The following is a 57,376-nucleotide window of genomic DNA, read 5'->3' as shown; positions in this document are numbered from 1 at the left end:
GCCGCGCCGCGCGGTAGACCGTGAACGGCACGAACACCGAGCGGCCCGCGGGCCCGTCGGCGCGCGCGAGGGCCGTGACGGGTCTGAGCAGGCTGCGGCGGCGCCGGTCCAGCAGCAGATCGGCCAGGCGCGCAGGGTGTGCGTCGAGCACCTGGCGGGCGCCGTGCCCGACGAGGTGGTCGGCGCCGCCCGCCGCGAGGCGCATCCGGTGGCGTCCGGCGGCCACCAGGGAGGGTCCGGGCTCGTCGGTGAGGGGGACGGCGTCGAGGTCGGCGTAGGGCAGCGCCCGCGCGCCGCCGGGCACGACCACATGGTGCAGGCGCGGGTCGGCGGCCATGGCGCGGGCCCGCTCGAGTTCCGCCTCGCGGGCCGGACCGCCGCCCGCGGTCAGGTCGTTGAAGGTCACCGCGAGCAGCCGCTGGCCGGCTGCCGCGCCGTGCCCGAGCGGGGTGCCGGGCATGCCGGGCAGTCCCGCCGCCAGCAGGGCGAGCGTGGAGGAGGCGCTGCCGCCGGACAGGTCGGCGCCCACGCCGGGCGCGGGTTCCTCCCCGGGCTCCGGTACGAAGCGGGGCTGCGTCAGCCGGGCGCGCACCGCGTCCACCAGGGCGTCCCGTACGCCGGCGATCGCGCGCTCGTTCGGCACGTGGGCGGCGGGGGTGCCGGCCACCGCCAGCGAGGCGGTCGGCTCGTAACCGCTCACCTCGGGCACCGCCTCCCGCAGGATCAGGGCGTGCCCCGGCGGCACCCGGCGCACGCCCGCGTACGGCGTGCCGTCGCCCAGCGCCTCGGGGGAGTCCGGGCAGGTCAGCAGCGCCGCCAGGTACGTGACGTCGAGCGCGGCCTCGGTCAGGTCGGCCAGTGGCAGCGCCGCGGTCGCGTACGCGGTGCCGCGCGCCCACCGGGTGTGGAACACCGGCCGGGCACCGGCGAGATCACCGAGCACGGTGATGCGGCGCCCTATCTGGAGGACGCAGGTGTAGCTGCCGGCCCAAGTGGTCAGATGGCGCAGCGCCCCGCCGCGCGCCGCGAACAGCCCGACCCGCAGGTCGGCGTCGGAGGCGGCGCAGCGGCCCAGCACGGCCAGCCGGGCGACGGAGCCGTTCTCGGCGTGCACCAGGCGCACTTCGTCGGGGCGCCAGTCACCCACGGCCCACAGCGGATCGGGGTCGCTCCACAGGAGCTGGGCGCCCACCGGCAGCAGGGTGCGGGCGTGCGCCCCGGGGACCGGTCCCACCGCGGCGTTGCTCCAGCCCACCAGCCACCGCATCGCCCGCCTCCACAGGTTGTGGACCAGGGGGGCCTCTTCGTGGACAACTGGCCCCCGCGGCAGGCCGAACTGCCGCTCCGTCCGGGGAACATGCTGCCACGGAGGAGCGCGAAAGGAGGCGCATGAGGGCATGGTCGAGCACCGGGCCGCCTGCTGCGCGCGGTCCGGCGCGGGGCCATTTCGGCCCAACTCCCCGCCGGTCAGAGGCACTTAACGTACGTCGACGGAGTTGAAACGTCGTTTTCAGGCCAATGTCCCACCGGCCCGCATTCGTCCGTTGTGCGCCGTGCGGGCGGCGCGGTCCGGGGGGCGTGGCACGCCTCCCGGACCGGTCCGCCACCCGCGGGGATTGTGGTGGCGGAGCCCCCTGGCCCGCTGCTACCCCCCATAGCCGCAAATGAGAGCCGCGGGCCGACCCACGGCACCATGGAACCGCCACCGCACGAATCGGCACAGAGCGCGCGGATGGGCGCACGGCCGCATACGCCGGTAGCACGCGCCACCAGCAGGAGTCGCGAGGCCGCATTCAGGGCAGGAATCTCGCCATCCGGGACAACAGCTCTTAACGGTCGGGATGCGGAGAACTACCCTGGGTTCACCCGAGAAGCGAAGGTCCCGGCGGCTCGGGGTCCGGCGCATGCCCTCGGGCGGCGGTGGTCCCCGCTCGTCTCCACAAGAGGCGCCGGGGCAGCCGTTGTGGTGCGTCGAGAGGGTGTGACAGGCGTGGCAGGCGTACACGGCCCTCGCGCTTACGGCGAGAGGTGGTAATGGTCGTGACCAAAGAACCCCGAGGGCCCAACGAGAAACTCGGCACCCTTCTCGCCCTGGCCGGCATCAGCAACGCGGGACTGGCCCGCCGGGTCAACGACCTGGGCGCCCAGCGCGGTCTGACCCTGCGGTACGACAAGACCTCGGTGGCCCGGTGGGTGACCAAGGGCATGGTGCCGCAGGGCGCCGCGCCCCATCTCATCGCGGCAGCCATCGGCAGCAAGCTCGGCCGTCCCGTGCCGCTGCACGAGATCGGCCTGGCCGACGCCGACCCCGCGCCCGAGGTGGGCCTCGCCTTCCACCGCGACATCGGGGAGGCGGTGAAGTCCGCGACCGACCTGTGGAAGCTCGATCCGGGCCGGCGCGGCCCGGGCGGCGGCGGCATCTGGCAGAGCCTGGCGGGGTCGTTCGCGGTCAGCGCGTACGTCACGCCCGCCTCGCGCTGGCTGATAACCCCGGCCGACGCCCGCGTCGCCCGCGAGGACCCCGCCCCCGGCATGCACCACGTCGGCCACTCCGACGTCGGCAAGCTCCGCGAGGCCGCGGAGGACGCACGCCGCTGGGACTCCAAGTACGGCGGCGGCGACTGGCGTTCGGGCATGGTCTCGGAGTGCCTGCGGGTCGAGGCGGCGCCGCTGCTGCTCGGCTCGTACTCCGACGACGTCGGCCGGTCGCTGTTCGGCGCGACCGCCGAACTCACCCGGCTGGCCGGGTGGATGGCCTTCGACACCGGGCAGCAGGAGGCCGCCCAGCGCTACTACATCCAGGCGCTGCGGCTCGCCCGTGCCGCCGCCGACGTCCCCCTCGGGGGCTACGTGCTGGCGTCGATGTCGCTCCAGGCGACCTACCGCGGCTTCGCCGACGAGGGCGTCGACCTCGCGCAGGCGGCCCTGGAGCGCAACCGCGGGCTGGCCACGGCGCGCACGATGTCGTTCTTCCACCTCGTCGAGGCCCGCGCCCACGCCAAGGCCGGGGAGAGCCACGCCTGCGAGGCCGCGCTGGCCGCCGCCGAATCCTGGCTCGACCGCGCCCGCGACGGCGACGCGGACCCGGCCTGGCTCGGCTTCTACTCCTACGACCGGCTCGCCGCGGACGCCGCCGAGTGCTACCGCGACCTCAAGGTGCCCGGCCAGGTGCGGCGGTTCACGGAGACGGCGCTCGCCCGGCCCACGGAGGAGTTCGTGCGCTCGCACGGGCTGCGACTGGTGGTCTCGGCCGTCGCGGAACTGGAGTCCGGCAACCTGGACGCGGCCTGCGCGGCGGGTGTGAAGGCCGTCGAGGTCGCCGGGCGCATCTCCTCGGCCCGCACCACCGAGTACGTGCGGGACCTGCTGCACCGGCTGGAGCCGTACGGGAACGAGCCGCGGGTGGCGGAATTGCGGGAGCGGGCGCGGCCGTTGCTGGCGGCGCCGGCGTAGGCGGGTCGCCGCGCCCCGGGCGACGCGCGGGCCGATCGGCGACGGGAGGGCTCCACTTGTGTGGGGCCCTTCCGCCTTGCCCTGCTCGGGTGTCGGGTTCCGGTCCCGGGTCCCGGGCCCCAAGTCCTCCGGACCCAACCTGTGATGGATCTGTGACGTGCCCATGTGCAACGAAGCCGGCGTCCCGCGGGTCTGATGTTCGTGTGCCGAGGGCGGCGCACCCGACCGTCACACGATCCGACAAGGAAACGTTGATGAGACGTCCCGTCCGCAGTTCCGTCTCCCGGGCAGCGCGCGCGCTCGCGGCGGTCGCCGTCCTGGCCGCCGGGTTCGGAGCCGCCGCACCCGCCGTGGCCGCCGACGGCGCCCCGCTCCCGGTCGGCATCACCGGCGAGAGCCGCGTGGACCTCTCCCTCCAGGGCGACAACGGCGACGTCGGCGAACCGCAGGTCACCCTGCGGCTCTCGGCGCCCGGCGACGACGAGCCGGGGGACGACGGGGTGATCCCCGTCGCCCACGAGGGCGAGTACAAGATCACGATCGACGCCACGGGCCTCAACGGCGTCGCCGCCGTCAAGCTGCCCTGCACAGCGACCGGCATGACCGCCGTCTGCGAAGGCAACGAGATCAACGCCGGGGAGCAGTACAACCGGCTCGGCGGCATCCGCATGGACCTCAACGGGCAGAGCGAGGCGGGCGACTTCGGCACCATCAAGGTCACCGGCGAGGGCGAGGGCGTCGCCTTCGCGCCGCTCACCATCGACGTCCTCGTCGGCGGTCCCGAACTCCTCGGCCGCAACCTGAGCGAGCCCAAGGGCTTCGCCGCCGGCGACACCTACAACGCCCCGGTCGGGTTCCGCAACGCCGGCGGCATGGCCGCCGACGGCACCGTGCTGCACTTCCACGGCTCGCGCGGACTGGGCTTCCCCGACAACTACGGCAACTGCGCCTACAAGCAGACCACCGACGGGTCGCTGCTGCACCAGGGCACCGACGCGATGTGCACCTTCGACGGCACCTACAAGCCCGGCACGGCCTACGCCCTGGCCGAGCCGCTGAAGGTGAAGACGGCCGACTTCGCGCTCAACGACGTCCTCAGCTACGGCTTCTCCGCGGTCAGCGCCCAGCAGGCCAAGACCCTGCTGACGACGGGCGGCTACACGCCCGGCACCGGCGCGCCGCTGGCCCTCAAGGAGGTCCCGGGCGCCTCGGCCGACGACTACTCGCGCTACACCGAGCTGGACCTGCCCAGCCACAACATCTACGACCTCGTGCTGACCGGCGTCACCGCGCGGGGCGTGGCGGGCGACACGGTGAAGGCGGACATCGGCTTCCGCAACGACGGCCCCGCCTGGCTCAGCGCGCTGCGCTCCGGCGGTGAGCCGATCGGCTTCACGGTCCAGGTGCCCACGGGCGCCACGGTGACCAAGAGCCCCAGCGGCTGCCGGGCCACCACCATCGCCCAGGGAGTCAAGGGCTACTTGTGCTGGGTGGACACCCCGCTCCTGGAGAACACCAAGCTCACCTTCCCGTTCGAGCTGCGCATCAACACGCTCGTGGAGAACGCCAAGGCCAGGATCGCGCTCCAGGCCTGGAACAACCCGTCCGAGCCCAACCAGTCCAACAACGCCGCGTGGATCGTGCTGAACCCGGGCGACGAGGACACGTCGACGGGCGGCTCGCCCTCCGCCGGCACGTCGGCCACCCCGAGCCCGAGCCCGTCCTCCTCCGACGACGACGCGTCCGCCTCGGGCGGCACGTCCGGCACCGGCGGTTCGACGTCCTCCGGGGGCGGCTCCGGCGGCCTGGCGTTCACCGGCGCCGCCGGCGTGCTGACCATCGGCGGCGGCGCGCTGCTCGTGCTCGGCGTGGGCACCGCGGTCGTCGTCCTCGTCCGCCGCAAGTCGGCCGCCTGACGCCCGCAGCGCACCTCGCGAGGCCGCCGCACCCGCCCGGGTGCGGCGGCCTTCGCCGTTACGGGAGGTGTCCGCGAGGCAAGCGCGAGACGACCACGACACACCGGGCCCCTCACAGGTTTGGCGGGGGCGCGGGCGGGCCAAGCCTCAAGCGGGAGGTGACCGCGCGCATGGACACCGCGGACGTCGTCGTGATCGGCGCCGGCATCGTCGGCCTGGCCACCGCGTACGCGATCACCCGCGCGTCGCCCCGTACGTCCGTGGTCGTCATGGACAAGGAACCGGGCCCGGCGCGCCACCAGACCGGCCACAACAGCGGCGTGATCCACAGCGGCATCTACTACCGCCCCGGCTCGCTCAAGGCCCGCTACGCGACGCAGGGCGCCGCCGAGATGGTGAAGTTCTCCGCCCGGTACGACATCCCGCACGAGGTCACCGGCAAGCTGATCGTCGCCACCGCACGCGAGGAGCTGCCCCGGCTGCACGCCCTGGTGCAGCGCGGCCGCACCAACGACATCCCCGTGCGCGAACTGGGCCCCGCCCAGATCGCCGAGCGCGAGCCGCACGTCGCGGGCCTGGCCGCGATCCACGTCGGCACCACAGGGGTGTGCGACTTCACCGCGGTCGCACGGACGATGGCCCGCCTGGCCGCGGAGTCCGGCGCGGCGCGCACGGCGTACGGCAGCGAGGTGCGCGCGGTCCACCGCGACGGCGGCGGCGTGGTCGTCGAACCCGGCACCGGGCCCCCGGTCCGCGCGAAGGTGCTGGTCAACTGCGCGGGCCTGCACTCCGACCGGATCGCGCGGATGGCCGGGGACGACACCACCGGGGTGCGGATCGTGCCGTTCCGCGGCGAGTACTACGAGCTGGCCCCGGCCCGCAGCGGGCTCGTGCGCGGCCTGGTCTACCCGGTGCCCGACCCCGCCTTCCCCTTCCTCGGCGTCCATCTGACCCGCGGCATCGACGGCACCGTGCACATCGGCCCCAACGCCGTCCCCGCCCCGGCCCGCGAGGGCTACCGGCGGCGCACCGTCAGCGCGCGCGACCTGCTGGAGACGGCGCTCTTCCCCGGCACCTGGCGGATCGCCCGCCGGCACTGGCGGTACGAGGCGGGCGAGCTGCGCCGGTCGCTGTCGAAGCGGGCCTTCACCGACGAGGTGCGCCGGCTGCTGCCCGAGGTGACCGCCGCCGACCTCGTGCCGTCCGCCGCGGGCGTACGGGCCCAGGCGGTGCTGCGCGACGGGGAGCTCGTGGACGACTTCCTCTTCGCCGGCAGCGGCCCCTTCGTGCACGTGCTCAACGCCCCGTCGCCCGCCGCGACCGCCTCCCTGCCGATCGGACGGGAGATCGCCCGGCGGGCACTTGAAGCCGCGGGGCATACGTAAAATCGACGCATCATGTCGAAGCCCCACACCCCCCACTTCCCCGGCGGCCCCGCCTCCCACCCGCATCCGGACGCGCACACCGAGCAGCGCATCCGCACCTTCCACCCCCGTCGCGGCCGGGTCACCCACGGGCAGCAGACGGCGCTGGAACGGCACTGGACCAACTGGGGCGTCGACATCGACGGCAGCCCGCTCGACCTCGGCGCGCTCTTCGCCGACGCCGACCTCGCCGCGGACCGCCCGGTGGTCCTGGAGATCGGCTTCGGCATGGGCGACGCCACCGCCGCCATGGCCGCCGCCGACCCCGGCACCGGCATCCTCGCGGCCGACGTGCACACCCCCGGGCAGGGCAACCTCATCCGCCTCGCCGAGCGCAACGGCCTGACCAACGTCCGGGTCGCCAACGGCGACGCCGTCATCCTGCTCCGCGACATGCTCGCCCCCGGCTCCCTGGCCGGACTTCGCGTCTTCTTCCCCGACCCCTGGCCCAAGGCACGGCACCACAAGCGCCGCATGATCCAGCCCGAGTTCGTGGCCCTGGCCGTCTCGCGGCTGCGGTCCGGCGCGACCGTGCACTGCGCGACCGACTGGGAGCCGTACGCCGAGCAGATGCTGGAAGTGCTGACCGCCGACCCCCACCTGGTGAACGCCCACGGGGAGGGCTACGCGCGGCCGCGCCCGGACTTCCGGCCGATGACCAAGTTCGAACGGCAGGGCATCGCCAAGGGCCACGTCGTCAACGACCTCGTCTTCACCCGCCGGTAGCCCCTGTTGACGTGCGGCGGGGACGGGGCGATCGTTGTGGCCCACCAGTGACGTCGTGCGTAACACCGTCGCGCGCCGCAGCCACTCCCCCGTAAGGTCAATGGGTGTCCTCGTACTCGCACACGCCCGACCCGCCCCTGCCGGGCCCGGCGGCCCACCCGGACGTCCCCGAGTACCCGGAACGCCGGCAAGAACCGGGTTTCGCGCTCCCCGAACCCGGCCAGTGGCACTACAAGCCGCGCCGCCACTTCTGGGAGAACCGGACGCTGCGCCTGGTGGCGCTCTTCTCGGTGCTCGCCCTGTGCGGAGTGATCATCCTCGCCCTTGTGCGGCGGCAGACCGGCACCGAGGGCTTCCTCGTCGGCCTCATCCTCGCGATCCTGCCCGTGCCGCTGCTCGGCGGCGCCTTCCTGTGGCTGGACCGGGTCGAGCCCACCCCCCTGCGGAACGCCGTCTTCGCCTTCGCCTGGGGCGCGTGCGCCGCCACCCTCGTCGCCATCCTCGCCAACGAGTACGCGACCGAACTGCTGGCCTCGACCTTCACCGCCAGCCCCGCCCAGAGCGACAGCTGGGGCGCCACCTTTGTCGCGCCCTTCGTGGAGGAGAGCGCCAAGGGCACCGCGATCCTGCTGCTCTTCCTCTTCCGCCGCCGTGACTTCACCGGCCTCGTCGACGGCGTCGTCATAGCCGGGCTCACCGCCACCGGCTTCGCCTTCACCGAGAACATCCTCTACCTCGGCTCGGGCTTCGCCGAGGACCAGGCGCTCGGCGGCGGGGGCGTCGGCACCACCGCCGCCATGTTCGTGGTCCGGATCGTGATGACCCCGTTCGCCCACCCGCTCTTCACCTCGCTGACCGGCATAGGCTTCGGCATCGCCGCGAGCTCCCGCCCCGGCCGGGCCCGCCGCTGGCTCGCCCCCATCGGCGGCTGGCTGCTCGCGATGACCCTGCACGGCACCTGGAACGGCTCCGCCTCGTTCGGCCCGCTGGGCTTCCTCGCCGTGTACGCGACGCTGATGATCCCGCTGTTCGGCCTGCTGATCTGGCTCGCGATCTGGTCCCGTTCCAACGAGCTCAAGACCATCCGCACCCAGCTCCCGCTGTACGCCATGGCCGGCTGGCTGACGCTGCCCGAACCGCTCGCCATCGGCTCCATGCGGGGCCGCTCGGTGGCCCGCTCCGCCGCCCATCGCGCACAAGGTGCGGCCGCCGCCCGTACCGTGCGCGAATACGTGTCCTTCGCCACCTCACTGGCCTTCCTGCGGGCCCGCGCCAACCGCGGCGCCGCCGGTCCCGACTTCCACGCGCGGGAGCAGGAACTGCTGCACCACCTGTGGGAGCGCAAGGCCGTCGCCCAGCCGGCACTCACCCATGCGGCCCACACCATCCGCCCCCCGTTCCCGACCGTGTACGCCTGGAGGCAGCGTCCTCCGGCCGGCTACGGAGCAGCGCCGTACGGGGCTCCGCAGTGGGGAGCCCCGCAGTGGGGGGCGCAGCAGCAGTGGGGCGCGCCGCAGTGGGGGGCGTCGGCCTATGGCGCGACGGGGGGCTGGGGGCAGCCCGCGACGCCGGAGGCCCAGGCTCAGGCGCAGACCCCTGCACCGGTCCAGGCCCCGGCCGCGTACTGGCAGCAGCCGCGCCCCTACCCGTACTCGCAGGGCGGCCGCCACCGCTGATCCACGGCGGGCGGCCGCGGTTGCCGGGCCCACCGGCCGGGGTTGCAATGGCGATGTGAGCCACCACGAGAGCAGCTCGCCCAGCCCGCGCCACCGCCCTTCCGGCCGGACCAGCTGGAAACGGATGGCCATCGCCCTCGTCCCGACCCTGGCCGTGTCGGCCGTGCTCGCCGCAGGGATAGGCGCCGGAGCGGTGCCGGTCTCGCTCGCGACAGCGCCGACGACCGCCACGCTGTCCGGGCGGAGCTTCCAGGTGGCCGCGGACTCCCTGGAAGGCACGGGATTCACCCAGTACCTCGCCGCCGACTCCTCCGCCGGCGGCGACCTCCCCGAGGCCGTCTCCGCGATCGGCTCCGCCGACCTGCACAACCTGTGCCAGTCGGTGGTCAGCTCCCTCCCCGGGCTCGGCAAGGTCACCATGCTGATCAAGGCGGGCGGCGGCAGCAAGCCCGTCCACGCCGACCATCTGATCGTCGACACGGACGACCTCGCCGGCGACGCGACGTTCCACAACATCCGGATCGGCACGGACGCCGCGCAGCTGCCCGGTGACGGCCGCGCCAAGGGCCCGTCCGGCGCGTTCGGCCAGCAGGCCGACAGTGTCCGTATCGACCACCTGCGGCAGACCACCCACTCGATCAGCGCCGCCACCTTCCAGCTCACCAACCTGCACCTGACCGTGAAGAAGGGCGCGCAGCCCTGCTTCTGAGGGTGCGCCGCCCGCTTTCGCGGCAGGCCCTGACCCGAATGGGCGAGCGCGTACCGCCGTCGGGGTGATTGCCCCCGCGCACCGAGCCACCGATCAGACTGTCCGACGGTTGACCAGGCGTGCAGACCTCTGACGCCCGCCCCTCCGGCCGCACCAGCTGGAAGCGGCTCGCCCTTGTCATGGTGCCGACACTCGCCACCGCGGGCGCTCTCGTCGCGACGATGGCCACCGGCGCGCTGGCCACGTCCTTCGGGGTCTCCGCCACCTCCTTCCCGGTGGCCGGCGAGAGCTTCCAGATCCGCTCGTCACGCCTCGTCGGGGACGGCTTCGTGCAGTTCGGCGTCGTCCAGCGAGGCCGAGACGGGCTCTACCCCGAAGCGCTGACCGGCATCCGTTCGGCCACCCTCCACCACCTGTGCCAGTCCATCGTGCAGAACGTCCCGCTGCTCGGCCCGGTCACCCTGCGCTTCACCTCGACGCCCGCGCACGCCGACCGCCTCATCGCCAACGCCCACGACCTGCGGGGCGACGCCGTCTTCCGCAACATCAACATCGGCCAGGACGCCGGCACCGTCCAAGGCGTCCCCGGCGTGCAGGGCACGCCCGGCACCTTCGCCGAGCAGGCGTCGTCGGTCACCGTCGACGACCTCCGCCAGACCACGCGCTCCATCAGCGCGGCCACGTTCAGACTGCCGGACCTGCACCTCACCGTGCGGCGCGGCGACCAGTCCTGCTTCTGAGGGGGCCGCCACCTTGATCCCACCGAGGAAGATCCGGTCCCGCTTCCGCTTCTGGCGCCGTTCCCGGCCCTTCTGGGCAGGCTTCTGGACCCTGCTCGCGGGCCTGGAGATCCTCTCCATCCCGCTCGCGCCGCTGTCCCTCATGATCCACGAGGGCATCGCGGGCGTCTCCGGCCTGCTCATGGGCGTCTTCCTGATCGTCCTGGGCCTGACGATGTGGTTCGCCCCGCACTACCGGACGTTCGCGGGCATCGCCACCCTGATCTTCTCCGTCGCCTCCCTGGTGCTGTCGAACTTCGGCGGCTTCCTCATCGGCTTCCTGCTCGGGGTGACGGGCGGCGCGATGGCCGTCAGCTGGGTGCCGTACGGCGACGGCAACGGCCGCTGGGGACGGGGACGGCCGGTACCGGACTGGGGCGGCGGGGGCGGTACGGACCCGGCGCACGACCCGGAGACCCCGGGCCCGGGCGGCGGACCGGGGGAGCCTGAAGCCCCGGAGGGACCGGAGCCGCCGGCCGCCCCTCCCGTCGTACCTCCCGCCGCGCCCCCCGCCGAACCGCAGCCGGGAACGAGCGGCAGCCTGCGGACGGGCGCCGCTGCCGCCGCCCCGCGGCCGCGCACCGTCGCGAAGCTGCGCGCCCTGGGCGTCATCCCGGTGGGCGGAGCACTGCTCGCCGGGGGGCTTCAGCCGATGGCGCCGCCCCTGCCGCACGCCCGGCACAGCGCCGACGGACCGCCGTCCGGCGCGGAGGCGGCCCGGCGCGCGCGCGAGGCGATCTGCGGTGTCATGGACGGGCTCTACCACGCACGCCACCCCACGGTGCACGGCACGGGCACGGCCAAGGAGGTCCGGGCGGGGCTGCACCTGGGCGTCGACCTGGAAGCGCCGGTGCCGGTGCGCGGGAAGCTGGACGTCGGGCCGGTGCCGAGGGCCGTGCCGCCGGTGCCGTCCCAGCGCCGTGCGGCCCCCGTCCCTTCCTCGCCTTCCCCGTCTTCTCCGCCGGCGGGCGGCGGAGGGTTGCTCGGCGCGGTGTCGGACCTGCTCGGGCTGCGCGGGACTCCCCCCGCCTCCTCCGCGCCGCCGGCGCCGCGCACGGAGGAGGCCCCCCGGCGCGCGGCGCCGCAGCGCGGACGGGAGGCCCACGGCAACAACCCGGGGAAGAGGAGGCCGCAGCCGCCGCACGTCCCGACCGGCATCCTGTCCGGCAACACCATCACCCCGGACAGCCTGCTGGACCTGATCGTGCCCCGGCTGCCCGCGGACCGCGGCATGGACGCGCCGTTGTCGCTGCTCCCCCCACGCATCCGCATCGGCGGCAGCACACCGGACTCCCCCTGGTGCCTCCCGCAGGTCTCGCTGGAACTGTCCATCGGCGCCGGGCGCTACCGCGGGACGGGCCTCGCCGCCGAGCAGCCGTTCCGGGTCCTGACACCGCTGCTGGTGCTGACCGGGCTGACGTACCGCGGCATCACGCTCGTCCCCACCCGGCACGGCCCCGAACGCGTCCTGGTCTTCACCGCCTGGCGCGTCGACATCGCGAACCTGCGCCAGACCGCGGGGCTGCTCTCACCGGCCTGCGCCCGCGGCCGCGCCGAACACTGGACGCCGCCCTTCCACGGGCTGCCCGGCCTCGCGCTGCCGCTACTCGACCTCGGGCTGCCCGGCATCGGCCATGTCTCACCCGTGCCCACGCCGTGGGCGCCCTGCCAGGGCGAGCTGGAGACCGACGGCCGCCCCTGGAGCACGTCGACGGCCACCGGCCGCCCGGTCGTCCTGCTGACCCGGGTGCTGAGCGGCAACCTCCTCGGGCTGCTGCCTGTCACCTTCACCCCGGACATGCCGCCCCCGCTGCCGCCCGGCCTGACGATCCCGATCCCGCTGTTCTTCACACAGGTCGTGACCTACAACCAGCTCCTGCGGGCCAACCGGCTCACCATCCCGGGGCTGCACCAGTACGTGTCACTCCCCGGCCGCTGACTGGCAGACGACCGCACTGGCCAGCAGGACGGCGGTGAGCGCGGTGACAACGAGGGCCTTGCGGACAACGGACATGGCGTACCTCAGCGGAGCGGTGGACGGACAGACGGATGCAAGCAGGCGACAACCTACCGAAATCGCCCCCAGGCCCCGAAAGACACGCCCTCACCCCGCGCACCGGCCGCTAGGCCGAGGCCTGCTGCCCCCGTACCTCGATCCCGGCCAGCAACTCCCGCGTGGCAGCGGTCACCGCTTCCACGGCCTCCTCGAAGACCTCCCGGTTGTGCGCCGCCGGCGCCCGGAACCCAGAGATCTTCCGCACGTACTGCAGGGCAGCGGCCCTCATGTCCTCTTCACTGACGTCGGTCGTCATCGGCGGACGCAGCGTCTTGATGCTTCGGCACATACGACCAGTGTGCCCGGGCCCACTGTCACGCCCACCCCGCCCGCGGCCGCCGGCCCCACCACCAGCCGCCCGCACCGCCGGGCGCGTCGTCGTCCTCCACGGTCAACTCCATGTACCGGCCGTCGACCTCCCCCAGCGCCTCCCCGTACACCTCCGCCACGGGCCCGGGCAGCTTCCGCACCAGCCCGGCCACCCCGTCCCGGCACTCCAGCTCCCCCCGCTCCGTCACCCGCCCCACCTCAAGCCCCCGCACCACCCGCTCCCACGCCTCCAAATGCACGCGCGCCTCCCTCAGCGCACTCCCCTCCACCTCCCACAGCGCCGCGTCCCCCACCCCGTACGGCGCCCGCCGCAACGCGTCCAGCGCCTTCTCGAACCCATCGGTGACCGGGGTCTCGCTCGCACTCATGGGGCCATGCTGCGCCCGCGTGGCGCGACGCGCCTGCTGCGGGCGGAGGGTTCGCCCTGTCGCGCCGCGGCCCGACACGTCGCGTCAGGACGACGCGCCTCGGGCCGCCCGCCGTGCCGCCACCGTGTCCGCTACTCGATGTGCGACCTCTTCCGGCGGTTCGTGCTCCCAGAACCTCAGGACCGTCCACCCCGCCGTACCCAGGTGGGCCGTGGTCTCCACGTCGCGTGCCATGTTCCTGTCGAGCTTCGCGCGCCACCATTCGGCATTCGAGCGTGGACTCGTTGCGTGCTGCGGACAGCCGTGCCAGAAGCACCCGTCGAGGAACACCGCGATCTTCAGCTTGCCGAAGACGATGTCCACGGTCCTGCGCGGCATGCCCGGAACGGGCACGTGCACCCGGTAGCGCAACCCGCTGCCGTGCAGTATCCGGCGAACGGCCAGTTCCTGTGCCGTGTCGCGGGAGGTCTGCCGGCTCATGCGTGCCGCGACGGCCGGTGACGATGCTGTCGGGGGCATGGCACCAGTATGGCCGCGCCGCCGAACCCCGGGGCGGGTGCCCGGCCACGACGTACCGTGCCGGTCATCCCGCCTGAATCCTGTTGCAGAACTGCCGCTTGAAGGTTCCTGCACCACTCCTCGGGGCGACCTTGTGTCACCGCCGTGCAACACCGCGTACCCCGTGATCCACTCCTCCCGTTTCCGGTGCGTCCGCAGTTCAAGAGCATCGGAGGAGTCCCCATGGAGCGAGCGAACGTCGTTGCGCGGCACGTCGCGCTGACCATCACGAGCGCGGCCACCCTGTTCGTGGCGTCGGCGTCACCCGCGTCGGCCTCGGCCATCGGCTACGGGAAGGTCGCGGGCTACTGCTTCGACATGAGGGGGACCCAGATCTGCGTCCCAGCCACGACCATCGGGCACTTCATCCAAGGTTCGGGCCGCACCATCACACGTCAGGAGGCGTCCATTCAGGACACTCTCGGCGGAGACACGGCGGGCGGCCGGTGGTGCAACTGGCGGATCGACTGGCGCTACTCCGACACGGATGGCCGCACTTATCTCACAAGTCGGGGCCCTGAGCACCCCAAGTGCGCGTATGTGAGCTCGCTAGGCCGCATCGACACGACGCGACGGGCGTTGAAGCACTACGGAAAGGCCTGTGCCGACTTCGTCGCGGGAGGGATCAGGCGCGGGACGCAGTGCCACAACATCATCGACTAGCAGGCCAGGAGCACGACAATGAGCAACGGATTTCAGGGCGCACTACGCAGCAGGCTGGTGCGCTGGTTCCTGGCTGTGATCCTGAGTTTCGTCGTAGCCGCGATCTTCGTACCGCTGTGCTTGGCATTGCTTCCAGGCAGTCTGGAGGACTCGCTGTCCGACGCCGCCGTCGGATGGATCGTCCTTATCGCAGGAGTGGCGCTCAGCGCTGTCGTGCTGTGGTGGACCTCGTCCCGCAACGACGCTCAGGGGCGCAACTAAGCCTGCGGATACCGCATTCGCTCCCGCCCCACAAGCAACACCCGTGAATTGAAGCCGCCATGAGCCCGTGTCGGGGAGTGTGGGCGGGCGTTGAAGCACTGACGGGAAAGTCCCGGTGCCTGGCAAGGTCACGGAGCAAGGCGGAATCCCCATGAGCGACAAGTCGTCGAACACGCGGCAGGGACGGTTGGTGCGGTGGGTGCTGGCGGCGGGGGGCAGCTACCTGTGCGCGATGTTCGTCGTGCTGGGCGGGCTGTCGCTGCTGCCGAAGCACACGCAGACGTCCCTGTCGGAGACCGCCGTGGGGTGGGCCGTCCTGGGTGTGGCGGCGGCGATCTTCGTGGGGTTCGCGGGGCGGCGCAGCGGCAGGTCGTAAGCCCCGGATTCTGATGCCGCCCCGGCGGCCTCACGTCCGCATCCACGCCCGCGTGCCGAAGGAGGCGCAGGAGCGGGAGGCGGTTTCGGCCGCGGAGCGGAGGATCATCGTGAGGAGGGTGGGGGTGAGGCGGGTGCGGACGTGGGTGAGGAGGGCGTGCGCGAGGGCGCCGTGGAAGATGTCGCCGGCGCCGAGGGTGTCGGCGACGGTGGTGGGGGCGGGGACGGGGACTTCGCCGCCGGCCCACAGGACGGGGAGGGGGCCGCGGGTGATGACCGGCCAGCGGACGCCGGCGCCGCGGAGGAAGGCGAGGACGTCGGAGGAGGTCGCCGTGCCGGGGGGCCGGAAGTCGGCGGAGCAGACGGCGAGGTCGGTGTAGGGGAGCAGCGGGGCGGTGCCGGGGCGCCAGCTGCCGGCGTCGAGCAGGGTGGGGATGCCCTCGGCGCGGGCGTGGCGGGCCGCCGGGAGGGCCAGCGTCGGATGGTGGGCGTCGACCAGGACGAGGTCGGCCGAGGCGACGAGCGCCTGCAGATCGCCCGGGGGTGAGGGCGGGACGGTTCCGGGGGCGGTGCCGTTCATGGAGGCGACGGCCCGGTCGCCGGTGGACTCGGTGACCAGGATCGTGGAGACGGCCGGCGGCTGCGGGGAGTCCGCGGTGAGGTTGAGGACGGCGACGCCGAGCGCCGCCAGGTCCTCGTCGATCGCCGCGGCCAGCGAGTGGCCGCCGAAGGCGGTGAGCAGGACGGCCTCGCCCCCGAGGTGCGCGAAGGTCGCCGCGGCGTTGGCGGCGGGCCCGCCGGCCGCGATGAGCTGGGCGGAGGCGGTCAGCTTCTCGTTGGGGGCGGGGACGTGGCCGACCCGTGTGATGACGTCAAGTGTGCAGAGGCCTACGAAGAGCGCGCGCATGGGCGCATAGTGGCATCGGGCGGTACGGGAGGGGGGTCATCCCGTTTACGCGCCTCCTACGGGTGGGCGTGCACCATTTTTCCCGTACCCCCGACGCGGAGTGCTCACGGGCCACTACGCTGTGTGCTCAGCAATGGTGCGCGGGGAATGCCGTAAGCAGGAGGACCGCATGGGGAACGCGCGACCAGGTGGGGCAGGTCCGGCGGACGTCGAGGTGGTGCTGACGCGGGCGCAGAACGCGTTCGAGATCGACGACGTCGTGCTGGGGCGGCTGGCGACCGCGCTGATGGGCTGCACGGAGCTGGCGTCCTTCCGCCAGCGCAAAGGGCCGCCGCGGCGGCTGAGCCGGCGCACGCTGCGCCACACGTTCCTGCTCGCCGACGGCGGCACCCAGGTGCTGTGGGAGATCGAGCACAACACCGGGCCGGGCGAGGACCCGCTGTACGAGGTGTACGCCGACCCCGAGGTGCTGCTCGCCGCGCAGCACGTGATCGACCTGCGCTTCGGCGAGCCCGCGCCGCAGGAGCTGGAGGCGGAGGCCGCGGAGTGGCTGGCCCGGCTGCCGCGGTTCGGCCCGGAGGCGGTGCCCTGCCCTCGGCAGTACGAGCGGGAGTACTCCGCCGAGCACGCCTGGCGGTTGCTGCGCCGTGCTGAGAACGGAGACGCACCGGGCGACGACCTGCGGGCCCGGCTCGGTTCCGCGGTGGGCCACGACATCGCGTACGTCACCGGCCGGCACACGCGGATCGGGACCGGCCGCGTGGTGGGCTGGACGCTGTACGAGCACGCGTTCCTGCTCGCGAGCGGCGAGGAGCTCAGCCTGTGGGAGGTCGAGCACACCATGACGCCTGACGGGCGGCCGGTGTGCGAGGTCTACGTGGACGAGACGGTGGCCTGCGATGCGGCGGACGTGAGGATGGAGGCGCTGTAGCGCCCCTCCCGGCCCTCGCGGTGTGGCCGTGCGCCCCTGGGGCGTGCGGCCATCTCCCGTTGCGGGCGCTCCGCCGCCGGGGGAAATTGGGCGTAGAGGGAAACGGGAGGTTCCCATGACGGTCCTGGCGGAGGTCGAGTTCCCGGGCGTGACGGCCCTGCAGTACGAGGAGGCCAATCACCGCGCCGGATTCGGCCCCGACCATCCGCCCGCCGGGTTGCTGGCCCACGCCGCAGTGATCACCAACGACGGTCTGCGGATCGTGAACGTGTGGAATTCGGCCGAGGCGCTGGAGGCCTACCTGGTGATCATGATGCCGGCGGCCAAGGAGTCCGGATTCCCGGAGCCGAGCGGGCCGCCGCGGGTCTCGGAGCTCTACAACTTCCTCGTGCCGTAGTGCGTCCGCCGGACAACGGACCGGCGGCCTGGTGTCGGGGGTGTCACCAGGCCGCCGGGGTCCGTGCGTACGACGCTCTCAGCTCATCGGGTCAGGGCTTCATGCCCATGCTGCGCAGCCACGGCATCGGGTCGATCGGGTCGCCGCCGCCGGGGCGGACCTCGATGTGCAGGTGCGGGCCGGTGACGTTGCCGGTCGCGCCGACGCGGCCGATGGTGTCGCCGGTGGAGACCTTGCCCGAGGTGACCAGCATCGAGGAGAGGTGGCAGTACCAGAGCTCGGTGCCGTCGTCGAGGGTCAGGATGATGCGGTAGCCGTACGAACCCGCCCAGCCGGCCTCGGTGATGGTGCCGCTGTGGATGGCCTTGGCGGGGGTGCCGGTGGGGGCGGCGAAGTCCTGGCCGGTGTGGGTGTTGGCCCACAGGGAGCTGGACTGCCCGAAGCTCGCGGTGAGCGTGTACGAGGTCAGCGGCAGGGTGTAGCTCTTGGCGAGTTCGGCCAGGCGCGCGGCCTCGGCCTTCTTCGCGGCTTCCTCGGCGGCCTTCTTCTTGGCCGCGGCCTCCACGCGCACCTGCTGTGCGGCGGCGGCCTTGGCCGCCTTGGCGGCGGCCTCCTGCTGCGCGGCGGTGCGCGCGGCGTGGTCGGCGGCGTTCCGCTGCTGCTGGGCCTGGTCGAGGATGCGGGCGCGCAGCGCCTCGCCGGCGCCGGGGGTCAGGGCCTGGGCCACCGGCTTGGCCGTGGGCTCGCTCTCGAGCAGGCCGCCGATCCCGGGCACCTTGGAGACCTCGGGCAGCTTGGGGAGGGAGACGGGGAGCGGGTTCTTGCCCTCGGCGGTCGCGACACCGCCGACGCCGAGCACGGCCACGGCCGCGACACCGAAGACCGCCGAACCGCGGCCCAGGGTGCGCTGCTTGGCCACGCGGTGCCGGCCGCGCACAGGGGCGGTCGACTCCTCGGTGGGGTTCCACGGCTCGGTGGCCGGCTCCGGCTCGCCGTACGGGGGCAGCGGCTGCGCGGTGTTCGTGTCCCGGGTGTCCGCCTCGTGGGCGGGGGCCGCCTCGCGGACGCCGTACGCCTCGTCGAGGAAGGCTGCGGCCTCGACCGCGCTGCGCGGCTCGGGCACGGGGGCGACCGGCGTGAAGGGGGCGACCGGCTCGACGGGTTCGGCAGCGGGCTCAGGGGCGGCGGCGAGTGCTTCCTCGACCCAGCCGGCGGCGAAGTTCCACTCCGCGGTGTCCCAGCCGTCGATCGCGTTCTTCGTCGGCGGAGTCTGCTCGGTGGCCGGGGGGTTCCAGCCGGCGGCCATGTTCCACTCGGCGGTGTCCCACTCGGGGTTGGCGTACCCGGTCGTTTGTTGCTGTTGTCCGGGTATCAGGGCAGGCTCGTTCGACGCCACGCGGGCGCACTCCTTTCCTTCCTTCTCGCCTACCGGGTTAGCTGACGGGTTCGGAGCAGGAAGGTCTCCTACGAGGACTGTGCAAGCCCCCCGATTCACCCCAGGAAGTGGTTCCCCGGTTCCCGCGGACGGGATTCGGCAAGCGCACGGCGCCGCCCTGGCGGGCGACGGGTGACCGCGCTGCGTTATCGAACGTTAATAGAGGCAGCACCCAATTCCAAGCCGCTTCGGCGAGTTCACAGCGGGAATCTATGGGGATGTAACGGCCAGAGACGGACATTCCGCTGTGACTGCCGTGACCAACGAGATATGTGAGTGTGCATCAGTCGTTATGCGGAAGGGAGCTGTCTGCTCACGAGGAGTAAGGGTCGGCCCCGGGTCCCGGCGATCCAACACCCGCCCCCGGAAGGCGCCGAGAGGTCGCGGAGCACCGTCCGCGCCGGAGCCCGGTCCGGGGCTGCGGTGCACTTCACGCCACCCGCGAGGCCGGAAAGCGGTGGGCCCGGCGGTCGCCGTCCGGGTCCTCGTGGAGCGCGGCACCCGCCACGGAGAGGCACGGCACCGCGCGGCGGCGACCGCGGGCCCGGCGCCAGAATTCCCCGGGCGCCCCACGGGTCACACGACAGTGCCGTGACCCTCGTCACTCTTGACATGCGGCGGCTCTGCATGCATGGGGCGGCGGCGGTGTCGAAAGGCATCAGAACCCGGGCATACCGGCCGTCGTGACGGGCCATAAGAGGCCACCGGACGCTGATGCGCCGTCAATCACGTGACCACTGCGGCCGGCGGCCACCCCTCCGAGGAAGGCGCGCGGCCGGAGTCCGGTCCCGGACGGCGGGAGCCCCCACGCCCCCTATGCGACGGCCGCGCGGGTGCGTCATCATGCCCGAGTACGGCGGATTCGCCCGATCTTGGAGGCTGGCATGAAGCTGGGCAAAGCACTGGCCAAGGGCTACGCGGAGGAGACCGGCGACGAGCCGCCCGGTGTCGCGAAGGAGATCGACGTCGCGGCAGAGGTGACGGCCCGGACGGTCTCGTCGGCCGATGTCACGGCCGCCCAGGAGCCCGAGAGCGCCGAGGCCGCGGCCCGGTGAGGTACGGGCGCCGCTTGCCGGAGGAGCGGCCGGCGGTGCCGCCGACGGGCTGGAAGCTGGCGTTCCCCATGCTCTCCGCGGACGGCACGCGCGTCGGCTTCCGGGGCGTCTCCCTCGGGGGGCGCATCGTGTACGGCGTCCTGGACGACGCCCGGTGCGGCTACGGGAGACGGCACGCCAGCCCGGCCCGGGGCTGCGACTGCGGCTTCTACTGCCTCCACACGGCCGCCGAGGCGCAGGCGCTCACCTGCGCCACGGACTGCGGTGACGCGGTGATCCTCCAGGTCAGCGTGCTGGGCGCGTACACCCGGTACGAACGCGGCATGCGCTACGCCCGGCAGCGGGTGCGCACCGTCCGCATGGCGGCCTGCCGCTGCGGCCGCCCGGCACGCGTCTTCGTGCGCGACGGCACGGGCCTGCCGGGCTGGCGCACCCTCCAGGGCACCTGCCGCGCCTGCGCGGCGGACCTGCGGGTGCTGGACCCGGCGGACTTCGGCCGGCTCGCGGGCCCCGGCGTCAACGTCACCGGCGAGGCTCCGCTCCCCGCCGACGGCCCGCCGCTGCGCCAGGAGCTCGCCGCGGAGGCCGCGGCCCTGCGCGCCCGCCTCGACCACTTCCAGGAACGCCTCCGCCATCTGGAGGAGGGCGTCTAGCCCACCTCCGGCCCGTCTCCCGGGATGCGCCGCCCCGCCCCGTTCCGAAACCCCTCCCGCGCCCCCGACCTGGGCCGGGACGCGGGGCCGGGCGCGTGCATGACCGGCCGCCCATACTGGAGGACATGGAGCACAACGCCGAGCTCAGGGAGTTCCTGCGGACCCGCAGGGCGCGGCTGAGCCCTCAGGATGCGGGGGTGGCGGTCAGCGGCACGGCGCGCAGGGTGCCGGGGCTGCGGCGGGAGGAGCTGGCGCGGCTCGCCGGCGTGAGCACCGACTCGTACACCCGTTTGGAGCAGGGCCGGCAGCACAATGTCTCCGACGCGGTGCTGGACGCCGTGGCCCGGGCCCTGCGCCTGGACGCGAACGAACGGGCCAGCCTCTTCGAGCTGGCGCGGCCGCGGCAGGCCGCCCGCCGCCGCCCGCCCCACCGGCCGCAGCGGGTCCGGCCCGAGGTGCACCGCGTGCTCGATCTGCTGGACGGCCGTTCCCCGGCCCTCGTCCTGGGCCGGCACGGCGACGTACTGGCCTCCAACCGGCTGGCCCGCGCGCTGATCACCGACTTCGACGTGCTCCCGCACCGGGACCGCAACCTGGCGCGCTACCTGTTCCTCGACGAGGCCGCGCGGGACCTGTACCGGCAGTGGGCGGCCTACGCCGCCGAACTCGTGGGCGCCCTGCGGGCGCAGGCCGCGCGGTACCCCGACGATCCGGGGCTGACCGAGCTGGTCGGCGAACTGACCATAAAGAGCCCGGAGTTCCGCGACTGGTGGGCCGACCAGGGCGTCCGGGAACGGACCCACGGCGTCCAGCACTACCACCACCCGGTCGTGGGGGACCTGACGCTCGCGTACGAGAACGTGGTGTTCCCCGCCGACGCCGACCAGTCCATGTGCATCCACACCGCCGAGCCCGGCTCGTCCTCCGAGGCCGCGCTCCAGCTGCTGGCCACCTGGACGGGCGACGAGGCCCTCAGGAACGGCGTCCCGCACCACGAGCGCGACCACCGCTGACACGCGGAAGGGGGGCGGTGCCCGCCGGCACCGCCCCCCTTCCGCGAGATGACGCGACCGTCAGTCGTCGGCCTGGGCGCCGCTCAGGCGCATCCGGACGATCTGCGGGTCGTGGTCGCTGGCCTGGTCGGCGAACTCGGCGTTGATGTGCACGACGTCGTAGTCGTAGCGACGCAGGTCGGGGCTGAGCAGGATGTGGTCGAGGGACTGGGAGTTGCCCTCGTACACGTAGGTGTAGCGCTGCTCCGCGGGGAGGGTGGTGAGCAGGTCGGTCAGCACACCGCCCGAGGTCAGCGTGGACAGGGCGTCGGAGAACTCGTAGTCGTTGAGGTCACCGAGGACCACGACGCGGGCGTTCTTGTCGACGTCCAGCAGCGACTTCACGAACGTGTTGACCTCGGTGGCCTGCTGCTTGCGCTGGGCCTCGGAGGAACGGTTCGGCTGCTGGTTCTTGGCGTGCAGGGGCTCGTCGCCGCCCTTGGAGTTGAAGTGGTTCGCGACGACGATGACCTGCTTGTCGTTGAATTCGAACTCGCCGACCAGCGGCTTGCGGCTGCTGCCCCACGCCGAGCTGGTCGGGTCGATCCGGCCGGGCGAGACCGAGAGCCGGACGCCCTTCTTGGTCGCGACGGGCGCGACCGCGGTGCCGGCGTCGCCGCCCGGACGGTCCTTGAACACCACGCGGTCGGGGTTGAACAGGAAGACCTGGCGGATGTTGCCGCCGGGCTCGCCGCCGTCGGTGTCGTTCGTCGGGTCGACCGAGCGCCAGTCGTAGCGCGGGCCGCCGGCGGCGACGATCGCGTCGATGAACTTGCTCACGGTCCGGTCCGCGGCCACGGTGCCGTCGTCGACCGCGCCGTTGTTGTCCTGGATCTCCTCCAGGGCCACGATGTCGGGCGAGGACAGGTTGGTGACGACGCCCTCGGCGAGCCGCGCGAACTTGTCGGCCGGGTCGGACGGGTCGAGGTTCTCCACGTTGTACGTGGCGACCGCGAGCTCGGCGTCCTTCTGCTTGCGGGTGACCTCGCGCTTCAGGCCCATGTCGACCCGGCTGCCCACCGTGGTGGCCTGGACGTTGTAGCCGCCGAAGCTGTCGTAGTCGATGGGGCCCGCGGTGTCGCCGGTGAACTTGTCGCCGACGTTCGCGGCCGGCACCGGGGCGCCGCTGTTCAGCGACATCACCTTGATACGGCCGGTGTTGGGCTGCGCGTACGAGCCGTAGACGGTGCCACCGCGCTCGGAGGGGTTCTCGTTCGGCTTCAGCGTGAGCCACACCTCGCCGTACTCGTTCGTGCCGCCGACGACCCGGCCGCCGGTGAAGCGGGCGAGCTCGCCTTCGTGGGCCTCGTAGAAGTCCAGGGCGTAGACGTTCGGCTGGAGCGGCAGGTTCTCGATGCTGCCGCCGGCCGCGTCCGGGGCGTAGGCGTCCGGGACGGCGGCCTGGTCGAGACGGACCGCGGCGGGCAGGGTGTTGCCGCTCGACAGCACGGTGGCGGTCGGACCGGTGATCTCGGTGAGCGACTGCGCGCCGGTGGCCGGGTAGTACTCGGAGACCTTGCCGGTCACCAGCACCTTGTCGCCGACCGCGACGGTCGGGTTGGCCGAGCCGGTGTAGACGAAGACGCCCTCGCTGGTGCGCGGGTCCGCGTCGACGTCCGGATCCTGGATCCAGTAGCCCTTGGACCCGGTGGTGCGCACGCCGGTGACGATGCCGGGCACGCCCGTGACGGTCTGGTTCTTGAGCGGGGAGACCCGGGTGGTGCCCTGGATGTCGTGGATCCGGGTGGTGCCGGGCTCCGTCGGGCCGCCGTCACCCGGGTCGCCCGGGTCGCCGCCGGGGCCGCCCGGGGTCTGGCCGGCGCTGTTGACCGGGCTCGGGTTGCCGGCGGTCAGGTCGGCCGCGTTGTTGTCGGTGTCGGCCAGCGAGGAAGCACGGGACACGGAGGCGGTGTTGCTCGCGCCAGCGACCGGGCTGCCCTCGCGGACGGTGGCGGTGCCGTAGCCGACCACGTCCACGATGCGCGTGTCGGCGGCACAGTCGGCGGCGGTCAGGCAGGTCAGCGGGGTGGTGCCGGAGACCAGGGCGATGGTGCCGGTGGTGCCGCTCATCGCGATGTTGCCGCTGGCGTCGGCGGCCGGCAGGGCGGTCGTACCGCCGGTGCCGGCGGCCTCGGTGACCAGGAAGCGGCCGCCGGGGGCGATGGACCCGGTCAGCGGCGTCACGCCCCACTTGGAGGAGGCGGACGGCGAACCGGGCAGGTACTGCACGCTGTAACCGGAGAGGTTGTACGGGGCCGTACCGGCGTTCGCGAGCTCGACGAAGTCGTTCGTCAGCGTCGCGCCCGAGTTGCCGCCACCGCCGTACACCTCGGCGACGACAGCGGACGAGGACGGGGCAGCGTGGGCGGCAGGCAGTCCGGTCAGGGCGACGGAAGTGGCGATTCCCGTCGATATGAGAGCGAATGCCGCGGTTCGGCTGCGGGATCGGCTCGGTCTTGCGATCGGCACGAGGTTTCTCCTTCAACGGCCGTCGGCCCGTCGGATTCGGGCCAACGCACAGCGGACCGGCTCAAGTTACGCGCGTAGAAACGGGCACGACAAGAGAGTTCAGGTGAAATCTGGAAGTCGCCGCCTATTGCGGCCGTGCCGCCGGGAGGGGACCGTGCCCGGCGAACTCCCTTTCCGTGAGGGGTGGGTGGGCACGGGTGTGGCGCGTGCGGCGGGCCCGCGTGACGTGTCCTGTGCGGAAACACCCGTGGGGGCACCCCCCTCGACGGGAAAGTGCCCCCACGGTGCGGCGCACGCCGCCGCGATCCACCCTCGTGCTGCGGTCAGGCCCGCGCCGCCGCGACCGCCGCGCCCAGTGCCTCCTTGATGCGCGGCCCGAGCCGGGCGAACCCGAGCTCCTTCATCGCCGCCCGGAGCAGTTCGTCGTCCGTCCGCTCGACGCCGTCCGTGTCGATCCACCGCACCAACGCGGCCAACTCCTCCGGCGCGTAGGCCGTCACGGCCTTCCCCGCCTCGATCGCCGGCCTCGCCGGCCGCACCTGGCCGTCCGCCTCCTCGGCTGCCGCCTCGGGCGCAGGGGCTTCCGCCACCGGCTGCTCGGGCTCCGAAGTCCCCGCGTCGGGCTGCGCGTCCGCCACCGGCTCCGGCTGGGTCACGGCCTCGGGCTCGGGCTCAACGGCGACCTCGGCTGCCGCCGGGGCCACGACCTCGGGCTCCACAGAAGTCACGGACTCCGGCTCGGAGACCGCCGACACCGTGTCGGACTCCGGCTCGGAAAGGGAAGCCTCCCCGGCCTCGGGCTCCGCCTCGACCGCCGGCTCAACCTCGGCCGCCGCGACCACGACCTCGGGCTCAGGCGCCGGCTCGACGTCGGTCTCCGGCTCGGAAACCTTCGCCGCCGCCTCGGGCTCCACAGAAGTCACGGACTCCGGCTCGGAGAGGGACGCCTCCTCAACCTCCGGCTCGGCTTCGACCGCCGCAACCACGACCTCGGGCTCGGCCGCAGCCACGACCTCGGGCTCCACAGAAGTCACCGACTCCGGCTCGGAGGGGGACCCCTCCTCTACCTCCGGCTCCGCCTCGGCCGCCGAATCGATTTCCGCCGTGGGGACCACGACCTCGGGCTCGACCTCGGCCAGGGTCACAGCGTCCGCCTCGGGCTCCGTCGCGGCTTCCGGCTCGGAGACCCCCGCCGGAGCCACAAGCTCCTCCCGCTCATCGGCGACCTCGGGCGCCTCCTCCGGCGCCGCGGTGTCGTCGGCGTCCGCCGGCACCCGGGGCGCGGGGACAGGCGCCGTGCCGGCGGTCGCGGTGTCGCCCAGGAGGGCGGTGAGGGCGGCGGAGTCGGTGCGGCGCTCCGTGAGTTCCGCGACGACGTCGGTGAGGCCGGCCTCCGTGAGGCGGTCCCGGGCGGTACGGAGGGTGGGGAGGCGGAAGAGGGTGCCCTCGTCGGCGGAGAGGCGCTCGAGGAGCTCGGTCAGCTCGTCGAAGGGGAGCGTCTTGAGGTCGCTCTCGGACCGCAGGAGGCGGCCGAGTTCGCCCAGGCCCTCGATGGCGGCCTGCGATGCGCGGGCACCTTCGTCGAGGAAGTCCGCGTCGGCGGGGAGGGCCGGGCGGCCGGGGACCTGGAGGGCCGCCCATTCGGCGCGGTCGGCGGAGGTCGCGGTCAGCGCGGCGTGGAGGGCGTCGCGCCGGGCCCGTCCGGAGGCGAGGGTACGGGCGCGCTTGCCGGGGGCGCGGCGGCGCAGCCAGGACAGTTTGAGGCCGCGTTCGCGCCGCCAGGCGCCGTTCGCGGTGGCGGCGATCAGTTCGTGGAGTTCGTCGTCGGACAGCCCGTACGCCTCGGGGCTCAGCGTCCGCAGTGTGGACCGTACGCGCAGCAGCAGCGCGACGATCCGTTCGGTCTCCTCCACGGTGCCGGGGGCGTCGAAGTCCGTGCCCTCGCCGATGCGGCCGGCAGCCCTGGCGACGGCGGGCAGGTCACGGACGCGCAGTTCCGTGAGAACGGTGGAGGCGGCGCGCGCCTCCTCGGGGCCGCCGATGGTCTCCGCGGCGGCGTACCAGGCGTGGGTGGCGGCGGTCAGCGTGAAACCGCCGAGGTCCGCGTACCCGCGCAGGTCGTCCCGGAGTTCGGGGCTGAGGGAGGCGAGGTCGGCGGAGCTGTGCAAGGAGGGTGCGGTCATATGAGGTCCGGTTCCTGGCAAGTGCGATGGGCGTCGGCAGCGCAAGCGTGGCGGGACGAGCCGCGCGGCGGCGCTCGCGGTGGCCCAACGATACGGGCGCGCTCCGCTCCGGCGCACACGCCCCGTCCGTTACGGAACCCGGGGCCCCGCCCACGCGCCGCGGCCCGGCCGTCCGGCGCGAACTGCCCTCGTACGCCCGACAATGCATGATCCGTCCGCATACGGTCACGACCGCGTCACGGAGTTCGTGGTGACATGCCACCACATGCATCGTCCTGCCAGTTTTGCCCCCACATGCACCACGACTCAGGGGGACGCCATGTCGCCGCCTCAGTACCCGCCGCCGTCCGGACCGCCGCAGCCGGGATGGGCCGCTCCGCCGCCGGCACCGCGGAAGTCCGGCGCGGGGAAGATCGTCGGATTCGGGTGCCTCGGCATCGTGCTGCTGTTCGTCCTCTTCGGGATCGTCGCGGTCGCGGTGAGCGGGGGCAGCAGCGACGACGATCCCAAGCCGGGGGCGAGCAGGGCCTCGGGCGACGCACCGGCGATGAAGGCCGAGGACGGCGTCGCGGAAGCGGAAACGGAACCGGAACCGGCGGGGCCGACGGGCGACGTGACGCTCACCGCCTGCGAGATCGAGCCCTACACCACGTGGCCGAGCGCGAAGCTCACCATCACCAACCGCAGCTCGAAGACGTCGAACTACATGGTGGAGGTCGAGTTCGTCGACGCGAAGGGCACGCGGATCAGCGAGGGCTACGCCGCGACGAACAACCTGCGCCCGGGCCGGACCGCCAAGGAGGAGGCGCAGGGCACGGCGGAGGCCACCGGCAAGGTGACGTGCCGGGTGACCGAGGTGACGCGCTACGCCTCCTGAGGCCACCCGCCTCACCGGCGAGGATCGGCCCCCACCGCCCCTGACGGGCGCTGGGGGCCTCCGCCTCAGTCCAGCTCGCGGACGATCTGCTCGGCGTCGACCTGCTCGGCCTTCTTCGTCCGCGGGTTGGAGACAATGAACTTCTCGGCTCCCGCCTGCCGTTCGATCTTTCCTGTCCCGAAGCTGCCGAAGCCGCTGATCGCGACCCTGTCGCCCACGTGCAGATCCTTGGGGTCCATGGGATTCCCGATCTTCCGAGGTTGGCGCGCTGGGGTGCTGGGTGCGCTCCCGCACGACCCGGCTCTTCGAACGTAAGTCGAACGAGGTGGGCCCGCACCCCGGAGCCTGTGCCTGCCGCGGGAGCCGCCATGCCCGGTACCCGCACGCGGCGTGAGGCACGGCAGTCCCGGCCGGGCGGCATCTGTGTGAACTGACCCGCTTCTCCACCCTCGATCAAGCGGTCGGGAATCAGTGCACGCCCCTTTCCCTGACGCTGCTGGGAGTCGTCCTCAACACCGGAGCAAGCGTCTGGTCTCTCTGGGCCCGACCCATGAAATGCATACCCTGCCGCACTCGAAGCGCCTCTTCGCCCAAATGCCCTCGCAAGCCTGAAATCCGGGCTTGTCGGGCCCAAAGGTCTGGGCTCCGTACGGCGTGATCCGGTAGCGTCACACCCCCCTGGGTAGGCATACGGAGGGAGGTGGGCGCAGTGTCATACGAACCGAAACTGGCGGCGGCACTGTCCGGCGCCACCATCCGCCAACTGGCTCACTGGCGCAATCCCGCTGCCAGCAAGGGCGCCATCCTGATCCCTGAGGTGTCTCGGGCCCGCCCGATCCTGTACTCGTTCCGCGACGTGGTCGCGCTCCGCACCTGCGTGAAGCTGCGACAGGAGACGTCTCTGCAGAAGATCCGCCAGGCGCTGAACACCCTGAGGGAAGATCTGGGGGAGCGGAAGCATCTGTCGTCGTACGTCCTCGTAGCAGAGGGCGACAGCCTCTACCTGGCCGAGTCAGGCGGTGCGGTTGACCTCCTCAGGGGAGGCAACGTGGTGATCCACGAACTTGTGGACGTACTCGCTCCCTTCTATCGCAACGGTCGTTCGATCCCCGACTTGCTGAGGCCGCGTGACCACGTGGCGGTCGACTCGTCCGTCAGGGGCGGCGAGCCCGTCATCGAGGGGACCCGGATCCCTGCCGCGGACGTAGCCGCCCTGGTTCGTGACGGAATCCCGCCCGACCGGATCAACGACTTCTATCCCGGAGTCAGCGCAGCCGCAGCTGAGGACGCGAAGGACTTCAGCGACTACGTCGACAGCTACACCAGTGACAACGGGCCGGGGCAGGCTGCCGCTTGAAGCTGCTGTTGGACGAGAACGTGCCTAGGCCCATGGCCGACATCGTGCGCATTCTCTTGGTCAGGCACGAGGTGCTGCATGTCAACGATCTGCCCGGCTGGTCCGGGACGAAGGACATCCCCCTCTACCCCAAGGCGCAAGCCGCGGGCTTTGAAGCCATCATCACCAACGACAGCAAGCAGATGAAGCGGTCCCCGGAGGTCGTTGCGATCGCCAAGTCAGGCCTGCATCGGATCGAGTACCGGCAGAACAACAAGCATGGCGGCTTGGTTGGCTTGGGAACTTCGATTGCCACTGTCTGCGCCGGCCTCCCGCATGCAATGGACGAGTTGGCCGAAGCGGCTGGGCAGCGCCTTGTCTACCTGACAGGTGTGGACCCGACCAGGGGGAAGCGACTACAGGTGACGAACCCGACACTCGACCCGCCCCGATATTGGCCCGGCGCTCCCGAAGAGGACGTCGCCGACAACCGGCCCGCGCCATCCGTCGTACGCCAACGATCTGCGGAGGAGTCGGCCAACACACCGACCGCTTGACGCACCAACGTCCCCTGAGCCCCAGGGCGCCGGGGAAGGACCGTCACTCGTCACATGCCACCCAGGCTCGATACGCGAGAGCGGCCGGGATCGTCGGCCGAGTACGTCGACCGGCTGCCCGCCCTCGCCGAGGTCCTGCTTCCGACCCCCGGCACTTCTTCCGGGCGTACTCGGCCGGCGAGCCTGGCCGCATGATGACCACCCCCACTGCCAGGAGTGTGCCTACCCGATGAGCGGCGCCGGCCGTGTCCGTGAGCTCAACCTGTACCGCCGGTACTTCGACCTGGTCGCCGCCGGCCGCAAGTCGATCGAGGTCCGGGTGCGGTATCCGCACCTCGCCGACCTCGCTGCCGGAGAGGTGATCCGCTTACGCATCAAGGGCACCGAGGAATCGTGCGACGTGGTCGTGAAGAGGGTCACCGCCTACGACGACTTCGAGGCCCTGCTCGACGCGGAGGGTGCGGCGAACGTCAACCCGACGTCGTCCCGTGACGAGCAGCTGGCCGACATCCGCGCGATCTACCCGCCGGAGAAGGAGGCGCTCGGGGCTCTCGCGATCGAGATGCAGCTGATCGAGACCTGAGCGCTCCGTGCCTCCCGGAGGCGGACGGCCTCGCCCCCCGCTTCGCCCGCGGCGGGGGGCCGATCCCCATGGCGCGAGTGCGTGGCGGATTCCGGACCGTAGCGATCGGGCTCGCACCCCCGGGCCTGCACCGCGTTCCCCGTAGAGGCTCGCGGAGCACGCCCAACAGGTGACGGCAACGTCCGGCGCGGCTCACCCTTGAAGGGGCGGTAATCCGCCGTGTAGGAGGGGATCGTCCGGGGACGTGACGTGATCACAGCATGCGTTCCAACAATTCCCGGGCAATCCGAGGAACCGTTGTCATCCCGGCAGCAAACCACGTATTCACCGTTGAGCAGCCCGGTATCTCAGCCGGGATCGACGCGGGCGATGCCGTCCCTCGTCCCTGAGCAGCCCCATCCGCCAGGCGTGCGTGGTGTACGAACAGGGCTGCACTTAAAGGGTGCGCGCCGACTCGGCCGGACGCATCCTGACGGAGCGCCAACCCCGAGTGCCGCTGAGCGCCGCCACGCGGACCTGTTGCTCGTCACCCACTACGCCCTCCCCTGTAGATAGCTGTCATGCGCACACTTCCCAGGCGGCGGTACGGAGCAATCCGCGGGCACGACAATGGCCGGGTCCGATCCATGCGTGATCTGAGACACAGTCGGCGTGCGCATGCGACAACTGTCGGCACCTCTTCGGGCATCGGCATCACGCTGCGCAGCGCATGATCGATTGCATCTCGGCCGAGCGTGGGCCGAGCCGGCGGTCTCCAAGTCCCGCAGGAAGCCTTGAGGCCCAAGCCGGATGCACTCCGACCTGGGCCTCAGCGGTAGGCCGTGTGGGACTCGAACCCACAACCAATGGATTAAAAGTCCACTGCTCTGCCAATTGAGCTAACGGCCCGCACACCGCAGCATAGCCGGACGGTGGCCGTCGCTCCGAGCGCATTGGGCCTGTTGGACGCGGTCGCCGTCGCGGAGGGGGCGACCGCGGCGTCAGCCGGCGGTGTCGGTGGGGGCGGGGGCGTGGTCGCGGAGGAACCAGTGGCGGGCGGAGACCAGCCACCAGGTGGCGGCGAAGCCGAGGACGACCAGGACGGCGATGGGCGCGTAGTTGAACGTGTCCACCGTGACGGGACTCACCTGGGGCAGCATGAACAGGATCGTGATGAAGCCGACCCAGGCGACGGCGACGATGCCGATGGGCCGGGACCAGCGGCCCAGGTGCCAGGGCCCGCGCTCGAAGGCGTCGCCCTTGTGAAGGCGCAGCAGGGTGGGGATGACGTACGCGATGTAGAGCCCGATGACGGCGATGGACGTCACGGCGGCGTACGCGGTGAGGTTGATCAGGTAGGGCAGCCCGAGGACGAGTGCCCCGGTGGCGGCGAGCCAGACCGCGTTGGTGGGGGTCTTGGTGCGGGGGTTGATGTGCCGCCAGGTCGCGGAGAACGGCAGGGCGCCGTCGCGCGAGAAGGCGTAGATCATGCGGCTGTTGGCGGTGACGGAGGCCATGCCGCAGAAGAGCTGGGCGCCGATGACGACGAGCAGCAGCAGCTTGCCCCCGACGGCGCCGGCGCCGTCGATGAGGATCTGGGCGGGCGGCACGCCGGTGGAGGTGCCGAGGGTGTCGTCGTAGGACTGGATGGCGTACGTGAAGCCGAGCAGCAGCACGAAGCCGGCGATCCACGAGATCCAGATGGAGCGGACGATGCCGCGCGGGCCGGCGGTGGCGGCGTCGTGGGTCTCCTCCGTCATGTGGGCGGAGGCGTCGTAGCCGGTGAAGGTGTACTGCGCCATGAGCAGGCCCAGCAGCACGACGTAGACGCCGCTGCCCCAGCCGGTGTTGTTGACGAAGTGCGTGAAGACGAACGAGGTCGACTGGTGCCGGTCGGGCACGACGGCGAGCACGCCGACGATCAGCGCGACGCCGAGGACGTGCCACCAGACGCTGATGTCGTTGAGCAGCGCGACGATCCGCACGCCGAAGGTGTTGAGCAGCCCGTGCAGCAGCAGGATCGCCGCGAACAGCACGATGGTGTGGCCGGGGGTGCTGGTGAACCCGAACTGCAGGTCCAGGTACGCGTTGAGGAAGCTCGCCGCACCGAAGTCGATGCCCGCGGTCACGGCGACCTGGCCCAGCACGTTGAACCAGCCCGCGAACCACGCCCAGGCGGCGGCGCTGCGCGCCGGGGCGAGCTTGTACGCCCAGTAGTACAGGCCCGCGGAGGTCGGGTAGGTGGAGCAGATCTCGGCCATGGCCAGGCCGACGACCAGGGTCATCAGCCCGACGCCGACCCAGCCCCAGGTGATGACGGCGGGGCCGCCGGTGTTCATGCCGAACGCGTAGAGCGTCAGGCAGCCGGACAGCACCGAGATGATCGTGAAGGAGACCGCGAAGTTGGAGAACGCGGACATGCGGCGGGCCAGCACCTGGGTGTAGCCGAGTTGGGCGAGGCGTTCCTCGTCGGTGACCGGGGCGGTGGGCCCTCTGGTCTCGTCCGATCCTTTTGGAATTGTCATGCCCCGAGCGATTCCCTCGCCGGGGGCACGGCATGCGTCGTCCGCTGGCTGAAATTGACCGTATTCGCCCTGCGGACGACGGGAGCGGAACGGCCTCGTTCCCGTCAGCCGGTGAGCGGCACGGTGACCTGCCGGTCGCGTACCGGCACCAGGCAGCCCTCGGTCTCACTGCACGCGCCGTAGGTGAGGAACACCCGCGCGTCGCGCACGCCCTCGACACGCCGCACCGGGAGCCGGAGCGTGACCTGCCCGTCCCGGTAGACGGGCAGGCGCACGCCGAGGCCTTCCGGGGTCAGCCCGCGCTCCTCGGCGTCGGTGGTCGCCGGGCCCGCCGAGCGCAGCGCGCCTTCGACGCGGATGCGGGTCGGGATGCCGATGCCGTCGATGCCGCCGTCGGGGAGGGCGAGGCTGTAGAGGTGGAACCCGGCCCGCTCCGGCCGCAGGTCGGCGACGACGCGCAGGGCGCCGTCGCCGGACTCCACCCGGACGGTCACGGCGACCCCGCCCTCCGAGAAGCCGCTCGCGGCGGGCGCCGCGGGGCCGTCGCCGTCCCGTGCGCAGCCGGTGAGCGCGAACACCGCGGCGGCCGCGAGCGCGACGGCCCCGCGCCGTGCCGTCCCGCGCGTCTCGCCTATGCCCATCGCTGGAGGAACGCGCCGACCTGGGCCCCCGACATCGTGCGGGCGTTGGAGAACTCGCCCTCGTTCGTGGCCACCTTGATCCGGCCCGAGGCGGGATCGAGCACGACCAGCGCCGGGATGCCGCTGCCCTCCAGGTCCACGTAACGCGCGGCCACATCGAGATTGCGGTCGAACTCCCCGACGTCCACGGTGACCACGTGGTACTTCGCCAGCAGGGCGGCCGGGCCCGGCTCCTGGAAGCGCTTGCCCAGTACGACGCAGTCCAGGCACCAGTCGGCGCCGAAGTCGATCAGCACGGGACGGCCGTCCTTCTTCGCCGCCGTACGGGCGGCCGCGATGTCCGCGGCCGCGTCGCGACTCGGGTCGTAGCCGTGCCCGGCGGCCTTCTCCGGGGCCGTGGAGGCCGACGGAGCGGCCGCATTCGTGACCAGGGCCGGGGCCGCCGCGCCGGACGGCGCCGCCGTCCCGGCACACCCGGTGAGCGCCAGCAGGGCGGCGCCCACCACCACGTTCCTCATGCTCTCTCCCATCAGAGGATGGCCTTGTAGCCCTTCCAGCCGGTCGCGATCTTCACGCGCCCGCCGAAGGTGCCCTTGCCGTTGCCGCCGTAGCGGTAGAGGACGCCCGCGGTGTCCCGGACGACCAGGTCGGCCTTGCCGTCGCCCGTGATGTCGCCGACGCCGACGACCGCGTTGTACGCGGCGCCCCAGTTCCTGGCCAGCAGGACACGGGGCTTGAAGTGCCCCTTGCCGTCGCCGGAGAAGCGCCACAACTCGTTCGACGTGTCCTGCGCCAGCAGGTCCCCGAACCCGTCGCCGTTCAGATCACCCACGCCGACAAGCTTCTTGAAGACGGTCCACCTCGAAGCGATCTTGACCCGCGAGGCCAGCGTGCCCGTGCCGGTCGCCTTGTAGAGGTAGACATCGCCGGTGGAGGACTGACGTCCGATCAGGTCGGGCCGCCCGTCGCCGCTGATGTCACCGGGGTAGGTCAGCACGTTGTACTGCTGGAAACCGGTGCCGAGCGCGGTGTACGGCGTCGACGGCGTCAGCGCCTTGCCGCAGGCCGGCTTGTACCCCCGCAGGCTCCCGTTGCCGAGCCGCACCAGCACGTCGTTGCACCGGTCACCGCTCAGGTCGCCGAACGGCACCGCGGTGACCGAGGTGGCCCACCCGCCACCCGACAGGGAGCCCGAGAACGTGCCCGCACCGCCCTGGTGGAAGGCCAGGGTCCCCGAGGAACTCTGCGTCAGCAGGTCCCCGAACCCGTCACCGCCCGCGAAATCCCGTCGCACAGCCGCTCCACCACTCAGCTTCACGCTCCCGGAGTTCGTCAGCACGGCGCCGGTGCCATCGGCAGGGCCGGCGGTGAGCGTCCAGGTGTATGCACCATTGGCCAGGAGGGCGCCGCTGGAACTCCGGCCGTCCCAGGTCGCGCTGATCGTGGATCGGGCAGCGCCGCCGCTCAGCGTCCGCACGACAGCGCCGGTCGCCTTGTGCTTGAGCACCAGCTTCCACGAGGCGGCGGGCTTCGACAGCCACCACTTGCCGCGCCAGTCCACGGGAGAGGAGTCGGTATCCACGGTTGTCCCGACCTGCGAGTCCGGCACGCTCAATGCGGAGGTGGGCACGCCGGCATTGAGGACATGAACGTTTTGAGCGGCGTCCGAATACGCGACGTAGCCGGTGTACGGGTCCACCGACCACGCCGTGCCGCTCTGCTCGGCGAGCCGTCGCTTCACAACGGTTCCGCTGTGGAAGTCGTACAGCGTCAAGCCACCGGCCAGGTCCCGGTTCACGACGAATCCGTCGCCGAATCGCAGGGCTCCGTCGGTCCGGGGAAGCGCGATCTGCTTTTTCGTCAGGGTGTCGTAGACAGCTGACGTGACTTTTTCCCATTCGGTACAGGACCAGTTGACCCAGTGGCTCACCGCATTCACGATCGCGGAACCGGTGCAGCCGGTCATCGGGAAGGACATGATCCGTGCCCCGGACCGAACGTCCTGGGCGTTGACACCGGTGGTGCCCGTCGGCGTCCACAGGGTGTGTCCCCATAGAGCCCAAGGTGACTGCGGCAGCTTGCGTACGACTCGGCCGGTGTCGATGTCCGTGAAGTTGTAGTTGTTGATGCCGTTCCAAAACCCGACGACCGCCGTGCGGCCCGAAGCGGCCCGGAGCGCCACGTTCTCGATACCGGAGAAGCCCGTAGCGTACTCGGTCACCGCGCTCGCCGGCCCGTCGTTCATGACGTAGAGACTCTGCGCGGTGCCGACGGACGCTACGCCCGTGTACACGATCCGCCCGTCACCGGTGGCCTTGATCGGCGGGCACTCCGCGGTGCAGTTGTCGTGAACGCGCGTCATGGGGGCCACTTGCTGCCGCGCGCCGTACTGCACCTGTGAGATGCCGCTCAGATCACGGCCGTAGAAGGTGGTGTGGCCATTGCCGGTCTCCAACGTGACGAGTCGGCCGTTGGCCACCGTGAGCTCCGCGACGGCCATGGGCACGGGCGGCAGCTCGACGATGCGCGCGACCTGTGGATGCCCGTCGGCATCGGCGGTGATTTTCCCGATCCCGTAGTCGGTTGCGGACTCGCCGCCCGCGAAGACCAGACCACCGTCCGAAGCCGAGACCACCTCCTCGGACGCACGGGTGGCCAGAGTGCGCTCAGCGGAGCCGTCGAAGGGTACGGCGGACAACCGCCATACGGCCCTGGCCGAATCCGCCTCGCCGTATTCCGGCACGTGGCGTGCCACGACAAGGGCGTCGCCCACCGCGCCTACAACCCTCACGTCGCTGGGCACCGCGACAGTGTGAGCGGGAGCGTCCCAGTTCCCGTGCGCGTAGAGCGTCACCGTGCCGGGCCTTTGTGTCAGGACGTACTGCGCAGTGACTATCGAGTTCAGGTTGGCGACTCCCTTGGGAAGCATGACCGTCTCCCCATCGGTCAGATCGACCCAGGCGTAGGCGGCCGTGGAGGCGCCGGGGAGGTCGACGTACAACAGGAATCCGTCACTGGATCCGTCCGGGTAGGAAGGAAGGACCGAACCCTCCGGCAGCCCAGTGACCGGGACGTCCACGGTGGTGCCGTGGGCGTCGTGCAGAAGGTGCAGTCCGACGCGCTGGTCACCAGTCCCTTGGCCGGTGAGGACCGTTCGCCCGTAGCTCTGCATGTAGGTCTGCCCCGTGGGCACGGTGACGTTGTCCACAGTGCCGTTCACCATGTCCCTCAGGACGACCTGGCGCTTGTACTCCAGGGCGACGACGTCAGAGACGCCATAGGTGCCCGCTGTGGCCGGACCGTGGCGTCCCGGGTCGTCCAGCTTCTCGCGGGTACCGTCGTTACGGGTCCAGAACAAGGCCCCGCCCGGAACGTCGGACCGGTACTCCAGGAAACCGGAGGCGCCTGCGCTCTGCAGGAACGCCGCCCGCGGCATCGTACGAGGCACGGCCGGGATCACCGTCTCCTGCGGCGTCGCCGCCCGGGCCGGAGTCTGAGGCGGACCGAAGCCCACGGCAACCGCACACGACAGGACTGCGGTCATGGCGGCGATACGGACGAGGGCACGTCTGGCCACCCGTTCCTCCTGAAAGTCACGAAGAAGCGCAGCGGCACAGCGGTCACTGGTGTCGCGGCGTCCGGCGCCGCGGAATCCCCCAAGCCCCCCGGCTTGTACCCCCCACGCAATTAGCACGGACCTTAACAGCCGCCTCGCAGACCCCGGAAGCCGCGGGGGTACGCGAAGGGGCCCGGCAGGTGGTGTTCACCTGCCGGGCCCCTTCGTTCAGGCTGGGCGAAAAGCGTCAGCCGTTGCGCTTCCAGCGCGGCTTGTCGTCACGGCGGCCGAAGGAGCCGGTGCCCGTCCCGGTGCCGGTGGTGCCGGGGCGGTGGTCGTCACGACGACCGTACGGGCGGCGGTCGTTGTTGTCGCGGTCGCGGCCGAAGGACGACGGGCGGTCGTCACGGCGGTCGCGGTTGAACGGACGGTCGTAGGAGCGGGCCGCCGGGCGGTCGTCGCGGTTGCCGTACGACGGACGGTCGTCACGGCGCTCGTAGGACGGACGAGCCGGACGGTCGTCGCGGCGGTCACGGCTGTTGTACGACGGGCGGTCGTCACGGCGCTCGCGGTTGCCGTACGACGGGCGGTCGTCACGGCGCTCGCGGTTGCCGTACGACGGGCGGTCGTCACGGCGGTCGCGGTTGCCGTAGGACGGACGGTCGTCGCGACGGTCGTGGGACGGACGGGCCGGACGGTCGTCGCGGCGGTCACGGTTGCCGTACGACGGGCGGTCGTCACGGCGCTCGTAGCCTCCCCGGTCCCGGTCGCCGCGGTCACGGTCGCGGTTGCCGTACGACGGACGGTCGTCGCGGCGGCGCTCGTAGTTGCCCCGGTCGTCGCGGCGCTGGAAGGTGCGCTGCTCGGCCGGCTCCGCGGGGGCCTCGGCCTGCGCCGGGACCGCGGCGGCAGCGGCGGCGACCGCCTCGGCGGCCTCGGCCTGCGCGGCGGCGACGGCGGCCTCGGGGTCGTCACCGCGTTCGCGGGCGGCGCGGGCGGTGAGGCGGTCGGCCTCGTCGCGCAGTTCGGAGGCCCGACGCTGCGCGCGCTCCAGGGACTTGGTGAGGTCGGCGACTTCGCGCTCGGCCTGCTGCGCGGCGTTGCCGGCCGCGTCGGCCTGGACCTCGGTCAGCGAACGCGCGCCGGTGATCTTGGCGACGTCCTCGTCGAACGCGCCGGCGCCGCCGACGATGTGGCGCGAGGCGTCGACGCCCGCGTCCTCCATCAGCCGGAAGATCTGCTTGCGCTGGTGCGGCAGGGCCAGGGAGACGACCGTGCCGGACTCGCCCGCGCGGGCGGTGCGGCCCGAGCGGTGCAGGTAGTCCTTGTGGTCGGCGGCCGGGTCCACGTTCAGCACCAGGCCGATGCCGTCGACGTGGATGCCGCGCGCCGCGACGTCCGTGGCGACCAGGACGTTGACGTAACCGTCCTTGAAGTCGGCCAGGGTGCGGGTGCGCGCGCCCTGGGTCATGCCGCCGTGCAGGGCGTCGGCCTTGACGCCCGCCTCGCGCAGCTGCTCGGCGACGCGGTCGGCGCCCATCTGGGTGCGGACGAAGATGATGGTGCGGCCCTTTCGGGCGGCGATCGCCGCGGTGACCGGCGCCTTGTCCTTGGGCTTCACGATCAGCACGTGGTGGGTCATGGTGGTGACCGCGCCCGCCGAGGGGTCGACCTCGTGCGTGACCGGGTTCTTCAGGTAGCGCTTGACCAGCGTGTCGATCTCGTTCTCCAGCGTGGCGGAGAACAGCAGCCGCTGGCCGCCCTGGGGAACCAGGTCGAGGATCTCGGTGACCTCGGGCAGGAAGCCCATGTCGGCCATCTGGTCGGCCTCGTCGAGGACGGCGATCTGCACCTGGTCCAGCGAGCACGCGCCGCGGTCGATCAGGTCCCGCAGCCGGCCCGGGGTGGCGACGAGGATGTCGACGCCGCGCTCCAGCGCGTAGATCTGGTTCTGCATCGACGTACCGCCGCAGACGACCTTCATCTTCAGGCCGAGGACGTCGCCGTACGGCTGGAGGGCGTCGGCGACCTGCATCGCCAGCTCGCGGGTCGGGGTGAGGATCACACCGCGCGGACGCTTGCGGTCGGTGTGGCCGCCGGAGAGCTGCGTGAGCAGCGGCAGGCCGAAGGAGAGCGTCTTGCCGGAGCCGGTGCGGCCTCGGCCGAGGATGTCCTTGCCGGCCAGGGCGTCCGGGATGGTCGCGGCCTGGATCGGGAAGGGGGTGGTGACACCGTTCTGCGCCAGCTTGCGGACGATGGCCTCGGGCAGGCCCAGGTCGCCGAAGGTGACCTCGGGAGCGGTCTGCTCCTCGGTGACGGCCGCGTCAGCGGTGCTGACGGCGTCAGCGGTGTCGCTGTCGTTGGTGTCGAAGGGCATGGCGGAACGGTCGGCAGTGTCAATAGACATGCTGAAGCTAAAACCTCTCGGAGATTTCGGCACGCGCCAGCTCCGGAGGTTGCTTACAACCGCCTCTATGCGGTCAGCCACAGGAGAAAAGGAACGCGCCAACGCGGCGCGTCTCGGTTCGGCGCCGGGCAAGGGGATCAAACGATCTGCCAGCATACGCATAGAAGACCGCTTTGGCCAATTCGGTCCTGGACGCCTCAGACAGCCCCGTTCGCGGAGGGCGCGCTGGAGGGCGACGGTTCGGGCGAGGGGCCGCCGGAGGGCGGCGCCGAGGACTCGCCGCCGGGCGACGACGAGGTCGAGGGCCGTTCGGTCGGGGACGCCGGCGTGGAGGGCCGGGGCGAGGACGACGGCCGCCCCGAGGGCTTGCCGCTGTGCGGGCCGCCAGGGCCCTGCGTCGGCCCCGGCACGGACTCCTGCGCGGTCGCCGACGGGGATCCCGAGGCCGACGGGGAGTGCCCCGGCCGTCCCGGCCGGCCCACGGGGGCGCCCGGAACGGCGGCGGGCAGGCCCAGACCGCCGTCCGAGCCGGTGCCGCCCGCCCCGCCGTCCTCACCGGCGATCCCGGAGGAGACCCCGTCGGGCTTGGCGTCGCTGCCCGTGCCGCCGACGGTCATGCAGCCGGTCAGGGACCCCAGGGCGAGTACGGGGAGAAGCAGTACGGCCGCCGTGCGCGCGCGGGCTGTGGCAGGGGTCACGGGAGCACCTCGGAAGGTCTGAGGAGAGTGGAGGGACATCTAAGGAGGCTCCGGAGGCAGTCGCCCGACGGAGCGGGTTCCGCGCTGCCCAACGGGCCCGCGGCCCCTGGGGACACGCACACGGCCGCACGCCCCCCGGCCGGCCCTCCCGCCGCGGCGCCCGGACACCGTCCTGGGCAGGGGCGCGACCCGCCGCGCACGCCGGGGCGGCCGGGACGTTCGCCCGCTCCGGGGCGGGGCTGTCGCGGCCCACCGCGGCGGGCCTTCCCGGGGGCGGCGTTCCTGGTGAACGCGGCCGGCTGCGCGGCGCTCGGCGTGCAGCGACTGCCGGCCACGTCGCCGTCCCGCCACGCGGAGAGGGCGTGACGCAGGTCACCGCTCTCCGGCCGCGGCCGTGCGCGGCACCGACCGAAGGGACCGCGGATGAACTGACTGCTCGTCGCGATCGGGGCCGCGATCGGCGCACTCCTGCGTCATCTGACGGACCGTGCGGTCCAGGCGCGGCACGAATCCCGGGCGCGGTCACCGGCGGTCCCCCGCACGGGTACCGCGGGCTGCCCTGCGTGGGGCCGTGGCGGGTCCGCTCGGGCTGGTCGCGCCGTTCCCCGCGCCCCTGGGGCGGCATGTCGCCGCCGGGGCGTCCGCGCGGCTCCGACTCCGACTCGGCACCGGATTGTGCGGCGCGCCGACCAGGGTCGGGCGCGGTCGCGCCTTCGCGGGGTGCCGCGCCCGTGTGATCCGATCCGCGTCGGACACTGCCCGATCGACCGGCCGTCCCGGACAATGGGCGGTGTGCTGGAGATGTCGCGCGAAGCGTTCGAGGAACTGGTCAGCGACGCGCTGGACCGGATCCCCCCCGAGCTGGCCCGGGTCATGGACAACGTGGCGGTGTTCGTCGAGGACGAACCCGACCCGGCCGACCCCGAACTGCTCGGCCTGTACGAGGGAACTCCGCTGACCGAGCGCGGCGAGTGGTACGCCGGGGTGCTGCCGGACCGCATCACGATCTACCGGGGTCCGACACTGCGGCTGTGCTCCACCGCGGAGGAGATCGTGGAGGAGGTCGCCACGACCGTCGTCCACGAAGTGGCGCACCACTTCGGCATCGAGGAGGAGCGCCTCCACGAGCTGGGCTGGGGCTGACGGCATACGCCGGGGAGGAGAAGGGCATACGTCGGCAATGCTCCGAGATCTGCCGCACCGCGTCCGGTCCGCGCTGCGCCGTACCCTTCGGCGCTCCTCCCCCTCGGTCTCTCCCCGCACCGGTCCCGCCGCCCCCGCCGTCCCCGAGCTCGGCGCGCCGCGCCGTCCCTGGCTCACCGCGCTCGCGCTGGTCGCCGTCACCCTGATCGGCGGCTGGCTCGGGCTGGTGGTGCTGGGGAGCATCAAGGAACCGGTGGGGCCGATGAACACCCGGATGTCCCTGCACCCGTCGTGGACCGGGGACACCAGGGTGAACGTGGCGCCGCTGGGCGCCCTTCAGCTGGACAGCCACGACGGGCCGCTGCGGCTGGTGGTGGACGTCGACACCCTCGACCCCGAGCGCGCCCAGGCCCTGGTCCGGCACCCGGAGCGGCTGAGCGGGCTCCAGGACGAGATCGCCACGGACGTGCGGAACAGCACCGTGCAGCTCGCGCTGCGCACAACGCTGGCCGTGCTGACCGGCGCCACCGCCCTGGGCCTGGCCGTCTACCGCACACCGCGCAGGGCGCTGGCCGCCGGCGGTCTGTCGCTGGCGGTGCTGGCGGCCTGCGCGGGCACGGCGTACGGGACGTGGAACCCGCGCAGCGTCCTGGAGCCCAAGTTCTCCGGGCTGCTGAGCAGCGCGCCGTCCGTGGTCGGCAACGCCCGCAGCATCGTCAGCGACTTCGACGTCTACCAGCAGGAGCTGGCACGCCTGGTCACCAACATGACCCGGCTGTACGACGCGACCTCCACGCTGCCCGCGTACAGCCCCGACCCGTCGACCCTGCGGGTGCTGCACGTCTCGGACATCCACCTCAACCCGGCGGCCTGGCAGATCATCCAGTCCGTCGTCGCCGAGTACCGGATCGACGTCATCATCGACACCGGCGATCTGATGGACCACGGCACCACCGCCGAGAACGGCTTCACCTCCGCGATCCCGGACCTGGGCGCGCCCTATGTCTTCGTGCGCGGCAACCACGACTCCATGGACAGCCAGCGCGCGGTGGCGGCGCGCAAGGGGGCCGTCGTGGTGGACAACGGGGAGTCGGCGGTCGTGAAGGGGCTGCGGATCGCCGGTATCGGCGACCCGCAGTTCACCCCCGACCGCTCGGTCGAGGCGGCGGGCGACGCGGCGGAACGCCGGGCCGGGCAGCGGCTGGCCGACTCCATCCGGCGGCAGGACGCGGCCGGCCGGACGGTCGACATCGCCATCGCCCACAACCCCATCGCGGCCGCCCAGGCGGACGGCACCGTCCCGCTGATCCTGGCCGGGCACACCCATCAGCGCGACGTCAGCGTCCTGCAGCACGGCAGCCGCCTGATGGTGCAGGGCACGACGGGCGGCGGCGGGCTGCGCGCCGTGGAGGGCGACACGCCGCAGAAGGTGGAGGCGTCGGTGCTCTACCTGGACCGCGACACCCACGCCCTGCAGGCCTGGGACGAGATCACGCTGGGCGGTCTGGGGCAGTCGACGGCCGAGGTCTCCCGCCATCTGCCGGAGGAGGTGACGCCGGGGCGGGAACCGTCCCCCGCGGTCCGCCCGACGGGCGCGGGCTAAAGCGTTTTGGCGATCCCCCGCTGCATCCCATATGCTTCTCACGTCCCCGACGGCCGAAACACCGCCCGGCGGGCCATCAGCCCTCATCGTCTAGTGGCCCAGGACGCCGCCCTTTCAAGGCGGTAGCACGGGTTCGAATCCCGTTGGGGGCACGCACTGACCTGTGCGAGACTGTGTCTCGCACAGAGAAGCGCAAAGCAAGGTCCTGTGGAGCAGTTTGGAGTGCTCGCCACCCTGTCAAGGTGGAGGCCGCGGGTTCAAATCCCGTCAGGACCGCGCTGGCTGGGTAGCTCAGTTGGTACGAGCGATCGCCTGAAAAGCGATAGGTCGCCGGTTCGACCCCGGCCCCAGCCACAGCAGCCCGCAAGGGCAGGAACCCCCGCCGAGATTCCTCGGCGGGGGTTCTGCGTTGTGTCCATGGCACCGGCGCCGCGGCGCGCGAGGTCAGCCGACCGGGAAGAGCGGCCAGCCGGCCATGAGCCCGCCGTCCAGGGTGAGGGTCTGCCCGGTGATGTACGAGGCCTTGTCGGAGCCGAGGAACACCACGGCGTCCGCGATCTCCTCCGGGGTGCCCGGGCGGTGCAGCGGCAGGATGGAGTCCACCGCCTGGCGGAACGCGTCCGAGGCGGTGACCCGCTCGTACATGGCGGTGCGGGTGAAGCCGGGAGCCACCGCGTTCACCCGGATGCCGTGCAGCGCGCCCTCGATGGCCGCCACCTTGGTGATGCCGATGACGGCGTGCTTGCTGGCCACGTACAGGGAGGCGCCCGGGAAGCCCATCTGGCCGTAGGTGGAGCTGATGTTGACGATGCTGCCGCCGCCGCCCTGCTTCATGGCGCGGAACTCGTGCTTCATGCTCAGCACCGTGCCGCGCACATTGGTGTCGAAGACGTCGTCGTACTCCTTGTCGGTGATGTCCTCGACGCCGCCGGGGGTGCCCTCGGTGCCGGCGTTGTTGAAGGCGACGTCGATCTTCCCGTACGTCTGCACGGCGTGCTCCATCAGCCGCTGCACCTCGGCCTCCAGGCGCACATCGGTCCTGACGAACTCCGCCCGGCCGCCGAGCGCGCCCAGCTCCCCGGCGAGCTGCTCGCCGGCCTCCTGGTGGCGGCCGGAGACCACGACGTTCGCGCCCTGGCGCGCGTAGGCCTCCGCGGCGGCACGGCCGATGCCGGTGAGCGCGCCGGTGATCACAACGGTGGGAGCGGCCATGGTGGGGTCCTTCCTGCGGACGTGCCGGGTCGTGGATCACGCGCGCGGAGCCCCGGTCCGCGGGAGAGCGAGGCGGTACGGTCCGCTTCCCGGGGGGACTCCGCTCCTCGATCGTCTCCCTGGTCCGGGGATGCCGCATGTCGCGGCCCGCCCCCCGGGGGCACCCGCGCATCGCACAGGTGTCGCGCGCCGGGGGTGCGTGACCTAAATGGGTTCGCCCGCGGGCCGCACCGAATGCGATGCTGGAACGCGTATGTCTACGCAGCCCCCCACCCCCGCATTCGCCGAGCTCGGCACCCGGCTGACCGAGCTGACCCTGCGCGACGCGCAGCGCCTCGGCCGCCGTCTGGACGGCGCACGCCGTATTCGCAAGCCGGAGGCCCGGACCGCGGTGCTGGCGGAGATCGGGGCCGAGATCGACAAGGCCTCGCTCAAGGTCGAGGCACGGCGCACGGCCATACCCGCGATCTCGTACCCGGAGCAGTTGCCGGTCAGCCGGAAGAAGGACGAGATCCTCGAGGCGATCCGGGACCACCAGGTCGTGATCGTCGCGGGCGAGACCGGTTCCGGCAAGACGACCCAGATCCCGAAGATCTGCCTGGAGCTGGGCCGCGGCGTGCGCGGCCTGATCGGCCACACCCAGCCCCGCCGGATCGCGGCCCGCACGGTCGCCGAGCGCGTCGCGGAGGAGTTGCGCACCCCGCTGGGCGAGGCGGTCGGCTGGAAGGTCCGCTTCACCGACCAGGTCGGCGACAGCACGCTGGTCAAGCTGATGACGGACGGCATCATGCTCGCCGAGATCCAGACGGACCGGGAGCTGCTGCAGTACGACACGATCATCATCGACGAGGCGCACGAGCGCAGCCTCAACATCGACTTCATCCTGGGCTATCTCGCCCAGCTGCTGCCCCGCCGCCCCGACCTCAAGGTCGTGATCACCTCCGCGACGATCGACCCGGAGCGCTTCTCGCGGCACTTCGGCGACGCCCCGATCGTGGAGGTCAGCGGGCGCACGTACCCGGTCGAGGTGCGCTACCGGCCGCTTCTGGCGGAAGAGGCCGACAACGACGACCGCGACCAGGTCACCGCGATCTGCGACGCGGTCGACGAGCTCCAGGCCGAGGGCCCCGGCGACATCCTGGTCTTCCTCTCCGGCGAGCGGGAGATCCGCGACACCGCCGACGCCCTCAACAAGCGGCAGCTGCGGTTCACCGAGGTGCTGCCGCTGTACGCGCGGCTGTCCTCCGCCGAGCAGCACCGGGTCTTCCAGCGCGGTACGGGCCGCCGCATCGTGCTGGCCACCAACGTCGCGGAGACCTCGCTCACCGTCCCCGGCATCCGCTACGTGATCGACACGGGCATCGCCCGCATCTCCCGCTACAGCCACCGCACCAAGGTGCAGCGGCTGCCGATCGAGCCGATCAGCCAGGCCAGCGCCAACCAGCGCAAGGGCCGCTGCGGCCGGCTCGCGGACGGCATCTGCGTACGGCTGTACTCCGAGGACGACTTCCTGTCCCGCCCGGAGTTCACCGACGCCGAGATCCTGCGCACCAACCTGGCCTCCGTCATCCTCCAGATGACCGCCGCTGGCCTCGGCGACATCGCCCGCTTCCCCTTCATCGACCCGCCGGACGCCCGGAACATCAAGGACGGCGTCCAGCTGCTCCAGGAACTGGGCGCGCTGGACGGCCAGAAGCTCACCCAGACCGGCCGCAAGCTCTCCCAGCTGCCGGTGGACCCGCGGCTGGCCCGGATGGTGCTGGAGGCGGAGCGCAACGGCGTGGTCCGCGAGGTCATGGTGATCGCGGCCGCCCTGTCGATCCAGGACCCGCGCGAGCGCCCCCAGGACAAGCAGCAGCAGGCGGACGAGAAGCACCGCCGGTTCGCGGACGAGACCAGCGACTTCATGGCGCTGCTCAACCTGTGGCGTTACGTCCGCGAGCAGCAGAAGGCGCTGTCGTCCTCCGCCTTCCGCCGGATGTGCCGCTCGGAGTTCCTCAACTACCTGCGCATCCGCGAGTGGCAGGACATCTACAGCCAGCTGCGCACGGTCGCCAAGACGATGGGCATCCACCTCGCCGAGGGCGACCACGAGGTCAACGCCCAGCATGTGCACCAGTCTCTGCTGGCCGGCTTGCTGTCGCACATCGGCCTGAAGGACACCGACAGCAAGAACGAGTTCCTGGGGGCCCGCAGCGCCAAGTTCGCGGTCTTCCCCGGCTCGTCGCTCTTCAAGAAGCCGCCGCGCTGGATCATGTCCGCCGAGCTGGTGGAGACCTCGCGGCTGTGGGCGCGGGTCAACGCCCGCATCGAGCCGGAGTGGATCGAGCCGCTCGCCCAGCACCTGGTGAAACGGTCCTACAGCGAGCCGCACTGGGAGAAGGACCAGGCCGCGGTCATGGCGCTGGAGAAGGTGACGCTGTACGGCGTGCCGATCGTCGCCGACCGCAAGGTCAACTACGGGAAGATCGACCCGGAGACCAGCCGCGAGCTGTTCATCCGCAACGCGCTGGTCGAGGGCGACTGGCGGACCCACCACCAGTTCTTCCACGACAACCGCAAACTGCTCGCGGAGGTCGAGGAGCTGGAGCACCGGGCGCGGCGCCGCGACATCCTCGTGGACGACGAGACGCTCTTCGACTTCTACGACCGCGTGGTGCCCGAACATGTCGTCTCCGGGGCGCACTTCGACTCCTGGTGGAAGCATGAGCGCCGCGAGAAGCCGGAGCTGCTCACCTTCGAGCACTCCATGCTCATCAACGAGAACGCCGAGGCCGTCACCAAGGACGACTACCCCGACTCGTGGCGCCAGGGGAAGCTCAAGCTGCGGGTGACGTACCAGTTCGAGCCCGGCGCCGACGCGGACGGCGTGACCGTCCACGTCCCGCTGCAGGTGCTCAACCAGATCACCCCGGACGGCTTCGACTGGCAGATCCCGGGCCTGCGCGAGGAGGTCGTCACCGAGCTCATCCGCTCGCTGCCCAAGGCGATCCGCCGGCACTACGTACCGGCGCCGAACTACGCGAAGGCGTTCCTGGACCGTGTCGTACCGGTGCAGGACCCTCTCCCGGAGACGCTGGCGCGGGAGTTGCAGCGCATGGTGGGCGTGCCGGTCACGGCCGAGGACTTCGACCTCGCCAAGGTGCCCGACCATCTGAAGATCACCTTCCGGGTGACCGACGAGCGGCGCCGCAAACTGGCCGAGGACAAGGACCTGGAGGCGCTCAAGCTCAGCCTCCGGCCGAAGACCAAGGCCGCTATCAGCAAGGCCTTCGACGCGGCGGGCTCCATCGGCATCGAGCGGCGCACGGGTCTGAAGCAGTGGACCGTGGGCACCCTGCCGCGCACCTTCGAGACCCGGCGGGCCGGGCAGCCGGTCAAGGCGTACCCGGCGCTGGTGGACGAGGGCGAGAGCGTGGGTGTGCAGCTCTTCGACACCGAGGCCGAGCAGGCCGAGGCGATGTGGCGCGGCACCCGCCGGCTGATCCTGCTGAACGTGCCCGCCAACCCGGCGAAGTTCGTCGCGGACCGGCTGTCCAACCAGGACAAGCTCGCCCTGTCGCGCAGCCCGCACGGCTCGGTGGCCGCCCTCTTCGACGACTGCGTGACCGCCGCCGCCGACCGGCTCATCGCCGACAACGGCGGACCGGTCTGGGACGAGGAGTCCTTCCGCAAGCTCTACGACTCCGTGCGCGCGGAGCTGGTCGAGCTGACCATCAAGGCGGTGGGGCAGGTCCGGCAGGTGCTGGCCGCCTGGCAGGCCTGTGAGCGCCGTCTGAAGGCCACCCAGAGCCTGGCGCTGGTCGCCAACCTCGCGGACGTCAAGGAGCAGCTGGCGGCCCTGGTGCACCCCGGCTTCGTGACCGGCACGGGGGTGCGCCGGCTGCCGGACCTGATGCGCTACCTGGTCGCGGTGGACCGGCGGCTGCAGCAGATGCCCAGCGGCGCCCAGCGCGACACCACGCGCATGGAGAAGGTCCGGGAGATCCAGGCCGAGTACGCCGAGCTGCTCGCCGCGCGGCCGGCCGGGCGTCCCGTCCCCGATCGGGTGAGCGACATCCGCTGGATGATCGAGGAGCTGCGGGTGAGCTACTTCGCGCACGCCCTCGGCACCGCGTTCCCGGTCTCCGACAAGCGCATCTTCAAGGCGCTGGACGAGGCCTGGGGCTGACCCCCGGGGGACCCCGGCGGTCCGCTCGCAGGCCGCCCGGTATCCGGTTCGCTTTCACCCTCTGACCTGCTGTACAGTCATCCTCGTCGCCAGGAAAGAGGGCGGCGAAACCTGGTCCTGTGGAGCAGTTTGGAGTGCTCGCCACCCTGTCAAGGTGGAGGCCGCGGGTTCAAATCCCGTCAGGACCGCAGTAAAGGAAGGCCCGGATCCCCTGGATCCGGGCCTTCTTGCGTGGTACGTCTGGCTCATGGCCTCAGCCGGCGACGGACGGCCGCCGGGCGGGTCGGCGGACGGCCGACGGCATCCGGCTCCACCGTCCGGTCCTCCACGGGCGGTTGGGGCCGCCACCGACCCGCCGGGGCCGCCGGGGACCGCCTGCCGGGTCCGGCGGCCGCACAACGCACACCGCACGACGTGCGGAACGTCACTACCGCACCGGGAACATCCGGGGCAAGGCCTGGGCATGTGACGGGAGTCACGTCAAAAGTTCCGACTCTGGGGGAACTTGAGGGCTCCTGGGGAACCGTCAATTTAATATGTGCAATTGCACCGTGCCCATGAGCCTCACGTCTGCACAAGACGGACACATGAGGCGCACAAAAAAGATCGCACCGGAGCCGGCGGACTCCGGTGCGATCTGAGTTCCCTTGGGCTTCCCCGATGGGGGCAGGGAGCCGTTGGAGCGGACGTTTCGGCAGGTTGGGGGCCCTGCACGAGCGCCCGTTGGATCAGGTCAGGCCTCGCTGCGCTGCTGCGGAATGCCCGCCAGCAGTGCACGGACCTCCGCCTCGCGGTAGCGGCGATGCCCGCCGAGCGTGCGGATGGACGTGAGCTTGCCAGCCTTGGCCCAGCGCGTGACCGTCTTCGGGTCCACGCGGAACATCGTGGCGACCTCAGCGGGGGTCAGCAGCGGCTCGGCATCAGGGGTGCGAGCGGTCATGAGCGGCCTCCTCGAGAGAACCGAACCAACACGGTTCTTTCCTCTAAATTCTGCACCTTGACCCGCGTTGCCCGAAATGGCGGACGCGGGCCGAGTCGGTAATAGGACGAACGGCTTGTCCTCGGCACTACAACTACACCATCTGTCCAGCCGTGTCGGCCAAACCGATGGATTTGCCCTCCGAGGTGTCTAAGCTCGACGGAAGCCGATGGACCGGGCCATAACGGACAGTCACACCTGAGTGACGATCAGTCACAGCCAACCCACGAGCAACAGCCCCACCTCAAGGGATGCAATACCGGACATTCCGCCCAAGCAGACGGAATAAGGTCCTTACGGACCCGATGTCCCATATTGTCATGGGGGGTAGGGATGAGGGCAAGCCCCCCAAAGGTGCTTTACGTCACCCTTAGGCCAAAGGTACCGGTCGACCGTACTCGGGACCAAGGTCCCCCGGCCACAGGACTTCCGACGGTCCCTCAACTCGCGTACTGGAGCTCCCGGACAGCCCGCCAGCGATCGGTGAGACGCTCGTACGCCTCACCGGCCCGGTCGCCGTCCCCGTCGCGCAGCGCCGCCAGCGCGTCGGCCACATCGGTGGCCGAGTGGTCCTCGGCGAGCCGCTCCTGGGAGATCACGTGGACGAGACCGCCGTAGTCGAGCTCGACGAGCGACCGCGGGTGGAACTCCTCCAGCCAGCGCCCCACATCCACCAGGCCGTCGATCAGTGCACCCTCTTCGAGTGAATCCTTCAGCACCCGAAGGCCGCGCGCCGTGCGCCGGCGGGCCTGCACCATGGGGGTCCGGTAGCGCATCACCGGCTGCTTGGACTCGCCGGCGCCGGCCGGCTCGTACTCCCGCTCCGAGTCGTCGAACAACGTGAACCAGCGCACCGGGACATGCCAGGTCGCGCTGCGGATCCACGGCCGCGCGTCGGCGTTCTCCGGCTTCTCCGCCCGCCACGCCGCGAAGTCGGCCGCCGCCTGCTCCCGCACGACCTTGGGCAGCACGGCGTCCAGCACCGCGGTGGGGAACTCCTCGGTGAGCTCCTCCAGGGCCAGCCAGCCGCGCAGCCGGGTGCGCCAGGGGCAGACGTGCGTCACACCGTCGACGACGGCCACGAAGGCGTCCCGGCTCTCGTGCACCGGAACGGGCACCGGGGGGACGGGCAGGAGGTCCGCCAGGGACTGGCGCAGTTCGTCCTGTGCGGTCCGTTCCGCACCCGCCGCGGCATACCGGTACCAACGGCCCCGTTCGGGCTCCGGAAAGGCCGCCAGCGGCTCGTACACGCGCAGATACGACGCGTACGGGACCAGTACCGAAGACAAGCCCACACCCGCTCCCTCACGACGGCATACGCCCTGCATCGTCCCACGCCGCTTCCCCCACCGGGAGTGATCCACGACACTGGGAGCATGCGCACGACCAGGTGGCTCTACTCTTCTCGCAACCGGCCCTCCCCACCCGCTCGGAGGGCGACCTCTGGACATCGGGAGTCACCACAGTGACCGACGTACGTCAGACATCCGGCCTCGTCTCCCCCTTGTGGACCCTGTTCCGATCGGATCAGGGAGGACACGAGCAGGTCGTCTTGTGCCAGGACCGCGCCACGGGCCTCAAGGCCGTCATCGCGATCCACTCCACCGCCCTGGGCCCGGCCCTCGGCGGCACCCGCTTCCACGCGTACGCCTCCGACGAGGAGGCCGTCGCCGACGCGCTCAACCTCGCCCGCGGCATGTCGTACAAGAACGCGCTCGCCGGGCTGGACCTCGGTGGCGGCAAGGCCGTGATCATCGGCGACCCGGACACCGTCAAGTCCGAGGAACTGCTGCTGGCCTACGGCCGCTTCGTGGCCTCGCTCGGCGGCCGCTACGTGACCGCCTGCGACGTCGGCACGTACGTCGCCGACATGGACGTCGTGGCCCGCGCCAACCCGCAGTGGACCACCGGCCGCTCGCCCGAGAACGGCGGCGCCGGCGACTCCTCGGTGCTGACCGCCTGGGGCGTCTTCCAAGGCATGCGGGCCGCCGCCCAGGCCAAGTGGGGCGACCCCACGCTGCGCGGCCGCCGGGTCGGCGTCGCGGGCGTCGGCAAGGTCGGGCACCACCTGGTGGAGCACCTGCTCAAGGACGGCGCCGAGGTCGTGGTCACCGACGTTCGCGGCGAAGCCGTCGAGCGGATCACCTCCCGTCACCCCCAGGTCACCGCCGTCACCGACGCTGACGTCCTGATCAGGACCCCGCTGGACGTGTACGCGCCCTGCGCGCTGGGTGGCGCCCTCAACGACGACAGCGTGCCGGTGCTCACCGCCGCGGTCGTCTGCGGCGCGGCCAACAACCAGCTCGCGCACCCCGGTGTCGAGAAGGACCTCGCCGACCGCGGCATCCTGTACGCGCCCGACTACGTGGTGAACGCGGGCGGCGTGATCCAGGTCGCCGACGAACTGCACGGCTTCGACTTCGAGCGGGCCCGCACCAAGGCGACGAAGATCTTCGACACGACGCTGGCGATCTTCGAGCGGGCCGCGGCCGACGGCATCCCGCCCGCCGCGGCGGCCGACCGCCTCGCCGAGCAGCGCATGGCCGAGCGCACTCCGGCGGACCGCTGGCTGCGGCCCTCGGCCGCCCACTGACGGCACGGTGAGCACGCCCCCGCCCGGTCCGGCGGGGGCGTGTCCTCCATCACAAAGCGGACACCTGACCGCCCCGCCGTCGTACGGTGTGCCCGCGCCCGTCGTTCACCCGTGAGGCCTTCGCCGGCCGCCCGGGACACGGGCCGCAGACTGGAGATTCGGTCGTTACCACGCCCTGGCAGCCAGACCGCGGCGGAAGAAGGTAAAATCACGACTGACCAGCCAGGACGGGCCATCGGCGGGCCCCTGCTCCGACGCGCGTCGTGCGGGCGACGTACCGTGCGGCCTCGGAAGCAGGTACCGTTGAAGCCCTACGGACCGGGACTCTCGTGCGAGAGCCCGTTCCACATCGTGAACGCGTGTCAAGACTCGGGGCCGTCGAGCCCCACGTTGAGGGGGTCGAGCCAATGGGGCGCGGCCGGGCCAAGGCCAAGCAGACGAAGGTCGCCCGCCAGCTGAAGTACAACAGCGGCGGTACGGACCTGTCACGTCTGGCCGAAGAGCTGGGCGCATCGTCACCGCTGCCGGTAAATCCGCCGGAAGTACAGGAAGACGACGATGACGACGAGCTGGAAGACGACCCGTACGCACGGTACGCGGATCTCTACGGCGACGATGAGGACGACGAGGACGAAGACGAGTCCGAGCCCTCGTCCCAACGTCGTCGCGCTTGACGCAGGACAAACCAATCCAGCTTGACCGCTGACCCGGTCCGGGCACGCCCGGACCGGGTTTCGTGCTGCCCGCCGCGTGGGGCCGCGGCCCCGGGCGGGTCAGTTCGCGTACTCACCGGTGAGCTCGACGGCCTCGGCGCGGTCGCCGCGCTCCAGGACCTCGCCGGCCACCCAGGCCTCCAGGCCCCGGTCGGCCAGCGTCGTCAGCGCCACGTCGACCGACTCCTCGGGGACCACGGCGACCATGCCGACACCCATGTTGAGGGTCTTCTCCAGCTCCCGCCGTGCCACTCCGCCGAGCTCGCCGACGGTCGAGAACACCGCACCCGGCGCCCAGGTCGAGCGGTCCACGGTGACGTGCAGATCGTCCGGGACCACCCGGGCCAGGTTGTTGGCCAGGCCGCCGCCGGTGACGTGCGAGAAGGCGTGCACCTCGGCGGTGCGGGTGAGCGCGAGGCAGTCCAGCGAGTAGATCCGGGTGGGCTCCAGCAGTTCCTCGCCGAGCGTGCGGCCGAACTCCGGGACCTCGCGGTCGAGCGCCCAGCCCGCCCGGTCGAAGAGCACATGACGCACGAGCGAGTACCCGTTGGAGTGAAGACCGGAGGACTCCATGGCGATCACCACGTCACCCTTACGGATGCGATCCGCGCCCAGCAGCCGGTCCGCCTCGACCACGCCGGTGCCGGCGCCCGCGACGTCGAACTCGTCCTCGCCGAGCAGGCCCGGGTGCTCGGCCGTCTCGCCGCCGACCAGGGCGCAGCCGGCCAGCACGCAGCCCTCGGCGATGCCCTTGACGATGGCGGCGACCCGGTCGGGGAAGACCTTGCCGACGCAGATGTAGTCGGTCATGAACAGCGGCTCGGCGCCGCACACGACCAGGTCGTCCACGACCATGCCGACGAGGTCGTGGCCGATGGTGTCGTACACGCCCATCCGGCGGGCGATGTCCACCTTCGTGCCCACCCCGTCGGTGGCGGAGGCCAGCAGGGGGCGCTCGTAGCGCTTGAGCGCGCTCGCGTCGAAGAGCCCGGCGAAGCCGCCAAGACCGCCCACGACCTCGGGGCGGGTGGCCTTCTTCACCCATTCCTTCATCAGCTCGACCGCGCGGTCTCCCGCCTCGATGTCGACTCCCGCCGCGGCGTAGCTGGCACCGGTGTTCTCGGACATGACTGTGAGGTGTCCTTGCGTCGTGTGCTTACGGACGACGGAGCGCGTCGGCGGCGTCGGGGCCGCCGGCCAGCTCGGTCTCCAGGAGGTGCTTGCCGAGCAGCTCGGGGTCCGGCAGCTCCATCGGGTACTCGCCGTCGAAGCAGGCGCGGCACAGGTCCGGCTTGGCGATGGTGGTCGCCTCGACCATGGCGTCGATCGAGATGTACGCCAGCGAGTCGGCGTCCAGCGACTTGCAGATCTCGTCGACGGTCAGCCCGTTGGCGATCAGCTCGGCGCGGGTGGCGAAGTCGATGCCGAAGAAGCACGGCCACTTGATGGGCGGCGAGGAGATCCGGATGTGGACCTCGGCGGCGCCGGCCTCGCGCAGCATCCGGACCAGCGCACGCTGGGTGTTGCCGCGGACGATCGAGTCGTCCACGACCACCAGGCGCTTGCCCCGGATGACCTCCTTGAGCGGGTTCAGCTTCAGGCGGATGCCCAGCTGCCGGATGGTCTGGCTGGGCTGGATGAACGTCCGGCCCACGTAGGAGTTCTTCACCAGGCCCGAGCCGTACGGGATGCCGCTGGCCTCGGCGAAGCCGACGGCGGCAGGCGTGCCGGACTCCGGGGTCGGTATCACCAGATCGGCGTCGGCCGGGGCCTCCTTGGCCAGCCGGCGGCCCATCTCCACGCGGGAGAGGTAGACGTTCCGCCCGGCGATGTCGGTGTCGGGGCGGGCCAGGTAGACGTACTCGAAGACGCAGCCCTTGGGCCTGGCCTCGGCGAAGCGGGAGGAGCGCAGCCCGTTCTCGTCGATGACGACCAGCTCACCGGGCTCGATCTCCCGGATGAAGCTCGCGCCGACGATGTCCAGGGCGGCGGACTCGGAGGCCACCACCCAGCCGCGCTCCAGGCGGCCCAGCACCAGCGGGCGGATGCCCTGCGGATCGCGGGCGGCGTAGAGGGTGTGCTCGTCCATGAACACCAGGCTGAAGGCGCCCTTGACCTTGGGCAGCACATGGCGGGCGGCCTCCTCGACGGACAGCGGCTTGCCGTCCGCGTCGGCCTGCCCGGCCAGCAGCGCCGTCACCAGGTCGGTGTCGTTGGTCGCGGCGACCTTGGTGGCCCGGCCGTTGCCCTGCGGCAGCGCGGCGACCATCTCGGCCAGCTCGGCGGTGTTGACCAGGTTGCCGTTGTGGCCCAGCGCGATGGAGCCGCTGGCCGTGGCGCGGAAAGTGGGCTGGGCGTTCTCCCAGACCGACGCGCCCGTGGTCGAGTAACGGGCATGCCCGACCGCGATGTGGCCCTTGAGGGAGCCGAGGGAGGTTTCGTCGAAGACCTGGGAGACCAGACCCATGTCCTTGAAGACCAGGATCTGGGAGCCGTTGCTCACTGCGATGCCCGCGGACTCCTGTCCGCGGTGCTGCAGGGCGTACAGCCCGAAGTAGGTGAGCTTGGAGACCTCTTCGCCGGGAGCCCAGACACCGAAGACGCCGCAAGCGTCCTGGGGGCCCTTCTCACCGGGGAGCAGGTCGTGGTTGAGTCGTCCGTCACCACGTGGCACGTCATCGAGTCTAGGGCAGGTTGCGGTGTCGTCCGAACGAGGGAACCCGACAAACCCGTGTTCTATGCGCGTAAACCCATGGGGCGCATGGGCATGTGACCTTCGTCCTGCTGACCGGTCCCGACCGGTTCCGATGTTCGTCAGGGCCGCAGTTCCGGGTGGCGGACCATGGCCGTCAGCTCGGCCGCGGCGTGCGTCGCGGGGGACGGGCGGCGGCGCAGACGTTCCCACCGGGGGCTGCTGACGTTGTCCAGGCGAAGGTCGTCCAGGCCCTTGGTGCGGCGCACGACCAGGTCGCCCCCAGAGGTGCGGTCGACCCGGCTCACCTCCGCCCAGGGCACAAGGCGGCTCTTCCAGTAACGGCGTATCCACAGCCCGTCCGCGTCGGCCGTGATGCGCCACCTGATCAGAAGCACCGATTCGCTGCCGATACCCCATATGCCCGCGACCCACAGAATCCAGTGCCACCAGTTGCCGTCGAGGACATGGGGCACCGCCGGGACGGCACCCAGGAGCATCAGGGCCGGCACACCCACCGCCCACTTCAACGGACCGCTCTGCCAGCGCACGGGGCCCGTGGCGGGCTTCATCCCGGCCGCCGCCTCGGCCACCCTCGCCTCCGCCTCACGGCGGTGCCTGGCGTTCCAGTGCGGCCCGGGAACAGAGGGGAGCTTCGACCACCGCTGCGCGGGGGAGGCACTCACCTCCGTCACGACACGGCCGGACTTCCCCGAGCCGACGAGCACGAACTCGCCCGCCTCGGCGGGCAGGCCGAACAGCACGCTCTCCCCCTGGGGCGGCCCGCCGAGCTTGACCGGGTCGTACATCAGGACCGGCGCCTCGGCCCTGCCGTCCAGCGGGCGGATCACGGTGAACCCGTGCTTGCGCCGCGCCAGCACCCGCAGCGCGGGCGCCGGTCCACGACGCACCGCCCGGACACGGGTGATCGTGAGGGCGGCGGACCACAGCAGGCCGAGCCCCGCGCCACCCGCCGCAAGCACGAGGAGCTGCGGCCCGGTCCGGTCCCGGTACGGCTCCGCCGCCAGGCGCGTCCAGCCGCCGTCGACGAGGACGGGCACCTCGGCGTCGCGGGCGTAGTCCTCGGGGAACATCACCTCGACGCGGTGGCGGGTGCCGTCGGCGAAGCGGACCACGACGTGATCCTCCGCGCCGTTGGCGACCACGACCGCCTCGACGTGTTTCGCCGCCGCGGCGTGCGCCTCGTCCGCGCGGTCACCGCTGACCGCGGCCACCGCCGCCACCGCGGCGACGGCCAGGCCCGCCGCCCCGGCAACGACACGGATCCCACCGCGTCGTACGGGGACGGCCAGCGGCGGGACCGGCAGCGCGGCACCACCTGCGGCCTCCAGGGCGAGCGCCCGCTGACGGCGCCGCATCCGCAGACGCGCCACGACCGCCGCCCAGCTCCAGCAGAGCGCGGCGATCACCGCGACATCCGCGACACGCGCGCCGGTGCCGCCGGACCACTCGGCGGGTCCGGTCGCCGTCCACAGCACCAGCAAGGGCGCGGACAGCAGCACGGCCTCGGGCAGTACGAAGATCCACACCAAGTGGAAGAACAAGCCGACCGAGCCGCTCGCGTCGAGCCACATCGGGCCGCAGGGCGCGGCCGGCGTGCACACGTCCTCCGGCGCGAAGGCGATCGAGGCGATCACCGCCGCCAGCAGTACCGGCGCGCACCACAGGGGGCGCGCCCAGCCCGGCAGGCGCACGGCGGCCCAGCGTTGGGCGTCGGCGGAGAGCCAGGGCCGGGCCGGTATGTCCGCGGGGGCGGTCGTCGAGGTCACCGGCGCATTATGCGGACGACCTCGCAGGCTCAGCCCAGCAGGGGCAGGTACGGGGCCAGGTCGGCGCGTTCGCCGCTCGCGGAGACGGCGCCGGCGGCGAGGGCGGCGTCCCAGGTCGTGCGCCCGGTGGCCAGGCGCACCCACGTGACGGGGTCGGTCTCGACGACGTTGGGCGGGGTGCCGCGGGTGTGCCGCGGGCCGGGGACGCACTGGACGGCCGCGAACGGCGGCACGCGGACCTCGACGGAGTTGCCGGGCGCGGTGACGGCGAGGGTGTCGGCCAGCAGCCGGACCACGGCGGCGAGCGCCTGCCGGTCCAGCGGGACGGGGACACCGGTCGCCGTGGCCAGGTCGTCGCTGTGCACGACGAGTTCGACGAGGCGGGTGACGAGGAAGTCCGGAGCGCGCATCGCGCCCAGTGTGATGGCGATCACCCGGGCCGGGTCGACCGCCTCGGGCAGCACGTCCCGCAGGGAGGCCGTCGCCGCCTCCAGGCGTCCGGCGACATCCGCGGTGCCGAGCGCGGCCTCGCGCGTGTCGGTGTCCAGGTTGACGGCGATGCGGTTGGTGGAGCGGGCCCAGCCCGTCAGGTCCAGGTCCGCCCTGGCCGGGGCCGGTTCGCCGAGCACCCGGGGGACCACCTCGATCTGGCGCGCCATGTGCACCAGGAGGTGGAGCACGTCCCAGCCGGGCAGCCCCGAGGAGGCGGACAGCTGCTCCGCGTCCAGGGCGCGGGCGGCGTCGAGGACGTGTCCCGCCTGCGCGGTGAGCGCGGCGGCGGTCCGCGCCGGGTCGTAGGTGCGGGGGCGGCGGGCGGCGGGCGGCATGGCGTGCAGCCTACGCGCCGGCCGGGCCCCGCACCGGGACCGCGGCGGTCAGGCCTGGCGGGCCCGCTCGAAGGTGATCAGCAGACCCTCGACGGCGCCGGGACCGATGCGGCCCTTG

Annotated in this window: 48 protein-coding genes, 5 tRNA genes and 1 riboswitch (2 of these 54 running past the window's edge); of the genes, 29 read left to right on the top strand and 24 right to left on the bottom strand. The window is 72.0% G+C overall.

Annotation, left to right across the window (positions count from 1 at the left end; genetic code table 11):
- A protein-coding gene (locus ACIP64_RS28055) for an asparagine synthase-related protein (protein ID WP_401591985.1) crosses the window boundary here: on the bottom strand, positions 1-1,267 show its 5' portion. 764 nt of this gene lie to the left of the window's left edge; 1,267 of the gene's 2,031 nt are visible here — the first part of the coding sequence; the start codon lies at positions 1,265-1,267; its stop codon lies off the left edge, out of view.
- 773 nt (positions 1,268-2,040) lie between these two features.
- On the opposite strand from ACIP64_RS28055, the gene ACIP64_RS28050 reads away from it, so the two are divergent.
- The 8 genes from ACIP64_RS28050 (at position 2,041) to ACIP64_RS28015 (ending at position 12,622) form a co-directional block, all read left to right on the top strand.
- Positions 2,041-3,453, top strand: a complete 1,413-nt coding sequence (locus ACIP64_RS28050) for an MFS transporter (protein ID WP_360900607.1) — start codon at positions 2,041-2,043, stop codon at positions 3,451-3,453.
- Between the two features lie 254 nt (positions 3,454-3,707).
- Positions 3,708-5,369 (top strand): hypothetical protein, encoded by a 1,662-nt coding sequence (locus ACIP64_RS28045; protein ID WP_401591982.1) that lies wholly within the window; start codon positions 3,708-3,710, stop codon positions 5,367-5,369.
- A 170-nt stretch (positions 5,370-5,539) separates the two neighbouring features.
- A complete protein-coding gene (lhgO, locus tag ACIP64_RS28040; RefSeq protein WP_401591980.1) occupies positions 5,540-6,754 on the top strand; it encodes an L-2-hydroxyglutarate oxidase in 1,215 nt (404 codons plus the stop codon).
- A 12-nt stretch (positions 6,755-6,766) separates the two neighbouring features.
- Positions 6,767-7,519 carry a tRNA (guanosine(46)-N7)-methyltransferase TrmB gene (gene trmB, locus ACIP64_RS28035; RefSeq protein WP_401591978.1) on the top strand — a complete coding sequence of 251 codons (753 nt, stop codon included), beginning with the start codon at positions 6,767-6,769 and terminating at the stop codon, positions 7,517-7,519.
- A gap of 104 nt (positions 7,520-7,623) precedes the next feature.
- Complete coding sequence (locus ACIP64_RS28030; RefSeq protein WP_401591976.1) at positions 7,624-9,195, top strand: PrsW family glutamic-type intramembrane protease; 1,572 nt, start codon at positions 7,624-7,626, stop codon at positions 9,193-9,195.
- A 55-nt stretch (positions 9,196-9,250) separates the two neighbouring features.
- Positions 9,251-9,904 (top strand): DUF6230 family protein, encoded by a 654-nt coding sequence (locus ACIP64_RS28025; protein ID WP_401591974.1) that lies wholly within the window; start codon positions 9,251-9,253, stop codon positions 9,902-9,904.
- Between the two features lie 119 nt (positions 9,905-10,023).
- The gene (locus ACIP64_RS28020; protein ID WP_401591972.1) at positions 10,024-10,644 is read left to right on the top strand and encodes a DUF6230 family protein; all 621 of its coding nucleotides are present in this window, start codon (positions 10,024-10,026) and stop codon (positions 10,642-10,644) included.
- A 13-nt stretch (positions 10,645-10,657) separates the two neighbouring features.
- Entirely contained in the window at positions 10,658-12,622 is a 1,965-nt protein-coding gene (locus ACIP64_RS28015) for a DUF6114 domain-containing protein (RefSeq protein WP_401591970.1), read from the top strand.
- Positions 12,623-12,806: 184 nt separating this feature from the next.
- Here the strand turns inward: ACIP64_RS28015 and ACIP64_RS28010 are convergent, their stop codons facing one another.
- From ACIP64_RS28010 to ACIP64_RS28000, 3 genes are all read right to left on the bottom strand, one after another.
- Positions 12,807-13,028 (bottom strand): DUF2277 domain-containing protein, encoded by a 222-nt coding sequence (locus ACIP64_RS28010; RefSeq protein ID WP_401591968.1) that lies wholly within the window; start codon positions 13,026-13,028, stop codon positions 12,807-12,809.
- A 25-nt stretch (positions 13,029-13,053) separates the two neighbouring features.
- On the bottom strand, positions 13,054-13,437 hold the full coding sequence (locus ACIP64_RS28005; RefSeq protein WP_401591966.1) for a hypothetical protein: 384 nt from the start codon (positions 13,435-13,437) through the stop codon (positions 13,054-13,056).
- Between the two features lie 84 nt (positions 13,438-13,521).
- Positions 13,522-13,956 carry a very short patch repair endonuclease gene (locus tag ACIP64_RS28000; protein WP_401591964.1) on the bottom strand — a complete coding sequence of 145 codons (435 nt, stop codon included), beginning with the start codon at positions 13,954-13,956 and terminating at the stop codon, positions 13,522-13,524.
- Between the two features lie 222 nt (positions 13,957-14,178).
- Between ACIP64_RS28000 and ACIP64_RS27995 the strand changes: the two genes are divergently transcribed.
- The 3 genes from ACIP64_RS27995 (at position 14,179) to ACIP64_RS27985 (ending at position 15,295) form a co-directional block, all read left to right on the top strand.
- Positions 14,179-14,658, top strand: coding sequence for a hypothetical protein (locus tag ACIP64_RS27995; protein WP_401591962.1), 480 nt, complete (start codon positions 14,179-14,181; stop codon positions 14,656-14,658).
- A gap of 18 nt (positions 14,659-14,676) precedes the next feature.
- A complete protein-coding gene (locus ACIP64_RS27990) occupies positions 14,677-14,919 on the top strand; it encodes a hypothetical protein (RefSeq protein ID WP_401591960.1) in 243 nt (80 codons plus the stop codon).
- Positions 14,920-15,070: 151 nt separating this feature from the next.
- Positions 15,071-15,295 (top strand): hypothetical protein, encoded by a 225-nt coding sequence (locus ACIP64_RS27985; RefSeq protein WP_401591958.1) that lies wholly within the window; start codon positions 15,071-15,073, stop codon positions 15,293-15,295.
- Positions 15,296-15,325: 30 nt separating this feature from the next.
- On the opposite strand, the gene ACIP64_RS27980 is transcribed toward ACIP64_RS27985, so the two are convergent.
- Complete coding sequence (locus ACIP64_RS27980; protein WP_401591956.1) at positions 15,326-16,201, bottom strand: PfkB family carbohydrate kinase; 876 nt, start codon at positions 16,199-16,201, stop codon at positions 15,326-15,328.
- Between the two features lie 169 nt (positions 16,202-16,370).
- On the opposite strand from ACIP64_RS27980, the gene ACIP64_RS27975 reads away from it, so the two are divergent.
- Both ACIP64_RS27975 and ACIP64_RS27970 read left to right on the top strand, forming a co-directional pair.
- Complete coding sequence (locus tag ACIP64_RS27975; protein ID WP_401591954.1) at positions 16,371-17,132, top strand: DUF6227 family protein; 762 nt, start codon at positions 16,371-16,373, stop codon at positions 17,130-17,132.
- Positions 17,133-17,247: 115 nt separating this feature from the next.
- A complete protein-coding gene (locus ACIP64_RS27970; protein ID WP_389249295.1) occupies positions 17,248-17,529 on the top strand; it encodes a hypothetical protein in 282 nt (93 codons plus the stop codon).
- A gap of 91 nt (positions 17,530-17,620) precedes the next feature.
- Here the strand turns inward: ACIP64_RS27970 and ACIP64_RS27965 are convergent, their stop codons facing one another.
- Complete coding sequence (locus tag ACIP64_RS27965; protein WP_401591952.1) at positions 17,621-18,925, bottom strand: M23 family metallopeptidase; 1,305 nt, start codon at positions 18,923-18,925, stop codon at positions 17,621-17,623.
- Positions 18,926-18,936: 11 nt separating this feature from the next.
- Positions 18,937-19,076, bottom strand: a riboswitch (cyclic di-AMP (ydaO/yuaA leader).
- 772 nt (positions 19,077-19,848) lie between these two features.
- Here ACIP64_RS27965 and ACIP64_RS27960 point away from each other — a divergent pair.
- The 3 genes from ACIP64_RS27960 (at position 19,849) to ACIP64_RS27950 (ending at position 21,685) form a co-directional block, all read left to right on the top strand.
- The gene (locus tag ACIP64_RS27960; protein ID WP_401591950.1) at positions 19,849-20,019 is read left to right on the top strand and encodes a hypothetical protein; all 171 of its coding nucleotides are present in this window, start codon (positions 19,849-19,851) and stop codon (positions 20,017-20,019) included.
- A 35-nt stretch (positions 20,020-20,054) separates the two neighbouring features.
- Entirely contained in the window at positions 20,055-20,672 is a 618-nt protein-coding gene (locus ACIP64_RS27955; protein WP_401591948.1) for a hypothetical protein, read from the top strand.
- Between the two features lie 125 nt (positions 20,673-20,797).
- Positions 20,798-21,685, top strand: coding sequence for a helix-turn-helix transcriptional regulator (locus ACIP64_RS27950; RefSeq protein WP_401591946.1), 888 nt, complete (start codon positions 20,798-20,800; stop codon positions 21,683-21,685).
- Positions 21,686-21,745: 60 nt separating this feature from the next.
- Here the strand turns inward: ACIP64_RS27950 and ACIP64_RS27945 are convergent, their stop codons facing one another.
- Both ACIP64_RS27945 and ACIP64_RS27940 read right to left on the bottom strand, forming a co-directional pair.
- Positions 21,746-24,193, bottom strand: a complete 2,448-nt coding sequence (locus tag ACIP64_RS27945; RefSeq protein WP_401591944.1) for an endonuclease/exonuclease/phosphatase family protein — start codon at positions 24,191-24,193, stop codon at positions 21,746-21,748.
- Between the two features lie 323 nt (positions 24,194-24,516).
- Positions 24,517-26,376 carry a hypothetical protein gene (locus tag ACIP64_RS27940; protein ID WP_401591942.1) on the bottom strand — a complete coding sequence of 620 codons (1,860 nt, stop codon included), beginning with the start codon at positions 26,374-26,376 and terminating at the stop codon, positions 24,517-24,519.
- Positions 26,377-26,695: 319 nt separating this feature from the next.
- On the opposite strand from ACIP64_RS27940, the gene ACIP64_RS27935 reads away from it, so the two are divergent.
- Positions 26,696-27,253 carry an FxLYD domain-containing protein gene (locus ACIP64_RS27935; protein ID WP_401591940.1) on the top strand — a complete coding sequence of 186 codons (558 nt, stop codon included), beginning with the start codon at positions 26,696-26,698 and terminating at the stop codon, positions 27,251-27,253.
- A gap of 65 nt (positions 27,254-27,318) precedes the next feature.
- Here the strand turns inward: ACIP64_RS27935 and ACIP64_RS27930 are convergent, their stop codons facing one another.
- Positions 27,319-27,492: a hypothetical protein gene (locus ACIP64_RS27930; protein WP_401591938.1), complete on the bottom strand. Its 174-nt coding sequence runs from the start codon at positions 27,490-27,492 to the stop codon at positions 27,319-27,321.
- Positions 27,493-27,962: 470 nt separating this feature from the next.
- On the opposite strand from ACIP64_RS27930, the gene ACIP64_RS27925 reads away from it, so the two are divergent.
- The 3 genes from ACIP64_RS27925 (at position 27,963) to ACIP64_RS27915 (ending at position 29,729) form a co-directional block, all read left to right on the top strand.
- Complete coding sequence (locus tag ACIP64_RS27925) at positions 27,963-28,610, top strand: DUF433 domain-containing protein (protein ID WP_401591936.1); 648 nt, start codon at positions 27,963-27,965, stop codon at positions 28,608-28,610.
- Complete coding sequence (locus ACIP64_RS27920; protein ID WP_401591934.1) at positions 28,607-29,146, top strand: hypothetical protein; 540 nt, start codon at positions 28,607-28,609, stop codon at positions 29,144-29,146. Before ACIP64_RS27925 ends, ACIP64_RS27920 begins: the two co-directional genes overlap by 4 nt.
- A gap of 229 nt (positions 29,147-29,375) precedes the next feature.
- Positions 29,376-29,729: an ASCH domain-containing protein gene (locus tag ACIP64_RS27915; RefSeq protein WP_401591932.1), complete on the top strand. Its 354-nt coding sequence runs from the start codon at positions 29,376-29,378 to the stop codon at positions 29,727-29,729.
- Between the two features lie 815 nt (positions 29,730-30,544).
- Here ACIP64_RS27915 and ACIP64_RS27910 read toward each other — a convergent pair.
- The 7 genes from ACIP64_RS27910 to ACIP64_RS27880 all read right to left on the bottom strand — a co-directional run bounded on the left by ACIP64_RS27910 (position 30,545) and on the right by ACIP64_RS27880 (position 39,535).
- Positions 30,545-30,617, bottom strand: a tRNA-Lys gene (locus ACIP64_RS27910).
- A gap of 92 nt (positions 30,618-30,709) precedes the next feature.
- Positions 30,710-32,233, bottom strand: coding sequence for an amino acid permease (locus ACIP64_RS27905; RefSeq protein WP_401591930.1), 1,524 nt, complete (start codon positions 32,231-32,233; stop codon positions 30,710-30,712).
- Positions 32,234-32,337: 104 nt separating this feature from the next.
- Positions 32,338-32,874, bottom strand: a complete 537-nt coding sequence (locus tag ACIP64_RS27900) for a hypothetical protein (protein WP_401591928.1) — start codon at positions 32,872-32,874, stop codon at positions 32,338-32,340.
- Entirely contained in the window at positions 32,865-33,392 is a 528-nt protein-coding gene (locus ACIP64_RS27895; protein ID WP_401591926.1) for a thioredoxin family protein, read from the bottom strand. Before ACIP64_RS27895 ends, ACIP64_RS27900 begins: the two co-directional genes overlap by 10 nt.
- 11 nt (positions 33,393-33,403) lie before the next feature.
- Positions 33,404-36,322, bottom strand: coding sequence for an FG-GAP-like repeat-containing protein (locus ACIP64_RS27890; protein ID WP_401591924.1), 2,919 nt, complete (start codon positions 36,320-36,322; stop codon positions 33,404-33,406).
- Positions 36,323-36,677: 355 nt separating this feature from the next.
- On the bottom strand, positions 36,678-38,837 hold the full coding sequence (locus tag ACIP64_RS27885) for a DEAD/DEAH box helicase (RefSeq protein ID WP_401591922.1): 2,160 nt from the start codon (positions 38,835-38,837) through the stop codon (positions 36,678-36,680).
- Between the two features lie 197 nt (positions 38,838-39,034).
- On the bottom strand, positions 39,035-39,535 hold the full coding sequence (locus tag ACIP64_RS27880) for a hypothetical protein (RefSeq protein WP_401591920.1): 501 nt from the start codon (positions 39,533-39,535) through the stop codon (positions 39,035-39,037).
- Between the two features lie 792 nt (positions 39,536-40,327).
- Between ACIP64_RS27880 and ACIP64_RS27875 the strand changes: the two genes are divergently transcribed.
- From ACIP64_RS27875 to ACIP64_RS27855, 5 genes are all read left to right on the top strand, one after another.
- On the top strand, positions 40,328-40,678 hold the full coding sequence (locus tag ACIP64_RS27875; RefSeq protein ID WP_401591918.1) for a metallopeptidase family protein: 351 nt from the start codon (positions 40,328-40,330) through the stop codon (positions 40,676-40,678).
- Positions 40,679-40,715: 37 nt separating this feature from the next.
- Entirely contained in the window at positions 40,716-42,281 is a 1,566-nt protein-coding gene (locus tag ACIP64_RS27870; protein WP_401591916.1) for a metallophosphoesterase, read from the top strand.
- A gap of 79 nt (positions 42,282-42,360) precedes the next feature.
- Positions 42,361-42,433, top strand: a tRNA-Glu gene (locus ACIP64_RS27865).
- Positions 42,434-42,482: 49 nt separating this feature from the next.
- A tRNA-Asp gene (locus ACIP64_RS27860) sits at positions 42,483-42,557 on the top strand.
- A gap of 4 nt (positions 42,558-42,561) precedes the next feature.
- Positions 42,562-42,635, top strand: a tRNA-Phe gene (locus ACIP64_RS27855).
- A gap of 90 nt (positions 42,636-42,725) precedes the next feature.
- Here ACIP64_RS27855 and ACIP64_RS27850 read toward each other — a convergent pair.
- Positions 42,726-43,493, bottom strand: coding sequence for a glucose 1-dehydrogenase (locus ACIP64_RS27850; RefSeq protein ID WP_360900450.1), 768 nt, complete (start codon positions 43,491-43,493; stop codon positions 42,726-42,728).
- 253 nt (positions 43,494-43,746) lie between these two features.
- On the opposite strand from ACIP64_RS27850, the gene hrpA reads away from it, so the two are divergent.
- Both hrpA and ACIP64_RS27840 read left to right on the top strand, forming a co-directional pair.
- Positions 43,747-47,664 carry an ATP-dependent RNA helicase HrpA gene (gene hrpA, locus ACIP64_RS27845; protein ID WP_401591914.1) on the top strand — a complete coding sequence of 1,306 codons (3,918 nt, stop codon included), beginning with the start codon at positions 43,747-43,749 and terminating at the stop codon, positions 47,662-47,664.
- Positions 47,665-47,777: 113 nt separating this feature from the next.
- Positions 47,778-47,852, top strand: a tRNA-Asp gene (locus ACIP64_RS27840).
- Positions 47,853-48,397: 545 nt separating this feature from the next.
- Here ACIP64_RS27840 and bldC read toward each other — a convergent pair.
- Both bldC and ACIP64_RS27830 read right to left on the bottom strand, forming a co-directional pair.
- Entirely contained in the window at positions 48,398-48,604 is a 207-nt protein-coding gene (gene bldC / locus ACIP64_RS27835; RefSeq protein WP_003949541.1) for a developmental transcriptional regulator BldC, read from the bottom strand.
- A 479-nt stretch (positions 48,605-49,083) separates the two neighbouring features.
- A complete protein-coding gene (locus ACIP64_RS27830; protein WP_401591912.1) occupies positions 49,084-49,971 on the bottom strand; it encodes a hypothetical protein in 888 nt (295 codons plus the stop codon).
- Positions 49,972-50,108: 137 nt separating this feature from the next.
- Between ACIP64_RS27830 and ACIP64_RS27825 the strand changes: the two genes are divergently transcribed.
- Both ACIP64_RS27825 and ACIP64_RS27820 read left to right on the top strand, forming a co-directional pair.
- Positions 50,109-51,236 (top strand): Glu/Leu/Phe/Val dehydrogenase dimerization domain-containing protein, encoded by a 1,128-nt coding sequence (locus ACIP64_RS27825; RefSeq protein WP_360900441.1) that lies wholly within the window; start codon positions 50,109-50,111, stop codon positions 51,234-51,236.
- Between the two features lie 359 nt (positions 51,237-51,595).
- On the top strand, positions 51,596-51,910 hold the full coding sequence (locus ACIP64_RS27820; RefSeq protein ID WP_384285307.1) for a DUF3073 domain-containing protein: 315 nt from the start codon (positions 51,596-51,598) through the stop codon (positions 51,908-51,910).
- Positions 51,911-52,009: 99 nt separating this feature from the next.
- Here ACIP64_RS27820 and purM read toward each other — a convergent pair whose 3' ends face one another.
- The 5 genes from purM to ACIP64_RS27795 form a co-directional block, all read right to left on the bottom strand.
- The gene (purM, locus tag ACIP64_RS27815; protein WP_401591909.1) at positions 52,010-53,077 is read right to left on the bottom strand and encodes a phosphoribosylformylglycinamidine cyclo-ligase; all 1,068 of its coding nucleotides are present in this window, start codon (positions 53,075-53,077) and stop codon (positions 52,010-52,012) included.
- A 28-nt stretch (positions 53,078-53,105) separates the two neighbouring features.
- Positions 53,106-54,623 (bottom strand): amidophosphoribosyltransferase, encoded by a 1,518-nt coding sequence (purF, locus tag ACIP64_RS27810; RefSeq protein ID WP_401591907.1) that lies wholly within the window; start codon positions 54,621-54,623, stop codon positions 53,106-53,108.
- A gap of 140 nt (positions 54,624-54,763) precedes the next feature.
- Complete coding sequence (locus ACIP64_RS27805) at positions 54,764-56,431, bottom strand: hypothetical protein (RefSeq protein WP_401591905.1); 1,668 nt, start codon at positions 56,429-56,431, stop codon at positions 54,764-54,766.
- A 29-nt stretch (positions 56,432-56,460) separates the two neighbouring features.
- Entirely contained in the window at positions 56,461-57,258 is a 798-nt protein-coding gene (locus ACIP64_RS27800) for a sterol carrier family protein (RefSeq protein ID WP_401591903.1), read from the bottom strand.
- Between the two features lie 48 nt (positions 57,259-57,306).
- Positions 57,307-57,376, bottom strand: partial view of a DUF4177 domain-containing protein gene (locus ACIP64_RS27795; RefSeq protein ID WP_360900426.1) — the end only. 134 nt of this gene lie beyond the right edge of the window; 70 of the gene's 204 nt are visible here — the last part of the coding sequence; its start codon lies beyond the right edge, outside the window — the gene reads right to left on this strand; it ends in the stop codon at positions 57,307-57,309.

The sequence above is a fragment of the Streptomyces sp. NPDC088733 genome (assembly GCF_044751185.1).
Taxonomy (GTDB): Bacteria; Actinomycetota; Actinomycetes; order Streptomycetales; family Streptomycetaceae; genus Actinacidiphila.
Note: the sequence above shows the minus strand (reverse complement) of the source record. Positions and strands in the feature narration are given on the sequence as shown.

Excerpts from the sequence above, each read along its gene's own strand:
- ACIP64_RS27990 (WP_401591960.1), top strand. The coding sequence starts at position 14,677 with ATGAGCAACGGATTTCAGGGCGCACTACGCAGCAGGCTGGTGCGCTGG.
- trmB (WP_401591978.1), top strand. The coding sequence starts at position 6,767 with ATGTCGAAGCCCCACACCCCCCACTTCCCCGGCGGCCCCGCCTCCCAC.
- ACIP64_RS27870 (WP_401591916.1), top strand. The coding sequence starts at position 40,716 with ATGCTCCGAGATCTGCCGCACCGCGTCCGGTCCGCGCTGCGCCGTACC.
- ACIP64_RS27935 (WP_401591940.1), top strand. The coding sequence starts at position 26,696 with ATGTCGCCGCCTCAGTACCCGCCGCCGTCCGGACCGCCGCAGCCGGGA.
- bldC (WP_003949541.1), bottom strand. The coding sequence starts at position 48,604 with ATGACCGCTCGCACCCCTGATGCCGAGCCGCTGCTGACCCCCGCTGAG.
- ACIP64_RS27830 (WP_401591912.1), bottom strand. The coding sequence starts at position 49,971 with ATGCAGGGCGTATGCCGTCGTGAGGGAGCGGGTGTGGGCTTGTCTTCG.
- ACIP64_RS27975 (WP_401591954.1), top strand. The coding sequence starts at position 16,371 with ATGGGGAACGCGCGACCAGGTGGGGCAGGTCCGGCGGACGTCGAGGTG.
- ACIP64_RS27885 (WP_401591922.1), bottom strand. The coding sequence starts at position 38,837 with ATGTCTATTGACACTGCCGACCGTTCCGCCATGCCCTTCGACACCAAC.
- ACIP64_RS27915 (WP_401591932.1), top strand. The coding sequence starts at position 29,376 with ATGAGCGGCGCCGGCCGTGTCCGTGAGCTCAACCTGTACCGCCGGTAC.
- ACIP64_RS27905 (WP_401591930.1), bottom strand. The coding sequence starts at position 32,233 with ATGACAATTCCAAAAGGATCGGACGAGACCAGAGGGCCCACCGCCCCG.
- ACIP64_RS27950 (WP_401591946.1), top strand. The coding sequence starts at position 20,798 with ATGGAGCACAACGCCGAGCTCAGGGAGTTCCTGCGGACCCGCAGGGCG.
- ACIP64_RS27960 (WP_401591950.1), top strand. The coding sequence starts at position 19,849 with ATGAAGCTGGGCAAAGCACTGGCCAAGGGCTACGCGGAGGAGACCGGC.
- lhgO (WP_401591980.1), top strand. The coding sequence starts at position 5,540 with ATGGACACCGCGGACGTCGTCGTGATCGGCGCCGGCATCGTCGGCCTG.
- purM (WP_401591909.1), bottom strand. The coding sequence starts at position 53,077 with ATGTCCGAGAACACCGGTGCCAGCTACGCCGCGGCGGGAGTCGACATC.
- hrpA (WP_401591914.1), top strand. The coding sequence starts at position 43,747 with ATGTCTACGCAGCCCCCCACCCCCGCATTCGCCGAGCTCGGCACCCGG.
- ACIP64_RS27985 (WP_401591958.1), top strand. The coding sequence starts at position 15,071 with ATGAGCGACAAGTCGTCGAACACGCGGCAGGGACGGTTGGTGCGGTGG.
- ACIP64_RS27850 (WP_360900450.1), bottom strand. The coding sequence starts at position 43,493 with ATGGCCGCTCCCACCGTTGTGATCACCGGCGCGCTCACCGGCATCGGC.
- ACIP64_RS27970 (WP_389249295.1), top strand. The coding sequence starts at position 17,248 with ATGACGGTCCTGGCGGAGGTCGAGTTCCCGGGCGTGACGGCCCTGCAG.
- ACIP64_RS28045 (WP_401591982.1), top strand. The coding sequence starts at position 3,708 with ATGAGACGTCCCGTCCGCAGTTCCGTCTCCCGGGCAGCGCGCGCGCTC.
- ACIP64_RS27980 (WP_401591956.1), bottom strand. The coding sequence starts at position 16,201 with ATGCGCGCGCTCTTCGTAGGCCTCTGCACACTTGACGTCATCACACGG.
- ACIP64_RS27995 (WP_401591962.1), top strand. The coding sequence starts at position 14,179 with ATGGAGCGAGCGAACGTCGTTGCGCGGCACGTCGCGCTGACCATCACG.
- ACIP64_RS27940 (WP_401591942.1), bottom strand. The coding sequence starts at position 26,376 with ATGACCGCACCCTCCTTGCACAGCTCCGCCGACCTCGCCTCCCTCAGC.
- ACIP64_RS28005 (WP_401591966.1), bottom strand. The coding sequence starts at position 13,437 with ATGAGTGCGAGCGAGACCCCGGTCACCGATGGGTTCGAGAAGGCGCTG.
- ACIP64_RS27900 (WP_401591928.1), bottom strand. The coding sequence starts at position 32,874 with ATGGGCATAGGCGAGACGCGCGGGACGGCACGGCGCGGGGCCGTCGCG.
- ACIP64_RS27800 (WP_401591903.1), bottom strand. The coding sequence starts at position 57,258 with ATGCCGCCCGCCGCCCGCCGCCCCCGCACCTACGACCCGGCGCGGACC.
- ACIP64_RS27930 (WP_401591938.1), bottom strand. The coding sequence starts at position 27,492 with ATGGACCCCAAGGATCTGCACGTGGGCGACAGGGTCGCGATCAGCGGC.
- ACIP64_RS28000 (WP_401591964.1), bottom strand. The coding sequence starts at position 13,956 with ATGCCCCCGACAGCATCGTCACCGGCCGTCGCGGCACGCATGAGCCGG.
- ACIP64_RS28010 (WP_401591968.1), bottom strand. The coding sequence starts at position 13,028 with ATGTGCCGAAGCATCAAGACGCTGCGTCCGCCGATGACGACCGACGTC.
- ACIP64_RS27895 (WP_401591926.1), bottom strand. The coding sequence starts at position 33,392 with ATGAGGAACGTGGTGGTGGGCGCCGCCCTGCTGGCGCTCACCGGGTGT.